We start from the raw sequence: 46,919 nt of genomic DNA on the forward strand, positions 1-46,919 counted from the left end.
ACCGACTCCGTCAGGTCCTTCCACGTGCCCGACACCGCCGGCACATCGGCCTGACCACCCAGCCGCCCGTCCGTGCCCACCTCACGCGCCACCCGCGTCACCTCGGAGGTGAACAACGACAACTGATCGACCATGCCGTTGAACACCGAGGCGATCTCCCCCAGCAGCCCATCGGCGTCCTCGGGCAGCCGGGTACGGAAATCGCCGTCCCGGACCGCCGTCAGCCCGCCGAGCAGCTGACGCAGCTCGGTCTCGCCCACCTCGGAGGGGCCTCGGACACGTTTGCCGCGCCCGCTCGAACGTGCGTTGCCGACCGTGGGGTCGCTCATATCGTGTTCCTCGTTCCGTGCTCGCCCGGCATGGAAGAACTTCAACCCTGGGTAGCGGAAGAGTAGCCGCCTGCGCCCAGACGCGCGCTAGCCCCGAAGTTAGCCGAGAATGCCCCCGCGCGCCGCCCGTCACACGGAACGTTCCGCGGCGGCCCTGGCGGCGGCCACCGCCTCCTCGACGGTGTCGTGCACGGGGAGGTGCCCGAGCACCCCGGTGATGTCCAGCAGCCGGGCGGGCAGGGGTTGCACGGCGGCCAGGCGCACCGCGCCCGACCTCCTGAGCTGGTCGGTGGCGAAGGCCAGCAGGACGTGCAGGCCCGAGCTGTCCACGAACGGCACCCGGGCCAGGTCGAACACGACCTGGTGCCCGGGCTCCGGACGATCTCGCAGGAAGCTCTCGAACTGGGCGCGGTTGGTGGCGTCGAGCTCGCCGGACACCACGATCACGGTGACGCCCGGCTGCTCCCGGCGCAGGAGCGTCAGCGGTGGCATCGCCGCTGCCCACCGCGCCTCGGGCGCGACGCGACCGGCGGCGGAGGGGCGCCACCCGGCGCCCGGTGATGACCGGCCCCGGCGCAGGCCGGGTGTGTCGAGAAGCCGCGTCCCGCGGGGGGCGGAGCAGTCACGCAAGCAGAATAGCCTCCCGGGGTCGCCGGGGACATCCCGTCAGTGACCGTGCCCGTGACCGTGCCCGTGACCGACGAACGCGCCCGCCGGCCTGCCGGGCGGGACGAGGCCGAGCGAGATCACCGCCGCCACCCCCGCGACGACCGCGCACAGCACGAGCCCCGAGGTGAAGCCGCCGGCCCCCGCGCCCGGCACCAGGCTGGACGCGGCGACCGTGGACACCACGGCCACCCCGATCGAGCCGCCCAGCTCGTGGAAGGTGTTGATCACCCCGGAGGCGACGCCGTTCTCGCCGGGCGGGACGTTGGCCATCGTCGTGGTGGTGGCGGTCACGAACGCCGGCCCGATCCCCACGGCGGCCAGCACGAACCCCGGCACCAAGGTGGTGAACGCGCCCGCCTCGGGGGAGACCCGCGTCATCAGCGCCGCCCCCGCGGCGGTCAGCAGGAACGACGCCACGGCCACCGGCCGGCCCCCCACCTTGCCGATGAGGCGGCCGCCGAGGTGCGCGCCGAGCGTGATGGCGACGGCGACGGGCAGGAACGTGAGCCCGGTCCGCAGGGGGCTGTAGCCCAGGACGTGCTGCAGGTAGAGGGAGCTGAGGAAGAACAGGCCCAGCATGAGCCCGGTGGCGACCAGCATGACGAACGCGCCCGAGACGACGGGCCGCCTGGCCAGGGTCTCGACCCGCATGAGCGGCGCCCGTACCGACCGCTCGACCAGCACGAACGCGACATAGGACAGGGCGGCCCCGGCCAGCGGCAGCACGGTTCCCGCGGCGCCCCGGCCGCCGTCGCCGGCGGAGACCAGCCCGTAGATCAGCAGCGCGGTCGCCAGCGTGACGAGCAGCGCGCCCCCGACGTCGACCCGGCCGCCGCGCGGGGCGTCGTCCCTGACGCGGGCGGGGACGACGCGGGGGACGGCGGCCAGCACCAGCAGGCCGACGGGGACGTTCACGTAGAACACCCACATCCAGCCGGGGCCGTCGGTCAGGACGCCGCCGAGCAGCACGCCGATCGCCGCGCCCGAACCGCCGATGGCCGCCCACAGGGCGAGCGCGCGGGCCCGGCGCTCGCCCTGGAAGACGGTGGTGACGACGGCCAGGGCCGCGGGGGACAGCAGCGCCGCGCCGACCCCCTGGACGGCCCGCCCGGCGATGAGCGTGCCGCCGTCGCCGGCCAGGCCGCAGACGAGCGAGGCCGCGGTGAACAGCGCCAGCCCGGCCAGCAGCGTGCGGCGGGGGCCGAGCGCGTCGGCGAGCCGCCCGCCGAGGACCATCAGGCCGCCGAAGCACAGCGTGTACGTGGTCACCACCCAGGTCAGCGCCTCCCGGCCGAGCGCGAGGTCGGCGCCGATGGTGGGCAGGGCCACCTGGACGACGGTGATGTCGATGATCAGCATGAACTGCGCCAGGCACAACAACGCCAGCACCGCCCAGCCCTTGCTCTGTGCGGGCGCGGCAGCCCGCGTCCCGACGTGATGACTCATCCCAGGTCTCCTTAACTTGTACACTGGTGTTCAAGTTAAGCACAATAAAACGGTACGCCGGTAGGGTGTCGCGGCGACCGGCCGGCTGGGAGGAGCCCTGAAGGGGAAGTGTCAGGCGGGGGAGGGCGGGGTGAGGAGGGAGAGCATGGTGCGGGTCAGGACCGGCTCGACCTCCTCCGCGGCCAGGCGGCCGGCCTCCCGTTCCTGGGCCGCGCTGTGGATGATCGCGAAGAACGTCGTCACCAGCCACTCCAGCGGCAGGTCGGTGCGGAAGTCGCCGTCGTCCTGGCCGCGGGCGATCAGGCGCTCCACCCGGCGCAGCGGGCGGTCGTGGTGCTCGCGGATGCGCTCGGTGGGCAGCACCCGGTCGGCGGCCACGAAGAGCCGCCGGTGGCGGTCGAGGATCTCCCACGACGAATGCAGCAGCCCGGCCATCGCCTCCGGCGCGGGAGCCGTGTCGAGGGCCTCGTCCTCCAGGACGGCGTCGGCCAGCCCGACGGTGTGGTCGAGGACGGCGTCCACCAGGGCCTCGCGGGAGGGAAAGTGCCCGTACAGGGTGACCCGGCCGACGCCCGCGGCCTTGGCGATCTCGGCCACGCTCGCGCCCGGATCGTCGCTGAGCAGCCGCGTCCCGGCTTCCAGGATGGCGGCGATGTTGCGTTCGGCGTCGGCCCGCCGGGCGGGGACGGGCTGTCGGGCGGCGGCGGTCTTCCCCATGGGCACCAGCCTACGACGCCCCCGGCCGGAGATCGCCGCCGCCCTCGGCGCGTCACCGGGCCCGGGGGAGATGGTCAGAGGGCGAGCGCGTGGTCCAGCAGGGACTGGAGGGTGACGGCTCCGGCGACCCGCCCGTCCTCCACGATCGCCACCAGCGGGCTGCGCGTGCGGGCCATGAGCGCCGCCAGTTCGAGCACCGTGGCCTTCATGTCCGCCACCGGCAGCTCGCGCGGCTGCTCGGGCAGGCACTCGCGGACGGTACGCGTGCCGAGCCGGCGCAGGAACAGGTCGGCGTGGGCCTCGTCCACCACCCGGGCCAGGGCCGGGTCGTCCTGGCAGTAGCGCGGCACGGCCAGCCGGAGCACCTGCGTGCCGGGGAGGATGCTGTGGGGGCGGCCGTCGTCGCCGATCACGATGAGGCCGGGCAGGTCGCGCTCGGCCAGCAGCCGGGCGGCGTCGAGCGCCGACATGTCGAGCGTGACCGCCGGGAACTCCGTGACGAGATCGCGTGCGCGCATGAGTGATCATCCTCCGGCCCACAGCCTAGCCAACCCCCCTCCCGCCCGGCGGAAGGCCCCAGGCGCCCGTGGCGGGGTCAGGAGGGGAAACGCAGGTGGCCCGGCGGGACGTGGGCGGTGAGCCAGACGCCGTTGTCGCTGCGCAGGAAGAGATGGCCGCCGGCGTGCATGTCCCCGGCGGCGACCGCCAGCACCACCGGCCTGCCCCTGCGCGCGCCCACCCGGAGGGCGGTCTCCCGGTCGGGGGACAGGTGCACGTGGTGGCGGCTCATCGGCCGCAGGCCCTCCCGGCGGATGGCGTCCAGGTTGCGGGCCACCGTCCCGTGGTAGAGGTACGCGGGCGGCTCCACGGCGGGCAGGCCGAGCTCCACCGGCACCGAGTGGCCCTGGCTGGCCCGGATCCTGCCGTCCTCGATCGCGTAGCGCCGCTTGTCGTTGGTCTCCACGACCTGGCGCAGCTCGTCGGGGGTGATCGGGAAGCCGTGCGCCGCGGCGGCGGCGAGCAGGTCGTCGACGGCGACCCAGCCGGCCGCGTCGAGGGCGAGCCCGATGCGCTGCGGGTCGTGGCGCAGGTGGCGGGCCAGGTACTTGGAGATGCGGATCACGCGTCGTTCGTCCATGGGGTTCCCATGGTGGCAGCGACGGGCGGGCGCGGTCAGCTGGTTTGTGCCCGTACGAGGTCTTCGCCGACGGGCGTACGGCCGTAGAGGACCGCACGGCCCGCCCGCACGCGGCCGACCAGCCCCGCGTCGAGCAGCACCTTGAGATGGCGGCCCACCGAGCCCAGGCCCTGGCCGGTGAGCGCGACGAGCTGCGTGGTGCTCTTAGGGGTGTCCAGCAGCACCAGCACGCCCGCCCGCGCCCCGCCCAGCAGCCGGCCCAGCGCCTGCGGCGGGGACGGCGGGCCGACGTCGGCCAGCGGCCCCGAGCACGGGTAGACGATCGCGCAGCGGCGGGAGCCGTGCCAGCTCACCCAGCCCTGGCGCGGCGTGACCGGCACGAACATCAGCCGGGCGCCCGCCAGGTCCCGCGGCGGGTGGTCGTAGGCGTTGATCTGCAGCCGTCCGTCGCCCAGCCAGCGCAGGCCGGGACGCATGCCGTCGAGAGCCGCCGCCCAGCCGCCCCGGCCCAGCCGCGCGGCGCGGGCGGTGACGTCGGCCTCGATGATCCGGCGGCGCCGCGGCCAGGCCGGCAGCACGGTCTCGCGCCACACCCACTCCAGCCGGGCGGCCATGCGTGCGGGCAGGTCGTCGCGGCGCAGCACGGCGGGGACCGGGCCGCCCAGCGACTCGACCAGGTCTTCCCGCGCCTGCTCGGGCGGGGTGTCGCGGACGCTCGCCACCTCCTCCTCGAAGGCCGCCTCGCCCTCTCCCTCGGGCGTGGGCGTGAGGAAGGTCGCGTTCCACGTGCGGCCCAGCGCGGCGCGCACGAGCAGCGCCGTGACCGGGTCGGCGGCCTGCTCGGCGCGGTAGGCGGGCAGGTGGGCGGCCAGCCAGGCGTCCTCGCCGGGATGGGCGGCGACGGCGCGGTCCAGCGTCTTCAGCGCGGCGATCGTCTCGGCCAGCGGCGACAGGACGAACCGGCCGTCCGCGAGCGTGTCCGCGTCGACCTGCCAGAAGCCCACCACGTCCTCCTCGTCCCGGCGTTGTTTCGCGGGTGGGCGAAACAGTAACGCCTGCCGCCGCCGGTCGCGAAGACTGCCGTCCCATGCGCACGTACCGGGACCTGTTCGGCAGGTCCGGATTCACCCCGCTCTTCCTGGTCTCGTCCGGGCAGGTGGCCGGGCAGACGGTGAGCGGGCTCGCCCTCGGCACCCTCGTCTACGCCGACACCGGATCGCCGCTGCTGTCCGGGCTGGCCATGTTCGGCCCGGCGCTCGCCCAGGTGGTGGGCGCGGCCACGCTGCTGTCGGCGGCCGACCGGCTGCCGCCGCGGGCCGCCCTGTCCGGGCTGGCGCTGGCGGCCGCGCTCGGCGCCGCCTTCCTGGCCGTGCCCGGCCTGCCCGTGTGGGGCATGCTCGCCGTCGTGCTGGCCTTCGGCGCGCTGTCCGCGCTCGGCGGCGGCGTCCGGTACGGGCTGCTGAACGAGCTGCTCGACCGGGACGGATACCTGCTCGGCCGGTCGGTGCTCAACATGTCCTCCGGGATCGTGCAGATCGCCGGGTTCGGCGCGGGCGGCGTGCTGGTGACCGTCCTGTCGCCGCGCGGGACGCTGCTCGTCGCGGCGGCCCTCCACCTGGCCGCCGCGCTGGCCGGGCTGGGGCTCGGACGGCGGCGGCCGCGCGCGTCCGGACGGCCCTCACCCGCCGAGACCTGGCGCGACAACGCCCGCCTGTGGTCCGATCGGCCGCGCAGGCACGTCTACCTCGCCCTCTGGCTGCCCAACGGCCTGATCGTCGGCTGCGAGTCGTTGTTCGTGCCGCTCGCGCCGGACCGGGCCGGGCTGCTGTTCGCCTGCGCCGCCGCCGGGATGCTCGCCGGTGACGTGCTGGTCGGCCGGTACGTGCCGCCGCACCGGCGGGCGCGGCTGGTCACGCCGCTGTACCTGCTGCTCGCGCTGCCGTACCTGGTGTTCGTGGCCCACCCGTCGCCGGTGCTGGTCGCGCTCGCCTCGGCCGGGTTCGCCGCCACCCTGCTGCTCCAGGAGCGGCTCATGGCGCTGACGCCCCCCGAGCTGAGCGGGCACGCGCTCGGGTTGCACTCCTCCGGCATGGTCGCCATGCAGGGGCTGGCCGCCGCGCTCGCCGGCGCCCTGGCCGAGCACACCTCGCCCGGCACGGCCATGGCCGTGCTGGCCGCGGCGTCGGCGGCGGTCACGCTCGCGCTGGCCCCCCGCCTGCGGTCCGCCCGTGTCGCAACCCCGGCGCAGGCTCCGGCGAAGTTACCGTTGACCAGGGGAGATCGCCGGGGGAAGGACACATCATGACGCAGACGGACGACTTCGTGCTCGACGTCACCAGGATCCGCGAGCAGGTGCGGCAGAAGATGGACGAGGGCCCGATCACGCAGACCTTCGGCCGCGACCCGGAGAAGGTCATCGAGATCCTCAACGACGTGATCGCCACCGAGGTGGTGTGCTGGCTCAGGTACACCAGGCACGCCATCTCGGCCAAGGGCATCGACCGCGCGCAGGTGGCGGCGGAGTTCACCGAGCACGCCAAGGAGGAGCTGGACCACGCGCTGCGCGCCGCCGAACGCGTCAGCCAGCTCGGCGGCGAGCCGGACTTCGACCCGGCCAAGCTCGTCCAGCGCTCGCACACCGACTACCAGGTGCCCGCCGACACCGACCTGAAGGCGCTGCTGGAGGCCAACCTGTGGGCCGAGCGCATCGTCATCTCCACCTACCAGGAGATCATCCGCTGGCTCGGCGAGGGCGACCCGACCACCCGCCGGCTCATGGAGTCGATCCTGGAAGAGGAGGAGGAGCACGCCGACGACCTCACCGACCTGCTCGGGGTCTAGAACCGGGCTTGGCCCGCCGTTGGGCGCGCCGTGAGCGGGCCCGGGTAAGTGCCCGGCATGAAGAGCCTGGTCAACACGCCCGTCACGCACACGCCGCCGTCCCGCGAGATCGACGTCGAGACGCTGAGCCGCCGCCTCGCCGAGGCCGTGGACGGCGAGGTGCGCTTCGACCTGGGCAGCCGCGCCGCCTACGCGCGTGACGCCTCCAACTACCGGCAGGTCCCGATCGGCGTCGTCGTGCCGCGCGACCTGGACGCCGGGGTGGCGGCGGTGGCCGTGTGCCGGTCCAGGGACGTGCCCGTGCTCTCCCGCGGCGGCGGCACCAGCCTGGCCGGGCAGTGCTGCAACGCGGCGGTGGTGATCGACTGGTCCAAGCACTGCGGCGCGGTGGAGTCCGTGGACGCGGCGGGCCGCCGGGTCGTCGTCCAGGCGGGGGCCGTGCTCGACCAGGTGGACCACGAGCTGGCGCCGTACGGGCTGATGGTCGGGCCGCGGCCGTCCAGTCATCGGGCCTGCACGATCGGCGGCATGATCGGCAACAACTCGTGCGGGGCCTCGGCGCAGGCGTACGGGAAGATGTCGCAGTCGGTGCTCCGGCTGGAGATCCTCACCTACGACGGCGTGCGCGCCTGGGTGGGGCCGACCAGCGACGCCGAGTACGACCGCATCCAGACCCAGGGCGGCCGGCTGGCCGAGATCTACCGCCAGGTGCGCGATCTGCGCGACGAGACCATGGAACTGGTCCGCACCCGCTACCCCAGGCTGGAACGCCGCATCTCCGGCTACAACCTCGACCAGCTCCTGCCCGAGAACGGCTTCGACCTGGCCCGCGCCCTGACCGGCAGCGAGGGCACGCTGGTGACCGTGCTCCGCGCCGAGCTGCGCGTCGTGCCGTCCCCGCCGGCCAGGGCGCTGGCCGTGCTCGGCTTCGAGGACGTCTTCACCGCCGCCGACGCCGTCCCGGCCGTGGCCCGGCACGCGCCGATCGCGCTGGAGGCCATGGACGAGACCATGTACCGGCTGGCCAAGCGGGAGCACCCCGGCGACCCGGCGCTCCAGGACCTGCCCGAGGGCGGCGGCTGGCTGCTGGTGCAGTTCGGCGGGGACACGCCCGAGCAGGCGCGCGAGCGGGCCGAGACGATGATGCGCGAGGTGGGGGAGCGGCCCGAGGCGCCCACGCCCACGCACGCCTTCCTCGGCGACCCGGCCAGGGAGGACCGGCTGTGGCGGTGGCGGGAGTCGGGGCTCGGCGTGGAGGCCTACCCGCCGACCGGCCGCCAGACGTACGAGGGCTGGTCGGACGCGGCCGTGCCGCCCGAGCGGCTGGGCGCCTACCTGCGCGACTACGAGCGGCTGCTGCGCGCGCACGACTACCAGGACTCCGCCCTGTACGGCCACTTCGGCCAGGGCTGCGTGCACGGCCGGCTGCCGCTCGACCTGCACACCGACGACGGCATCGCCCGCTACCGCGCCTTCGCCCGGGAGGCCGCCGAGCTGGTCGCCTCCTACGGCGGCTCGCTGTCCGGCGAGCACGGCGACGGCCAGGCGCTGGCCGAGCTGCTGCCGGTCATGTTCGGCCAGGAGGTCGTGGAGGTGTTCGGCCGCTTCAAGGCCATCTTCGACCCGCGCGACCGGATGAACCCGGGCAAGGTCGTCCATCCCCGCCACCTCGACCAGAATCTGGCCCAGCACCGCTTCTACCCGCACGAGCCGCGCCAGACGTTCTTCCAGTACCCCAACGACCACGGACGTTTCGGGCACGCCGCCACCCGCTGCGTCGGCACCGGGACCTGCCGCAAGCACACCTTCGAGGGCGGCGTCATGTGCCCCAGCTACCGGGTGACCCGCGAGGAGGAGCACTCCACGCGCGGACGGGCCCGCCTGCTGGAGGAGATGGTGCGCGGCGACGTCATCACCGACGGCTGGCGTTCGGCCGCCGTGCGCGACGCGCTCGACCTGTGCCTGTCGTGCAAGGGCTGCCGCTCCGAATGCCCGGTGAACGTGGACATGGCCACCTACAAGGCCGAGTTCCTCGCCCACCACTACCGGCGCCGCGTCCGGCCCCGGGCCCACTACTCGATGGGCTGGCTGCCGGTGTGGGCCGCGCTCGCCTCGGCCGCGCCCGGCCTGGTCAACGCGGTCAACTCGGCGCCCGGACTGTCGCGGTTGGTCAAGGCCGTCGCGGGGATCACGCCGGAGCGCGAGCTGCCGAGGTTCGCCCGGCAGCGGTTCACCGACTGGTTCAGGCGGCGTCCTCGGAGCGGGCCGGGCCCGCGGGGGCGGGTGGTGTTGTGGGCCGACACGTTCACCGACCACTTCGACCCGCGCATCGGGCGGGCCGCCGTGGACGTGCTGGAGGCGGCCGGGTTCGAGGTGGTGGTGCCGCCGGTGACGCTGTGCTGCGGGCTGACCTGGATCAGCACCGGGCAGCTCGGGGTGGCCCGGCGGGTGCTGGCGCGGACGGTGGGGGCGCTCGCCCCCTGGGCCGAGGCCGGGGTGCCGGTGGTCGGCCTGGAGCCGAGCTGCGCCGCCGTGTTCCGCTCCGACGGGCCCGAACTGCTCAACACGCCCGAGACGCGGCTGCTGGCGGAGCGGTTCCTGACGCTGGCCGAGCTGCTGGAGACGCGCGCCGCCGACTGGCGGCCGGCCACGACCGGCGGGCAGGCGATCGCGCAGGTGCACTGCCACCAGAGCGCGATCATGGGCTACGACGCCGACCGGGCCGTGCTCGACCGCTTCGGCATCCGGACCAGCGTGCTCGACTCCGGCTGCTGCGGGCAGGCCGGCAACTTCGGGTTCGAGCGGGGGCACCACGAGGTGTCGCAGGCGTGCGCCGAGCAGGGGCTCTGGCCGGCCGTACGGTCGGCGGGGCCGGGGGAGGAACTGCTCGCCGACGGCTTCTCCTGCCGCACCCAGATCGCCGCCGCCGGCACCGGACGCCAGGGCCGCCACCTGGCCGAACTCCTCGCCACGACCCTCGTCCGCCAGGACTGACCCGGCCTCAGGCGTCGAGGCTCTGGGACAGGCGGCGGGGCAGGCCGGTGTTGCGGGGGCGGCCCACCCGGTGGACGGCCAGCTCCAGCGCCTCGCGCTGCCCCACCAGCACGACCCACGCCTTGGCCCGGGTCACCAGCGTGTACAGCAGCTTGCGCCGCAACATGATCCCGCCCGCCTCGGCCACGATCGGCGCCACCACGAACGGGTACTCGCTGCCCTGCGAGCGGTGCACGCTGATCGCGTAGGCGTGGGTGAGGTCGTCGAGCTCGCCGAACCCGTACTGGACGGTCTCGCCGTCGTCGGTGCGGACCTCGACCACGCGGTCCTGCGGCAGCACGGCGGTGACCGTGGCGGTCTCCCCGTTGAAGACGCCCTTGTCGTAGTTGTTGCGGATGGGCATGACCCGGTCGCCCACCCGGAACACCGACGCCCCCGACCAGTGCTCGGGCTTGTCGTCGGCCGCCGGGTTGAGGCGGTCCTGGAGCAGCCGGCCCAGCGTGACCGCGCCCGTCTCGCCCTTGCGCATCGGGCACAGCACCTGCACCTGCTCGGGCGGCACGCCCTGCTTGCGGGGGATCGCCTCCATGGCCAGATGGGCCACCCGCTCGGCCACCCGCGCCGGATCGTCGAGCTCCTCGAACCAGAACCCGCCGCGCCCCGGCGTCGCCGGCATGCGGCCGGCCCGGATGAGGTGGGCGGCCTCGACGATGCCGCTGCCGTTCGCCTGGCGGAAGACGTGGGTGAGCCGCACCCGCGGGATCGCCTCCACGCGCAGCAGGTCGGCCAGCACGTCGCCGGCGCCGATGCTGGGAAGCTGGTCGCTGTCGCCGATGAGCAGCAGGTGGCTGCCCGGCTGGACGGCCGCCGTGAGCCGGGTGGCGAGGTGGAGGTCGAGCATCGACGCCTCGTCGACCACGATCAGGTCGGCCTGCGCGGGCGCCTCCTCGAACAGCGTGGACGGGTCGGGGTCGGGCTGGTGGGCGAGCATGCGGTGGATGGTCATGGCGGGCATGCCGGTCAGCTCCGACAGGCGTTTGGCCGCCTTGCCGGTGGGGGCCGTGAGCGTGACCGTGCCGCCCGACGCCCTGACCGTGGCGGCCACGGCCCTGACCGTGTGGCTCTTGCCGCAGCCGGGCCCGCCGGTGATGATCGAGACGGTGCAGGTCAGCGCCATGTTGACGGCCGCGCGCTGGTCGTCGTGGAGGGTCTCGTCCTCGCGGTAGGAGCGCAGCGGCAGCGTGGAGCGGGCCCGCAGGAGCCGGGTGAGCTGCTCGGTGAGCTGCCGCTCGCGGGCGTGCACGTGTTTGGCGTAGGCCACCGCCCGCCCCGGCTGCTCGTCGTCGGCCTCGACCACCACCCGCCGCTCGGCCACCAGCGCGTCGATCATCGGCCCGACCGCCTCAGGGTCGAGCTCGATCAGCTCGGCCGCCCGCGCCACCAGATGGGGCACCGGCACGAAGCAGTGGCCGTCGCGCACCGCCGCCGACTCCAGCCGGTCGAGCAGCGCCGCCTTGATCCGCTGCGGGCTGCGCTCGGGCACCCCCCGCTGCAGCGCGATGCGGTCGGCGACGCGGAAGGCGATGCCCCTGACCCGGCCGATCAGCCGGTAGGGGTCGGTGGCCAGGACCTCCTCGGCCTCGCCGCCGAACACCTGGTGGATCTTGGCCGCGAGCAGCGGGCTGACGCCCAGCCCCTGCAACGTCACCATCAGCGCGGCGATGGCCTTCTGCTCCTGCCACGCCTGGACGATCTGCGCCTGCCGCAGCGGCCCGATGTTGACGACCTCGGTCAGCCGCCCCGGCTCGGCGTCGATGACCTTGAGCGTCTCCTCGCCGAAGTGGTCGACGATCGCGTACGCCAGCCGCGGCCCGATGCCGCGGATCAGCCCCGACCCCAGGTAGACGCGGATCGCCCGGACCGTGGCGGGCGCCACCCGCTCGCACCCGGCCACCGCGAACCGCCTGCCGTGGCGCGCGTGGTGGCTCCAGTCGCCGGTCAGCCGGAGCGTCTCGCCCGGCTGCGCGCCCGACAGCGCCCGGCCGGTGGCCACGAAGTCGGGCACGCCCTCGGCGCTCATGCGCGCGACGGTGTATTCGTCGTCCCTGACGTAGACGAGCTGCTCGACCGAGGCCTCCACAGCAGCGATCAAACCATCTGCCACCGACAGTCCGTCACATGGCGCTCGGATAGGTCTCCGGCTCGACGTCGTCCCACGGCTCGGCGTGCAGCGGGTGCAGGGCCTCGGTGACGTCCAGCCAGATGAAGGCGTCGTAGCGGTCGCCGAGCGCGGTGGGCACGTAGTTGCCCCACTTCTCGCGCTCGGGCCGGTAGACGACGCCGATCGCGCGGTGGTCCAGCGGCTGGTCGAACCAGCGCGGACGGGGCCGCCGGGGCGTCACGAACAGGGCGCGCTCGCCGCCGAGCGCGTCGTGCAGCAGCGCCTCCAGCGATCCGGGCCGGGCCGGCGGGACGGGCATGACGTGCGCCCGCGTGCCCCAGCTCGCCCCGGCCACGACCGTCCCCCGGTAGCCGCCGAAGCCGACCAGGACGACGTCCTCGCCGTGCCGCTCGCGGGCCAGCTGGCCGAGGTTGATCATGCCGGCGGCGGCCATGTCGGTGGCGCGGGCGTCGCCGACGTGCGTGTTGTGCGCCCACACCACGCCCTTGGCCCCGTAGAAGGCGGTCAGCCGGTCCAGGGTGTCGGCCATGTGCACGTCTCTGACGTTCCACGAATCGGGGCCGCCGCCGACCATGGTCCGGTAGTAGTTCTCGGCCCCGGCCACGACCTCGGCGTTCTGCCGGGCCTCGAAGCCGTCCTCGTCGGCGGGCGCGGCCGCCACGACCGCCCTGAGCAGCTCCACGACCTCGGTCTCGCAGGAGTCGGGGACCAGGCGGGTCTCCAGGCCGTACCGCTGCGGGTCGTGGCCGTAGGACTCGAAGCAGTACAGGGCCTCCATCACCGTGCCGAGCTGGTCGGGCAGGTGGTCGGCGGCGTAGCGGCGCACGGCGCGCAGGGACTCCCAGAGGCTGTAGACGTCGAGGCCGTGGAAGCCGACGCGCTCGCCCGGCGGCAGGGCCGCGTTCCAGCGGCGCAGCCAGCGGCAGAACTCGGCGACCTCCTCGTTGGCCCACATGAACGCGGGCCAGCGCTGGTAGGCGTACAGGGCGTCGAAGGGGTCCTCGCCGTCGCGGGTGACCGCGCGGTGGACGCGCTCGCAGTCGGGCCAGTCGCCCTCGACGGCGACGAACCCGAAGCCCTTCTCGGCGATCAGGCGGCGGGTGAGCGCGGCCCGCCAGGTGTAGAAGTCGTGGGTGCCGTGACTGGCCTCGCCGATCAGCACGAGACCGGCCTCGCCGACGCGGTCGAGCAGCGGGTCGAGATCCTGCTCGCCCGACAGCCGCAGCGCCGAGCGGGTGACGTCATCCATAGCCGTCCTCCTCTGCCGGCCGGAAGACGCCCAGGCATTCGCGGGCGAGCTGGAGCTCCTCGCGCACCTGGACGACCAGGACGGGCACGGCGGCGCCCGGCCCGCTGACCGGGCCGTCGTCGTGCCGGTTGCCGGTCTCGGGCGGCTCGACGCCGAGCAGCCCGAGACGGCGGCAGACCGCCTCGCGCACCTCGGGCTGGTCCCAGCCGATCTCGCCGGTGAACACCAGGGCGTCGATCCTGGACAGCGACGTGGCGGCGGCGGCGATCTCCCGGCTCACCCGGTGGCAGAACACCTCCAGGGCCAGGGCGGCCTCGGCGTCGCCGGCGCGTTCGGCCTCGACCAGCTCGCGGGTGTCGCCCGAGCGGCCGCCGGACAGCCCGAGCAGCCCGGACCGGCGTTGCAGGCCCTCGCCCAGCTCGTCGGCCGACAGGTGGCCCTGCGACAGCAGCCACATCAGCATCCCGGGATCGACGCTGCCCGAGCGCTTGCTCATCGGGACGCCGTCCAGCGGGGTGAACCCCATCGAGGTGTCCAGGCTGCGCCCGCCCGACACCGCGCACACCGACGAGCCGCCGCCCAGGTGGGTCAGCACCAGCTCCAGGTCGGCGAGCGGCCGGCCGAGCAGCTCGGCCACCCGGTCGGCGGTCCAGGCGTAGGACAGGCCGTGGAAGCCGTAGCGGCGCAGGCCGTACCGGTCGCGCCACTCGCGCGGCAGGGCGTAGACCGCGGCGGCGTCGGGCAGGCCGGCGTGGAAGGCCGTGTCGGGGCAGAGCACGTGCGGCACGGCGGGAAGCTGCTCGCGGGCCGCCTCCAGCAGCGCCAGCGCGGGCGGCAGGTGCAGCGGCGCCAGGCTCACGACGCCGCGCAGCGCCTCGACGGTCTCGTCGTCGGCGACCGTGGGCGTGCGGACGACGTCGCCGCCGTGCACCAGCCGGTGCGCCACCGCGCGGATGTCGCGGTCGAAGTGGCCGCCGAGGAACGCCGCCAGCTCCTCGCGCGCCGAGCCCGGGTCCGCGGCCCGCTCGGCGTGCGCGCTGTCCAGCACGCAGCCGCCCTGCACGAGGTCGAGGCGCAGGCTCGACGAGCCCGCGTTGACGGTGAGCACCGCCTCGGACTCCGCCACCTGCTCGTCGAACGCTCGCCCCATGCACCCCTCCGCGGCCCGATCCTCTCCCCGGCTACCCGCCGCCCGCGCCCCGACACCTGGACCCCGTCACCTTTACCCCGAGATGTCCGAGCCCGTGGTTGCCTCCGGCGGTGGCCGGGTAGGCGAGCGCCTATGGACATCACCCTGCAGGTGAACGGCGTGCCGCACACCGTGGCCGTCGACCCCAGGATCTCCTTGCTCGACCTGCTGCGCGAACGGCTCGGCCTGACCGGCTCCAAGAAGGGCTGCGACCACGGCCAGTGCGGCGCGTGCACGGTGCTCATCGACGGCCGCCGGGCCAACTCCTGCCTGGCGCTGGCCGTGGCGGTGGACGGCAGCGAGATCGTCACCGTCGAGGGGCTGGCCTCGGGCGAGCAACTGCATCCGCTGCAGGCCGCGTTCATCGAGCACGACGCCTTCCAGTGCGGCTACTGCACGCCCGGCCAGCTCTGCTCGGCGGTCGGCATGCTGGGCGAGCCCGGTCCGAGCGCCGTCACCGCCGACCTCCTCCTCGACCCGGCCCTGACGCCCGAGGAGATCAGGGAACGCATGAGCGGCAACCTGTGCCGGTGCGGCGCCTATCCCGGCATCGTGGCCGCGATCGGCGAGGTGGCCCGGTGAAGCCGTTCGACTACGTCCGCGCCCAGAGCCCGTCCGACGCGGTCGGCCGGTACGGCCCCGGCACGATGTACCTGGGCGGCGGCACCAACCTGGTCGACCTCATGCGCCTCGGCGTGGCCGCCCCCGACCACCTCGTGGACGTCAGCCGCCTGCCGCTGGACGCCGTCGAGCCCGTACGCGACCGGCTGCGGATCGGCGCGGCAGTGCGCAACAGCGACCTGGCGGCCGACCCGCTCGTCCGCGCCCGCTACCCGATGCTCGCCAGGGCCGTGCTGACCGGCGCCTCCGGCCAGGTCAGGAACATGGCCACGGTGGCCGGAAACCTGCTGCAACGCACCCGCTGCCCCTACTTCCAGGACGTCACCAGGCCGTGCAACAAGCGCGAGCCCGGCACCGGCTGCCCCGCGATCGAGGGCGACCACGGCAACCTGGCCGTGCTCGGCGCCTCGGACGCCTGCGTGGCCACCCACCCCTCGGACATGGCCGTGGCGCTGGCCGCGCTCGACGCCGAGGTGCACGTCACCGGCCCGGCCGGCGACCGGATCATCCCCATGCCCGGCCTGCACCGCCTGCCCGGCGACGCGCCCGAGCGCGACACCGTGCTCGAACCCGGCATGCTGATCACCGCCGTCGAGCTGCCCGCGCCGCCGCCGGGCGCCTCCCTCTACCGCAAGGTGCGCGAGCGGGCCTCGTTCGCGTTCGCGCTGGTGTCCATCGCCGCCGTGCTCGACGTGCGCTGGGACGGCGTGGTCACCGGCTGCCGCATCGCGCTCGGCGGCGTGGCCCACGCGCCCTGGCGGGCCGAACGCGCCGAACGGGAGATCATCGGCGGCCCCGCCACGGGGGAGGCTTACCTGCGGGCCGCCGAGGCCGAGCTCGACCAGGCCCGCCCGCTGCCGCGCAACGCGTACAAGCTGCCGCTGGCGCGCAACCTGATCGTCCGCACGCTGGAGGAGCTGACGCCGTGAACCGCATCGAGGGGCGCGTCAAGGTCACGGGGCTGGCCACGTACGCCGCCGAGTACCCGGTCGAGGGCGTCGCCTACTGCTACCCGGTGCAGTCCACGGTCGCCAGGGGCCGGGTGACCGGGGTGGATGCCGGGCAGGCGCTGGCCATGCCGGGCGTGCTGGCCGTGCTGTCCGTCGAGGACCCGCCCGACCTGGCCGAGGACGCCGACCCCGAGCTGGCGCTGTTCCGCTCCCGGGACGTCGTCTACCGGGGCCAGCTCGTGGCCGCCGTCGTCGCCGGCACCTACGACCAGGCCCGCGCCGCCGCCGACGCCGTCCATGTCGCCTACGAAGCGCAGGCCCACGACGTGCGGCTGCGCGCCGACCACCCGGACCTCTACCGGCCCGAGACGGTCAACCCGAACCTGCCGCCCGACACCGACAAGGGCGACGTGGAGGCCGGGCTGGCCGCCGCCGCGTCCGCCGTGGACGTGACGTACACGACGCCGCCCCTGCACAACAACGCGATGGAGCCGCACGCCGCGGTGGCCGTGTGGGCCGACGACGGCCGGCTGCTGGTCTACGACTCGACCCAGGGCGCCAGCGGCGACCGGGACAGCATCGCCAAGACCCTCGGCCTGCCCGCCGAGCGGGTGCGCGTGGTGTCCAGGCACGTCGGCGGCGGCTTCGGCTCCAAGGGCACCACCAGGCCGAACGCCGTGCTCGCCGCCCTGGCCGCGCGGGCCGCCGGCCGTCCGGTCAAGGTCGTCTTCACCCGGCAGCAGATGTTCGACCTCACCGGCTACCGCACGCCCACCGTCCAGCGGCTGCGGCTCGGCGCCGACGCCGACGGCCGGCTCACCGCGGTCGAGCACACGGCGTACGTGCAGTCCAGCAGGATCGTCGAGTTCGCCGAGCAGGCCGCCACCCCCGGCCGCGTCATGTACGCCACGCCCGCGCTGCGCACCGCGCACCGGCTCGTCCGCCTCGACGTCGCCACCCCGTCCTGGATGCGCGCCCCCGGCGAGTGCCCCGGCATGTACGCCCTGGAGTCGGCGATGGACGAGCTGGCCGAGGCGGCCGGGATCGACCCCGTCGAGCTGCGCATCCGCAACGAGCCCACGACCGAGCCGGACGGCGGGCTGCCGTTCAGCTCCCGCAGCCTGGTGACCTGCCTGCGCGAGGGCGCCCGCCGCTTCGGCTGGGACCGCCGCGACCCGGCGCCCGGCCTCCGGCGCGAGGGGGAGTGGCTGGTCGGCACCGGCGTGGCCGCCTCCACCTACCCGGCCAGGCGCGGCCCGTCGCAGGCCACCGCGACCGTGCGCGACGGCGACTTCGTCATCCGGGTGGCCGCCGCCGACATCGGCACCGGCGCCCGGACCGTGCTCACCAGGATCGCGGCCGACTGCCTCGGCGTCGCCCCCGACCGGGTGCACGTCGAGCTCGGCGACAGCGACCTGCCTGCCGCCCCCGTCGCGGGCGGCTCGATGGGCACGGCGTCGTGGGGCTCGGCCGTCGTACGGGCCTGCGAGGCGCTGCGAGCCGACGGCGGCGAGGGGTCCGCCGACACCACCGAGGAGGTCAAGGCCGACGAGGAGCTGGCCAGGCACGCCTTCGGCGCCCAGTTCGCCGAGGTCAGGGTCAGCTCCGTGACGGGCGAGATCCGCCTGTCGCGCCTGCTCGGCGTGTTCGCCGCCGGCCGCGTCCTGGACGCCAGGCTGGCCAGGTCGCAGTTCGTCGGCGGCATGACCATGGGCATGGGGATGGCGCTGATGGAGGAGACGCTGACCGACGACGAGTTCGGCGGCTTCCTGCACCGCGACCTGGCCCAGTACCACGTGCCGGCCTGCGCCGACGTGCCGGCGATCGAGGCCGTCTGGATCGACGAGCAGGACGGCCTGCTCAACCCGATGGGCTCCAAGGGCATCGGCGAGATCGGCATCGTGGGCACCGCCGCCGCGATCGGCAACGCCGTTCACCACGCCACCGGCCGGCGGGTGCGCGACCTGCCCATCACCCCGGCCAAGATCCTCGCCTGACCTCGAAAATCCATGTTTCGACCGGCCTCCGCCAAGGAAGAGGGGAACATCCAACAAGGAGGCCGAGTGAAGAACGAGTCGCACGAGGAACGCGCCGACCGCAACTTCGTCGAACTGCTGCAGGGCGCCCGCGTCGCGGTGACCGGCGTGCAGGTGCTGTTCGCGTTCCTGCTGACCGTCCCCTTCTCACCCGGCTTCGTCAAGCTGGACCAGACCGACCGCTGGCTCTACTTCGCCGCGCTGGTCAGCGCCGCCATCGCGTCGATCTGCTACATCGCGCCGACCGCCCAGCACCGCGTGCTGTTCCGGCAGGGCCACAAGGAGAGGCTGGTACGCCGGTCCAACACCTACGGCCTGTTAGGAGCGCTCGCCCTGGTGGTGTCGATGACCACGGCCACCATGCTGGTGATCGACTACCTGTTCCACTCCACCCTGGCCTGGGTCACCGCCGGCATCCTGGCCGGGCTGGCCGCCTGGACCTGGTTCGGCCAGCCCGCCCTCGACCGCAGGGGCGATCAGTCCTCCTCCGAGGGCGGCATCTCGGTCTCGTCCCGCGACGACTGACGCGAGTGGGCCGCCCGCCCCACCATGTACGCCGCCACCGACACGGTGATCACCTGCGAGGCCCCCACGATCAGCAGCGGCCCGGCGTTCCACCAGGTGGGCCGGTGCAGCCACATCGCGGCCAGCACCAGCAGCACGCCGAGCACCTGCGGCTTGGTGCCGGCGTGCATCCGGTCGAGCGTCGTGCGGAAGCGCACCAGCCCGGCGCCCGCCGACAACGCCAGCACGGCCCCGAGCACCAGGCAGACCGCCGCCGCCACATCCATCGGGCTCACCCCGACCGTCCAGGGAAGAACCGGGCCAACGACACCGACCCGACGAACCCCAGCAGCGACAGCACCTGGAGCACCGGCAGGTCGGAGTAGTCGTCCCTGACCACCGCGAACAGCCCGACCGCGCACATCGCCAGCGACGTCAGCACGTCGAGGGCGACCGCGCGGTCCAGCATCGACGGCCCGCGCCCCACCCGCCACAACGCGGCCGCCGCCCCGCCGCCCAGCAGCGCGATCGTCACCAGGTACACCGCGCTCACCGCAGCTCCTCCCGGTCGGCGCGGGTGCCGAACGCGGCCACGATGCGCGACTCCAGCCCGGCCAGGTCCCTGCGGACCACGTCCGGGACGCCCTCCCCGGCCAGCCCCAGCACGTGCAGCATCAGCTCTCTCCTGTCCAGGTACGCCTCCACCACCAGGCTCCCCGGCATCGTGGACAACGCCACCATGATCATCACGGTCATCGACTCAGACGACGTGCGCAGCCGCACCAGGACCAGCTGAGTGGGCGGATCGCCGGGCCGCACCACCCACGCCACCACCCGCACGGTCGAGAGCAGCATGTCCCACCCGAACCACAGCAGGAACCGCGCCAGCGGCAGCGGCCGCACCCTGATCCCCGGGTCCAGGACGGGCAGCGGCAGCAGCCACGTCACCACCAGCGCGGTCGCCAGGCCGCCCAGCACGTTCCCCGCCGACAGCTCGCCCCACAGCGTCACCCACACCAGCGTCAGCCACGCCACCAGCGGCAGCGGCACCCGCCGGCCGAACAGCCGCGGCGCGAGCAGGCCGCCGCTCACCGCCGCGTCCCCAGCACGGCGGTGATGTACGTCTGCCGCTCGCTCAGCTCCGTGGCCACCCGCTGCGTCAGCGCCGCCAGCGGCCCGGCCAGCACCGTGAACGACAGCCCCAGCGCCACCAGCGCCGCCGTCGCGCCCAGCAGCACGGGCGGCAGCGCCGTCGTCGTCACCACCGGCTCCTCACCCGTAGCCTCCTCGCTCTCCATCACCTGGCCCAGCCGCTCCTCGCGCGGCGCCCGCCAGAACGCCTTGCCCCACGTCTTGGCGATCGCGTACAACGTCAGCAGGCTCGTGAGCAGCCCGCCCGCCACCAGCACGAGCGCCGCCGGGCCGCCCTTGTCCAGGCCCGCCTGCACCAGCAGCAGCTTGCCCAGGAACCCCGACATCGGCGGGATGCCCGACAGGTTCATCGCGGGCACGAAGAACAGCACGCCCAGCACCGGCGCGGTCCTCATCAGCCCGCCCAGCCGGTTGACCGACGTGGTGCCGGTGCGCCGCTCGATCAGCCCCGTCACCAGGAACAGGCTCGTCTGCACGGTGATGTGGTGGACGATGTAGAACACCGCGCCCGCCAGTCCCGCCACCGTCGACAGCGCCACCCCGAACACCATGTAGCCGATGTGGCTGACCAGCGTGAAGGACAACATGCGCTTGATGTCGGTCTGCGCCACCGCGCCCAGCACGCCGGCCAGCATCGTGGCCAGCGCCACCGCCATCAGCAGCGTGGAGACCGGCCCGCCGGGGAACAGCAGCGCCTCCAGCCGGATGATCGCGTACACGCCGACCTTCGTGAGCAGCCCGGCGAACACGGCCGTGGCCGGCGCGGGCGCGGTCGGGTAGGAGTCCGGCAGCCACGCCGACACCGGGAAGATCGCCGCCTTGATCGCGAACGCCAGCAGCAGCGTCAGCTCGACCAGCAGCTTGACCTGCTCGGGCAGCGTGCCGAAGCGCTCGGCGAGCTGCGCCATCGACAACGTGCCCGTCGCGCCGTAGGTCACCGCCAGCGCGATCAGGAACAACATCGACGACGCCAGCGCCATCAGCGTGTACGTGGCCCCCGCCCGCATCCTGGACTCGGTCCCGCCGAAGGTCAGCAGCACGTACGAGCCGCTCAGCAGCATCTCGAACGCGACGAACAGGTTGAACAGGTCACCCGACAGGAACGCGTCCGCCACGCCCGCCACCATGACCAGGAACGCCGGATGGAAGATCGCCATCGGCGCGTCGTGCTCGGCCTCGTCGTAGGCGTTGGCGATCGAGTACACCATCACGCAGAGCGTCACCGCCGACGACACCACCAGCACCAGCGTCGAGAGCCGGTCGGCCACCAGGCAGATCCCGACCGGCGAGGCCCAGCCGCCCAGCTCGGTCACCAGCGGGCCGTGCGTGTCGGCGTGCGCGAGCAGCAGCACCGACACCGCCAGCGAGATGCCCAGCGTGGTGAGGCTGATGGCCGACTGCAGGTGCCGCAGCCGGCCGCCGATCGCCAGCTTGATCCCGGCCGCCAGCAGCGGCAGCAGCACCGGCACGCACACCAGCCCGCGCAGCTCGACCAGGTCACCCACGGGCCCCGCCCCTGCCTGCCACTAGTCGTCGCCCTCCAGTTCGGGGTCGTTGGCGAGCGCCTGGCGGGCCCGCTCCTCGCGGATGGCCGAGCGCATCTGCCTGCGGGCGTCGCGCTGCCTGGCCTTGATCCGCTGGCGCAGCTCCCTCTCGCCGGCCGCCTGCTCGGCCCGCCGCCGGGTGTGCTCGCGGCGCAGCTCGTCGATGCGCTCGGCGTTGTCGCCGGCCGTGGCCTCCTCGTCCGGCAGGTCCCGCTGCCCGGCCTCCTCGAAGCCGAGTTGCAGCTCCTCCTCCGACAGCCCTTCGGCCCTCCGGGTGCGCATCCACTCCTCCAGCTCGGTGTGCACGCGGGCGATCCGCCGTTCCAGGTCGGCCTCCTGCAGCCGCTCCCGCTCGGCCTGCTCGGCCTCCAGCCGGGCCAGCTCCGCCCGCTGCTCCACGACCAGCCGCCGGTAGGCGTCCTGCCGGGTGCGCAGGGCGTGGCTCAGCTCGCCGCGCCTGGCCCGCAGTCGCACGCGCCGGTCCTCGGTGTCGTCCTGGACCTCGTCGCTGCCGGTGAGCTGCCACGACCGGTGCACCATGGCCAGCACGAACGCCGTCACGCCCAGGGTGATCACGATGGCGGTGAGCACCATCGCCTGCGGCAGCGGATCGGCCATGTCCGCCACCGGCGTGCTGCCCAGGATGGGCGGCCCGCCGGCGTTCCCGCCCGCGGTGACGATCAGCAGGTTCACGCCGTTGCCCAGCACGACCACCCCGGCCAGCACCCGCACCAGGCTCCGCTCCAGCAGCAGCGTCACACCGGTCGTGATCATCACGCAGCAGCACAGGAACGGCGCCAGGGAGATCGTCACGCGCTCTCCTCCGCCTCGATCTGCCGGTCCAGCTCGGCGCCGAGGCCGCGCAGCACGTCCTGGACCATGCCGGTGACCGAGACGTACACGCCGAGGTCGAACAGCAGGCCCGTGGACAGGTGCAGGCTGCCGACCAGCGGCAGGTGCACGTCGGCCGCCAGCATGTCCAGCGCCGCCCGCCCGAACAGCAGCCCGGCCAGCGCCGTGCCGGTCGACAGGGCGAGCCCGGCGCCCATCAGCACGCCCGCGTGCACCGGGACCGCCGCGGCCAGCTCGTACCGGCCGCCGGCCAGGTAGCGCACGGTGATCGCCAGCCCGGCCACGATGCCGCCGGCGAACCCGCCGCCGACCCCGCTGTGCCCGACGAACAGCAGGAACACCGAGAGCACCAGCACCGTGTGGAAGGTCAGCCGGGCCGCCACCTCGAAGGCCACGGCCCGCTGGCCGCGCGGCAGCGTCGAGGACAACCAGTGCGTGCGCTCGGCGGGCACCCGGCCGCGGTCGTCCCGCTCGATCTCGTACGTCCTGCGCCGCAGGAACACCAGGCTCGTCACGCCCAGCGTCAGCACGACCAGCACCGTGCTCTCGCCCATCGTGTCCCAGGCCCGGATGTCCAGGATGATCGCGCTGACGACGTTGCGCGCCCCCGCCTCGCGCGCCGCGGCGGGCATCAGCGACCCGACGGCCCAGGTGCTCCGCGCGCTGGTGGCCAGCATGCCCGCCCCGGTCACCACCACCCCCACGGCCAGCCCGAGCCCGAACCGGAACAGCCGCGGCAGCCGCGCTCTGACCGGGGTCACCGGCAGCCGCCGCAGCACCAGGGCGAACACCACCAGGGCCAGCGTCTCGGCCAGGAACTGGGTCAGCGCCAGGTCGGGCGAGCCGTGCGCGAGGAACAGCAGCGCGGTGCCGTACCCGATGACGCCGACGACCACGGCCAGCAGGATGTAGGCGCGGGCGCACAGCGCCAGCGCCGCCGACGCGGTGATCAGGACCGCCAGCACCGGCTGCTCCACGCGCTCCCAGGCGACGACCGGCACGTCCAGGTGCGGCACGCCGCCGTAGGCGACGGCGAACACGCCGACGCCGGTGGTGGCGGCCAGCGTGAGCAGCAGGTAGTCGGGCAGCGAACCGCGCTGGACGAACCCGGTGGCCTGGACGGCGAACCGGTCCAGCCGGCGGACGAGCGACCAGAAGAGCTGCGTCGAGTCCAGCACGTGCAGCGCCGCGCCCGCCCTGGCCACCGGCTCCCTGGCCAGGAACAGCAGCGCACCGGCCGCCAGCGCCACGGCCGACAGCAGCAGCGCGGGGGACAGGCCGGCCCAGATCGCCAGATGCGTGGCGTGGCCGGGGTCGCGGAAGGTGCCGGTGTAGCCCGACATCGCGCCGCCGTACCAGGGGGCGAAGGGCGCCAGCGCCAGGCCGAGCACCGCCAGCAGCGCGGCGGGCGCGAACATGGCCGCCGCCGTCCGGTGCGCCGGCGTGACCGGCACGCCGGGCTTGGCGGCGAAGGCCCCCCACAGGAACCGCAGCGTGTACGCCGCCGTCAGCGCCGACCCCGCCACCACCCCCGCCAGCACGAGCGGCCGGTCCAGCAGCGCCTCCAGCGCCGCCTCCTTGCCGGCGAACCCCGCGAACGGCGGCAGCCCCGCCATCGACGCCCCCGCCAGCACCGCGGCCGCGCACACCCACGGCATCGACTGGCCGACCCCGCTCAGCTCGCGCAGCTCACGGGTGCCGGTCGCATGGTCGACGACGCCCACGACCAGGAACAGCGCGGCCTTGAACAGCGCGTGCGCGGCCAGCATGCCCACCCCGGCCAGCGCCGCGCCCCGGGTGCCCACGCCGAACAGCGTGATCAGGAAACCGAGCTGACTGACCGTGCCGTAGGCCAGCAGCCGTTTCAGGTCCGTCTCGCGCAGCGCCCGCCAGCCGCCCAGCAGCATCGTCAGCACGCCGAGCGGCACCGCGACCGCCCGCCACAGCGGCACGTCCCCGAACGCCGGACCGAGCCTGGCCACCAGGTACACCCCGGCCTTGACCATGGCCGCCGCGTGCAGGTACGCCGACACCGGCGTCGGCGCCGCCATCGCGGCCGGCAGCCACGTGCTGAACGGGAAGATCGCCGACTTCGACAGCGCCCCGGCCAGCACCAGCACCAGCCCGGCGGCCAGCGGGCCCGCCTGCGGTGGCCGGGCGACGACCCCCGACAGCGCGTACGTGCCCGCCGCCTGCCCGACCACCACGAACCCGGCCAGCATCGCCAGCCCGCCCAGCGTGGTCACCGTCAGCGCCTTCATCGCGGCCCGCCGGCCCGCCCGGCTCTCCGGGTCGTAGCCGATCAGCAGGTAGGAGAAGACGGTGGTCAGCTCCCAGAAGACGTACAGCAGGAGCAGGTTGTCGGCCGTGACCAGCCCCAGCATCGACCCGGCGAAGGCGGCCATCGCGCCGCCGTAGCGGCCCAGCCCGTCGTCGCCGGCGGGGAAGTAGCGCACGCTGTAGACCAGGACCAGCACGCCCACGCCGGTGACCAGCGCCATCATCAGCAGGGTCAGCGAGTCGGCCCGGAAGGACAGCTCCAGCCCGAGCGCGGGCGCCCAGCGGGTGTCCTCCCGCGCCGGCAGCCCCCGCACCCCCAGCCACACCGTGTACGCGAAACCGGCGCCGGGCGCCACGGCCAGCAGCAGGAAGGAGGCCCGTCCCATGCGCCGGGCCAGCCAGGGAGCGCAGACCGCCGCGAGCGCGTGCAGGACCAGCAGCGACTCCATGGGCTCCTCGGGCGGGAATTTCCGGCTACGTCCGCCCAATCTCTCCCGCCCGGTCGTGCCCGCCGCGCAGGCGCGGCCAGGGTTGACCCGAACGTCACCAGTCCCTCACCCGCCCATGAGCGGGTGAGGGAGGGGGGCCCACGCCCTCAGACCTTCGCGCAGGCTCCCGGACGCGGCGCGCGAGCCGTGATCACGTACCGGTCGATCTGCCGGTCCAGGCAGGACGAGCTTCCCTTGTACGCCGTGTGCCCGTCGCCGTCGTGGGTCAGCAGCACGCCGTGCTCCAGCTGCCCGGCCAGCCGCCTGGCCAGCTCGTACGGCGTGGCCGGGTCACGCGTCGTGCCCACCACCACGATCGGCGGCGACCCGTGGGCGCGCACCTTCCTGGTGAACCCCTTGCCCTTGACCGGCCAGTACGCGCAGCGCTGCTCGGGATGGTCCAGGCAGTTGACGGCCGTCAGCGCCTCGCTGCTGTTGTCGTAGCTGCCGTCGGGACGGCGTCCGTGGTTGACGTCGGCCAGGGCGAGCATGGCCGTGCCGTCGCCCTTGAAGGCGAGGGTGAGCGCCTGGCGCAGGTAGGGCCAGCTGTCCCTGGCGTACATGGCCTGGTTGACGCCCGCGCGCAGGATGGCCTCGTTGACCTGCCTGCTGTCGCCGTCGTTGCGCAGCGGCGCCCGGTCGGCCCGCTTGTAGAGCGCCTCCAGCCGCCTGGTCGCGGCGGCGACGGTGTGCCGGGGGAACGGGCAGTCCCTGGCCCCGAAGCAGTCGCGCAGGAACGACTCGCGGGCCAGCCGGAACCCCCGCTCCTGCGCCGCGCCGAACTCGGCGAGCGTCTGGCCGGGGTCCTCGGCGCCGTCGAGCACCATGGCGCGGATCCGGGTGGGGAACAGGTCGGCGTAGCGGGCGCCCAGGTAGGTGCCGTAGGAGAAGCCGAAGTAGGTCAGGCGGGCCTCGCCCAGGGCGGCCCGCATCACGTCAAGGTCGCGGGCCACCTCGCCGGTGCCTACGTGCGCGAGCAGCTGCTTGCCGGAGTTGGTCGCGCAGCCCTGGGCGAAGATCTTCATCCACGCCTTGGCCCGCTTGACCTCGGCCGCGTTGTCGGGGGTGGGGTCGGCGGCGAAGTAGGCGTCCAGGCCGAGAGGGGACAGGCAGCGTACGGGGGCGGAGGCGCCCACGCCGCGCGGGTCGAAGCTGACCACGTCGAAGTGCTGCCGGACGGCGGCCGACATGACGGTCTTGTCGGCCTTCAAGATGGTCGTGCCGGCGCCGCCGGGGCCGCCGAAGTTCAGCACGATCGAGCCGATCCGCCGGCCGGTCGCGGGCAGCCGGACCATGGCGATCCCGATCCGCCGGCCGCCGGGCCTCGCGTAGTCGAGGGGCACCGTCAATTTCGCGCACTGGAACCCGCTGCCGCACCCCGACCAGGCCAGGCGCTGACCGTAATAGGCGTTGAGCCCGGCGTTCGCGGCCGCGTCCGCGGCGCCGGACAGGCCGGCCGCGGCGATCAGACCTGCGAGTACGGGGGAAAGAATCGTAATTAAACGTCGCATAATCAAAAGTTGACGGGAATACCTTGCGAGCCCCTTTAATCGTGGTGGCACAGATCATTTGCAAGAAGCGCGCCGGGCTGGGTATCGAGCAGGTCATCCGCACGACTACCAGGGGGAACAGGCCGCCATGTCGCAGCAGAACCGTCCCGTCGAGGGCGAGCACAAATACCAGCAGCACGTCACCTCGACCGGCGAGCACGAGGAGCGGCCCGGCCGCAGCCTCGTCACCACCGACCACGACGTGATCCAGGAATGGGCGCATGCGCGCGGCGCCAAGCCCGCGACCGTGCCCGGCACCGAGCACCAGGGCCGGGCGGGCGTGCTCCGCTTCGACTTCCCCGGCTACGGCGGCAACGACCTGGCGGAGATCAGCTGGGAGGAGTGGTTCGAGACCTTCGACCAGCGGAAGCTGAACTTCATCTACCAGGAGCACAAGAAGGACGGCAAGCAGAGCAACTTCTTCCGGCTGGAGAACCCGGAGCGCGAGGACGCCTGAACCCCGGAGGGGCGGGCCCGCCCCCGCCCGCCCGCCGGGCCTCTGCCGTTCTCGGAAGGCGCCACCGGCATGCGCGGGAGCCCCTGGCTCCCCGAGAAGCCCGTCGTTCAGCCGCCCTCGGAGACCCGGCGGGTGACCTCGTCGGCCAGCCGGTCGAGGGAGCGGTCGAGCAGCTCGCGCACCTCGCCGACCCTGGCGCTGGAGGCGGGCTCGTCGAGCAGCGACAGGTGCACGGTCACCTCGCTCGTGCCGGCCGCCGAGTCGGACACCTGCAGCCAGCCCGCGTAGTCGGGGTGGTCGCGGCCGCCCCACTCCACCCGGAGCTGGTCCTCCTGGGCGCGGAACAGCCCCTCGTGCCGCCCGCTGCCGGGCACCAGCTCGCCGCCCGCCTCGACGGTGCCCGCCCCGCCGTCGCCCACCCACAACCCCTGCGGCAGCCACCGGTCCATCAGCTCGACGTCGGACGCCACCCCGAACACGATCATGCTGTCGGCCGGCATCCCGCGCGTCGCCTCGATCTCCGCCATCACAGGCCCCCGTCCTCCCCGAATGCCGCCGTACCGGGCGCGGACCGCGCCGCCTGCCACCGGCAGCCGAACGCGGCGACCATACCCGTGGCATCTGCTCGCAAACCGGCCCCCGCGGTGCCCGTCTCTGCCACTACGGTGGCTCCGGTGAAACCGCGGCGAGAGGGGAGAACGGCGCGATGGCGGAGCTGCCACGAGTGCCGCCGGAGATGTTCCGGTTCGCCACCACTGAGCGGGCGGATCTGCACACGGCCCTCCTCGACGTCCTCGGCGTCGCCGCCGAGCGCCTGGAGCCCGCGCTGACCGCCGGCGAGGTCCGCGACCGGCTGCGCGACCGCGGCTGGTACGCCCCCGTCGGCGACCACGACCTCACCGGCGCGCTGCGGCAGCTCGCCGGCTGGCGACTGGTCGAGGTCGTCTTCGACCACGCCGCCGGCTTCGCGACCGCCGAGGAGTACGAACGCGGGAACCTGCGCTACGCCCTGACCGCCCAGGGCGAGGCCGCCCACGCCGGGCTGCGGCAGGCGTCGGCGACGCTGGCCACCGCGACACCGGCCTCGGGGGGCGCGCTCCACGCCGCCGTGCTCGACGCCGTCGCCGACCGGCTGGAGGAGCTGGAGGCGCTGCTGGCCGACCCCGACCCCGGCCGCGACCGACGGGTGTTCACCTGCCTGCGGGAGCTGGAGTGCCACCTCGACGGGCTGCGCCGCGACACCGTGCGGCTCAACGGCGAGCTGCGCCGGCTGCTGCGCGCCGGCGGCGCCGGCGTTGGCACGTTCCACGAGGCCGAGGCGGCCATGGTGGCCTACCTCCAGGAGTTCCTGACCGGGCTGGAGCAGCGCGGCGAGACGGTGGCGCGGGCGCTGCGCCGCGTGGCCGCGCGGGGCGTCGGCGTCCTGCACACCCGGGCCCTGGCCGGCGCCGACCTGCCCCGGATCCCCGGAACCGACCTGGCCACGCCGTGGCTGGCCGCCCGCGCCGCCGCCTGGGCCGAACTGCGCCAGTGGTTCGACCCCGACCTCGTCCCGGCCCCCGGGAGCGGCGGGACCGGGAGCGGGGCCGGGAGCGGGGGCACCGGGAGCGGCGGCGCCGAGAGCGGCGGCGGGCCCCGGTTGCGGCGGCTGCAGGAGGTCGCGGGCGAGGCCGTCGTCACCCTGCTCGGGCTGCTCGACCGCGTCACCGCCGCCCGCCGCCCCGCCTCCGGCGCCGCCGCCGACTTCCGCGCGCTGGCCCGCTGGTTCGCCACCGCGCCGGCCGAGGACGACGCCCACCGCCTCTGGGACGCCGCCTTCGGCCTCGGCCCCGCCCGGCACGCCCACCTCGGGCACGCCGACGCCGAACTCGTCCCGGCCGGGACGCCCTGGGCGGAGGCCGGGCCGGTGGCGGTCTCGGCGCTGCTGCGCTCGCGGGGCAGGACCGAGCGCATGGGCCGTACCGGGCGGGTGCGCGACGTGGCCGCCCTGCGCGCCGAGCGCCGCGCCCGCGCCGAGAAGGAGCACGCCGGGCTGGAGGCCGCCTGGCGGGCGCTGGCCACCACCGGCTCGGTCCGGCTGTCCCAGCTCGGCGCGCTCGACCACGACACCCTCGGCCGGCTGCTCGACCTGCTGGGCCGGGCCCTGGCCGCCCGTCCCGACGCCACCGGCCTGCGCCGGGCCGTCACCTCCGACGGCCGGGTCGAGGTCGTGCTGCGGGCTCCCGGCGACGGCGCGGTCGCGGTGCTGCGCACCTCCGAGGGCTGGTTCCGCGGCCCCGACTACCTGCTCGACGTGCGCTCCCCGGGCGCCCGCGACCACGGGAGGGCCGAAGGGGCATGAGCAGCCTGGCCAACCAGCTCGTCAGGGCGGAGAAGGAGGAGATCGCCCGCGCGATCAGGACCCTCCTCGCCCGGCCCTTCCTGACGGCGGACGACGAACCCGCCGCCTTCGCGGTGATCAGGAAACGGCGGGAACCGCTGACCCGGTGGTTCGACTACTTCTGCGGCTGGCGGCTGGTCGTGGAGCCCCGCGAGGGCTACGCCCGCCTGGTCAAGGCCGGGTCGCGGCCGACGGCCACCCGCCCGGCCCGCCGCCGCGCCGGCGGCCCGCCGTTCGACCGCCGCCGCTACACGCTGCTGTGCCTGTGCGCGGCCGAACTGCTCGCCGCGCCGGTCACCACGATCGGCATGCTGGCCGGACGGGTGGCGCGGGCGGCGGCGGTCGAGACCGGCGTGCCGCCGTTCGATCCGGTCAGCGCCGACGAGCGGGCCGCCTTCGTCGACGCGCTCGAACTGCTCGAACGGCACGGCGCGATCACCCCCACCGACGGCACGACCGACGCCTACCTCGGCGACGAGGAGGCCAAGGTGCTCTACCGCGTGGACACCACCCGCGTGATCAGGCTGCTGGCCGCGCCCGTCCCGCCCTCCCGCCTGCCCGGCGCGGCCGGCGACCCGGCGGCTCCCACCGTGGCTCCCACCGTGGCTCCCATTGCGGCGCTCACCGTCGAGGCCCGGTACGGCGGCGACGAGCCCACGGAGACCCAGCGCGCCCTGTGGGCCCGCCACTCCGTCATCCGCCGTCTGCTCGACGAGCCCGTCGTCTACCGCGACGAGCTGACCCCCGTCCAGGCCGCCTACGCCGCCTCGCTCACCGGCCGCGGGATGATCCGCAGGGCCGCCGAGGAGGCCGGGTTCGTGCTGGAGGAACGCGCCGAGGGGCTGCTGCTCGTCGACACCGAGGCCACCGCCACCGACACGAGGTTCCCCGACGACGGCGGCCCCGCCAAGGTCGCCGCCCTGCTCCTGCTCGACCTGCTGGTCACCGCCGGTCCGCTGCCCGCCGGACGCCTCGACGAGGAGGCCGCCGAGCTGCTGCGGCGCTTCCCCCAGTGGGCCAGGGCCTACCAGTCGGACGGCGGCGCGCCCCGCCTCGCGGCCGACGCGCTGGAGGTGCTCGCCATGTTCGGGCTGGCCCGCCGTACCGGCGACCGGGTGGCCGCCCTGCCCGCCGGAGCCCGCTACCGGGTCGATCGCGGCCCGGCCGACACGGAGGACGCATGACCGTCACCGAGCTCACGCCCGCCCGCACCGCCCCGGGCATGGACCGGCGCTGGATGCCCGTACGCGCCGGGATCCTCAACGTGTGGCGCTACCACGACGAGGTGTTCGAGTTCCACCGGGGCAGGCTGCTGCTGCGCGGGCCCAACGGCAGCGGCAAGTCCAAGGTGCTGGAACTGCTGCTGCCGTACGTGCTGGACGCCAGTCTCAAACCCAGCAGGCTGTCCACGTTCGGCGGCACCGAGCGAACCATGCACTGGAACCTCATGGGCGAGGGCGCGAGCGGCGTCACCCGCGTCGGCTACGTCTGGCTGGAGTTCCAGCACGCCGACGGCCGCTGGTTCACCTGCGGCGCCCGCCTCCAGGCCACCGCCCACACCAAGAACGTCACCGCCGCCTACTTCACCACCGGCTCCCGCGTCGGCCTGCCCGGCGGCGTCCGGCTCACCGGCGACGGCGGCCAGCCGCTGACCAGGGCCCAGCTCGCCGACGAGCTGGGCGAGGCCGGGACGGTCCACGAGTCCGCCGACGCCTACCGCGCCCTCGTGCGCCGCACCCTCTACACCGGGCTCAACGAGCAGCGCTACGACTGCCTGCTCACCGCGCTGCGCCAGCTGCGCACCCCCAAACTGTCCGAACGCCTCGACCCCGGCCTGCTGTCCGACCTGCTGTCCAGCGCCCTGCCGCCGCTCGGCGAGGGCGAGATCCACGAGATCGCCGACGGGTTCGAGCGGCTCGACCGGCAGCGCGAGGAGCTGCGCCTGCTCGACCGCGACGTGCAGGAGGCCGACCGGCTGGCCGACGTCCAGCGCGGCTACGCCCAGAAGGTGCTGCGCGCGGCCGCCGCCGCGGCCCTGGACGCCGGGCAGGCCGTCGACGCCCTCGCCGCCGAGGTCAAGGCCGGACGGGAGGCGCTCAAGCAGGCCGGCGACGAGCTGGCCGCCGCGGCCGTGCGGTTGTCGGAGGAGGAGGCGCAGGAGCTGGCCCTGGCCGCGCAGATCGACGGGCTGAAGGAGAGCGAGGCGTACCGGTCCGGGCGCGACCTGCACCGGCTGCGCACGCAGGCGCGCGAGGCGCACGAGTCGGCGGCCCGGCTGCGCGACCAGGCCGGGGCGGCGGCCCGCGGCGCGTCGGCCAGGCAGGAGCTGTCGTTGCGCGCGGCGGCCGTCGCCCGCGCCGCCACCGGCCTGGCCGACCGCGCCCGCGCCGAGGCCCGCCGGGCCGCCGAGCGCGCCGGGCTGCTCTCGGTCCACCTGGAGTGCGAACGCCCGGTCGCCGAACCCTGCTCCCCCTCGCCGGGCGCGCTCCCCGTCGCCTCCGGCGAGGGGGAGCGGGGCGACGACGGCGAGGAGTCCGTGCGCCGCGCCCGTGAACTGCTGCGCGCCGCCGTCACCAGCCGCGCCGGCCAGATCCGCGAGGTCGCGGCGGCGGCCGTCGAGCACGAGGAGGCGATCGGCCGCCGCACCACCGCCGAGCACGACCGCGACCGCGTCCGCGACGACCTGGCGGCCGCGACCGCCGCCCACGACCAGGCCGGCGCGACCCGCGACGAGCGCGCCCGCGACCTGGCCGCCGCCCTGGAGGAGTGGGCCCGCGGCTGCGCCCACCTCCGGCTCGACCCCGAGGAACTGGCCGGCCTCGCCGACCGGTCCGACCAGGCCGACGAGCTGGTCGGCGCGGCGCGCACGGCGGCCGCGGTCCGGCTGGCCGCCCGCGAGCACCACCTGACCGGCCTGCGCGACCGGCTGCACGCCGAACGCGCCGAACTGGCCCGCGAACGCGAACGCCTGGCCGACCGGACCGCCCTGGAGCCGCCCCCCTCGCCCGCCCGCCCCGCCTCCCGCTCCGGACGGCCCGGCATGCCGCTGTGGCGGGCGCTCGCCTTCCGCTCCGGCGTCGACCCGGTCACCCAGGCGGGCGTCGAGGCGGCGCTCGAAGCCTCGGGCCTGCTCGACCTGTGGCTGCTGCCCGACGGCGGCATGGACCCCGGCGAGCACGACGCCTTCGCCGCCTCCGCCCTGGCCCGGCCCGCGCCCGGCCACAGCCTGGCCGTCGTGCTGTCCGCCCAGCCGGGCGCGCCCGTCTCGGCCGAGCGGGTGCTCGCGGGCGTCGCCTTCGCCCCCACGGCGCTCGGCCTCGACCACCCGGCGGCCGTCGGCGCCGACGGCACCTGGCGGCTCGGCCCGGCCGCCGGGCGCTGGGTCAAGCCGGAGCCCGCCTACATCGGCGACGCCGCCCGCGAGCGCGCCCTGCGCCGCCGCGTCGCCGAGCTGGACGACCGGCTCTCCGACCTGGCCGGCACGATCGCCGAGTGCGACCACCTGTTCAGGGTGCTGGCCGGCGACCGCGACACGCTCGCGGCCGAGCTGCGGCGGCGGCCCGACCGGAGGCCGTACGACGGCGCCGCGCGGGCGCTGGACGCGGCCGTGGGCAAGGTCGCCCTGCTGGAGGACCAGCTCCGCGCGCACGAGCAGCGCCTGCACGAGCGCGAGAAGGAGGTGGGCAGGTCGCTGCGCCGGCTCACCGAGCTGGCCGCCCGGCACGCCCTGCCCGCCGCCCGGCCCGCGCTCGACCGGCTGGAGGCCGCCCTGCGCGCCGCCGAGACCACCGGCGCCGTCTGGCACGACCGGCGCGGCGACGCCCGCGCGGCCAGGGAACGCGCCGGCCAGGCGGCCGAGACCGCCCGCGAGTACCAGGACCTGGCCGTACGGGCGATGGAACGGGCCGAGGAGGCGGCCGACGCGGCCGTCGTGCTGGCCGAGAAGCTGGCCGCCGTCGAGCCCGCGGCCGGCGGCGAGGAGCTCGACCTGCTCGGCCGGCTCCAGGACGCCCAGACCGCCCACCAGGGCTGCCGCCGCCAGATCCGGACGATCCACGACGACACGGCCCGGCTCAACGCCCGCCTCGGACGGCTCAGGGGCGAGCTGGGTCGGGCCGAGGAGAAGCACGCCGAGGCCGGGCGCGTCCGCGAGGCGGTCTGCGAGCGCCTGCGCCGCCTGCTGGCCGGCCACCTGGCCGCCGACGCCGGCCTGCCCGCCGGGCCCGCCCCCGACGCCGGGGTGCGCGCGGTGCTGGAGGCGGCCGGGGACGTGGCCGGGCGGCTCGCCGCGGTGCCGCACGAGCAGCGGACCGTCAGGGAGGCCGAGGCCCGCCTGCGGGACGCCTTCCACCACGCCAGGGAGGTCCTGGCCGGCCGCGCCGAGCTGGAGCTGGCCCCCGACGAGGACGTCCAGGTGCTGACCGCCACCGCCGGCGGCGTGCGGGCGGGCGCGGCGGCGCTGGGCAGGGCGCTGCGCGGCGAGCGCGACGAGCGGCGCGGCGACATCACCGAGGCCGAGCGCGACCTGTTCGACCGCACGCTCGCCGGTGACACGCGGCGGCACCTGGCCGACCGCATCCGCCAGGCCGCCGCGCTGGTCGAGGGCATGAACCAGCGGCTCGAACGCGTCCGGACGGCCTCGGGGGTCGCGGTGCGGCTGGTGTGGCAGGTCGATCCCACCCAGTCGCCGGCCACCCGGGCGGCCCGCGAGCTGCTGCTGCGCGACCCGGCGGGGCTGAGCGAGGCCGACCGCGAGGCCCTGTACGCCTTCTTCAGGGACCGCGTCGAGGAGGCGCGCGCCGACAACTCCTCGGCCGGCTGGGAGGACCAGCTCATGAAGGTGCTGGACTACACGTCCTGGCACCGGTTCGTGGTCCGCCTCGACCGCGGCGACGGCCAGGGCTGGCAGGACCTGACCAGGAAGCTGCACGGCGCCCTGTCCGGCGGCGAGAAGGCCATCGCCCTGCACCTGCCGCTGTTCGCCGCCGTGGCCGCCCACTACCGCACCGACCCCGGCTGCCCCCGGTTCATCCTGCTGGATGAGGTGTTCGTGGGCGTCGACCGGGCCAACCGCGGCCAGGTCTTCGACCTGCTGGTGAACCTCGGGCTCGACCTCGTGCTCACCTCCGACCACGAGTGGTGCGAATACCGCGAGCTGGACGGCATCGCCATCCACCAGCTCATCACCGGCGACGGCGACGACGCGGTGACCACGGCCCGCTTCGTGTGGAACGGCTACCGGACCGTCGCCACCGAGACCCTTGATTAGAAAGGTTCTTTACCACCAGCGATCGCGTCCGTATGGTGGGGGCAACCCTCGGGAGGCGGTCATGAAGATCCGCACCGCTGCGGTCGTGCTGACGACCCTGCTCGCCCTGTCGGTCCCTGCCTCGGTGACCGTCTCGCCCAGTGCCACGGCGGCGGCCGCCGTCGCCTTCGGCGCGATCGTGCCCGCTCCGGTGAGCGCGGTCCCGGCGGCGGGGGTCACGTACCTGATCACCGCCGCGACCGCCCTGTACTCCGACGCGTCCGAGGTGGGCGAGCAGCTCGCCGGTCGGTTGCGCCGCTCGACCGGCTACCCGGTCCCGATCGTGACCGCCCCGCCGGCCGACGGGATCGCGCTGCGGCTGGGCACGGTGGCCGGCGGGGAGGAGGCGTACCAGCTCGACGTGACCGCCACCGGGATCGTCGTGCTGGCCAACGGGCCCGCCGGGCTGTTCAACGGCGTGCAGACGCTGCGGCAACTGCTCCCGTACGCCGCCGAGGCCGGCACGGTGCAGCCGGGCCCCTGGCCGGTGCCCGGCGGGCGGGTCGTGGACCGGCCGCGCTACCCCTGGCGGGGGGCGATGCTCGACGTGGCCAGGCACTTCTTCCCGGTGGACGCGGTCGAGCGGTACCTCGACCAGATCGCGCTCTACAAGATCAACCGCCTGCACCTGCACCTGTCCGACGACCAGGGCTGGCGCATCGCGATCGACTCCTGGCCCCGGCTGGCCTCCTACGGCGGCGGCACGGCGGTCGGCGGCGATCCCGGCGGCTTCTACACCAAGGCCCAGTACCAGGAGATCGTCGCCTACGCCGCCGCGCGAAACATCACCGTGATCCCGGAGATCGACATGCCGGGGCACACCAACGCCGCCCTCGCCTCCTACGGCGAGCTCACCTGCGACGGCGTCGCCCCGCCGCGCTACACCGGCACGGACGTCGGGTTCAGCTCGCTGTGCACGTCCAAGGAGCTCACCTACACCTTCGTGGACCAGGTGATCGGCGAGCTGGCCGCGCTCACCCCCGGCCCGTACCTGCACATCGGCGGGGACGAGGCGTCCTCCACGACGCCGGCCGACTACCGGGCGTTCGTCGACCGGGCGCAGGGCATCGTGGCCGCCCACGGCAAGACCGTGATCGGCTGGCACGACGTCGTCAACGCCACCCCGCTGCCCTCCACGGTCGTCCAGTACTGGGGCAGCGACCCCACCGAGACGGCGGTCTCGACGGCGGGCCGGAAGGTCGTCATGTCCCCGGCGAGCCGCGCGTACCTGGACATGAAGTACAACCGGCGCACCCCGCTCGGCCAGACCTGGGCGGGCACGATCGAGGTCAAGGACGCCTACGGCTGGGATCCCGGCGCCTACCTCAGAAGGCTCCCGCCCGAGCAGGTGCTCGGCGTCGAGGCGCCGCTGTGGACCGAGACGCTCAGGACGTCGGCCGACCTCGAGTACATGGCCTTCCCTCGCCTGCCCGCGCTCGCCGAACTGGGCTGGTCCCCTTCCGCCACGCACGACTGGACCGCGTTCCGGCAGCGGCTGGGCGCGCAGGGCCCGCGCTGGCGCGTCATGGGGATCGCCTACTACCGCTCCACCCAGATCGCCTGGCCCTCCGGTTCGTAGGAGCCCCCTCAGGAGCTGCGCATGTCACGATCGATCAGATGCGTCCTGGCCGTGCTCGTCCTGCTGCTCGCCTCGGGGGTGGTGAGCGCCGGCAGCGCCGTCGCGGCGGCCGGTTCGACCGAGCTGGCCTCGGGCTGGGCGCTGCGCCCGGCCACCGGCCTCGCCGACACCGGCGCGGCGATCTCCACGCCCGGGTACGCCACCACCGGCTGGCACCCGGTCACCCTGCCCTCGACCGTCCTGGCCGGGCTGGTCGCGAACGGCGTCTACCAGGACGTCTACTTCGGCCAGAACCTCAAGAACGTGCCCGACCTGACCACCCAGGACTGGTGGTTCCGCGGCGAGTTCACGGCCCCGGCCACGGCCCCAGGCCAGGTGTACTGGCTGCGTTTCAAGGGCCTCAGCTACCGCGCCCAGATCTGGCTGAACGGCGTGCAGTTAGACGCCGCGGCCGTGGGCACGTTCGTCGGCCACGAGTACGACGCCACCGCCGCGATCCGGCCCGGCGCGGTCAACGCGCTGGCCGTCAAGGTCACCCCGCCGCGCCACGACTGCAAGGACCTGTCCACCTGCACGGTCGACTGGAACCCCGAGGCTCCCGACATGAACGCGGGCATCTGGAACACGACCCTGCTGGACACCACGGGCCCGGTGGCCCTGCGCGACCCGTACGTGCGGACCACCCTGTCCGGCGCCGCCGCCGACCTGACCGTCTACGTGGACGCCGTCAACGCGACGAACGCCCCCGTCACCACCACGGTCAGCGGCACGATCACCAAGGCGGGCCGGCCCGACCTCACCTTCTCCCAGGCCGTCACGCTGGCCGCCCGCGAGCGCAAGGAGGTCGCCTTCGCGCCCCTGCACGTGAGCGATCCGGTGCTGTGGTGGCCGTACCAGTTCGGCAGCCCCGAGCTGTACCGCCTGACGGTCAGCGCGGGCGCCTCCGACAGCAAGGCCATCGACTTCGGCGTCCGCCAGGTCACCGACTACCGCACCACCGTCAACGGCACCTCGTTCGCCGGATACAAGATCAACGGCCGGCCGATCCTGCTGCGCGGCGGCGGGTACGTGTGGGACCTGATGCAACGCTGGGACACCAGGACGAACGCCGCCCACATCGCCTACGTCAAGGACATGGGCCTGAACACCATCAGGCTGGAGGGCACCCTCGGCAACGAAGAACTGTACGACATGGCCGACAAGGCAGGCATCCTGGTCATGCCGGGCTTCGTCTGCTGCAGCGCCTGGGAGGACGACAGCGCCTGGACCGCCGAACAGGAACAGGTCGCCCGCGCCTCGCTGGACAGCCAGCTCCGCTCGCTGCGCCACCACGCCTCGGTGTTCTTGTGGACCTACGGCAGCGACCAGCCGCCGACGGCCGCGCACCTGGCCGCGTACAAGAGCGTGGCCAACGCCCTGCACTGGCAGAACCCCACCCTGGACAACGTCGCCACCTGGTCCAACGCCGACGCCGGCATGAAGATGGACGGCCCGTACGTGTGGGAGCCCCCGGTGTTGTGGTGGGACGAGAGCAAGAGCGGCGGCGCGTACGGCAGCACGGGGGAGGAGGGCACCGAGTCGCCGCCGCCCCTGGAGACGCTGCAGCGCTTCCTCGCGCCCGCCGACGTGTGGCCCATCGGGACGGCGTACAACTACCACGCCGGCAAGCCGGGCAGCGTGTTCGACACCATCGCCCCCTACAGCACCGGCCTGGCCAAGCGCTACGGCACGCCCGCCTCCGCCGCCGACCAGTCCCGCAAGTCCGAGGCGCAGAACTACGAGAACGCCCGCGCCTTCTTCGAGGCGTGGAGCGCCAGGCAGCACGTGCGCTCGTTCGGCTCGATCTTCTGGATGCTGAACAACGCCTGGCCGTCGGTCCACTGGAACCTCTACGACTACTACCTCAAACCCGGCGGCGGCTACTTCGGCACCAAGAAGGCCACCGAACCCGTGCACATCGCCTACGACTACCTGACCCGGGCCGTGCACGTGGTCAACTCGACCCTCACCACGCGCTCCGGGCTGACCGCCACGGTCTCCGTGCACAACCTGCCGGACCTGGCCCAGCAGTACACCGCCTCGGCCCCCGTCACCGCCACGGCCAACGCGGGCGTCCAGGTGCTGACGATCCCGGCGCTGACCGGGCTGTCGCGGACGTACCTGATCAGGCTCCAGCTCAAGGACGCCGCCGGCGCGAAGGTCAGCGACAACGTCTACTGGTACTCCACCGCGCCCGACACGCTCGGCAACAAGAGCAACTGGTACCGCACCACGCCGAAGACCTACGCCGACCTCACCGGCCTGAACGCCCTGCCCGCCGCCGACGTCGCCGCCACCGGCGTCCGCGCCGTCTCCGCCGGGACCGAGACCGTCACGATCACCCTGCGCAACCCGTCCGGCCTGGCCTTCCTCGTGCGCCCGGAGGTGGTCGCGGACGGGCGCGAGGTCGTGCCGGTGACCTACACCGACAACTACGTCACGCTGTGGCCGGGGGAGACCACGACCATCACGGCCACGTACCGCACGAGCGACCTCGGCGGCCGGCAGCCGGCGCTCCGCGTGCGCGGCTACAACGTCCCCACCACGACCGTCCCCCTCACCTGACCCGCCTCCCCGACCACGAGGCCCGCCTTCTGGACCACGAGGCCCGCCTTCTCCGTCCATCTCGCCTTCTCGTCCACCAGGCCCGCCGCCTTTGGCGGGATCCCGGTCGCTTGCCGGGGTCCCGCGCGGGCGGCGGTCAGGGGGTTGCCAGCGCGTCGGCCCAGGGCGGGTTGGCGCCCGCCACCGAGCACGTCAGCGCCGACACCCGGGCCGCGAACGACGCGGCGGCCACGGCGGTGTCCAGGTCGAGGCCGTCGAGCCGGCCGCCGAGCAGGCCGCGCGCGCCCAGGTCGTGCAGGAGCCCGGCGGTGAAGGAGTCGCCGGCGCCGACCGTGTCCACGACGACGACCTCCGGCGCCCGCACCTCCGCCCGTTCGCCGTCGAGGGACACCAGCGCGCCCGCCGCCCCGCGGGTCACCACGACGAGCCGGGCCCCGGCGGCGTGCCAGGTGTCACAGGCCCGTTCCACCGGCACGCCGGGCATCAGGAAGCGCAGGTCGTCCTCGCTGAGCTTGAGCAGGTCGGCCCACCGGCACCAGCGCTCGACCCGGTAGTCCTCGCGGGCGGCGAGAGTGGGCCGCACGTTGGGATCGACCGAGACCGTGGCCCGCGCGGCGGCCGCGCGCGCGAACTCCTCGACCGCCGCCCGGCCCGGCTCCCTGACCAGCGCCAGCGACCCGGTGTGCAGGCAGGCGGCCGGGCCGAGCCGGGCCGGGGTCAGCTCGTCCGGGCTCCACTGCCAGTCGGCGGTGCCGCCCGCGTAGAAGGTGTAGGCGGCCTGGCCGCCGTCGTCGAGCGCGGCGACCGAGAGCGTGCTCGGCTCCGCGGCCTCGACGGCCGCCGACAGGTCCACGCCCGAGGACGCCAGACGTTCGCGGAACAGGGCGCCGAACACGTCGCCGGAGATGCGTCCGAGGAAGCGGGCCGGCGTGCCGAGCCGGGCCAGCGCCACCGCCGTGTTGGCCGGGCCGCCGCCCGGCAGCACCCGCAACCCGAGCTCGCCGCCCTGCCCTGCGCCGCCCCCCGCGCCGCCTGTGGCACTGCCTGCCGCGGTGCCTGCCGCGGTGCCTGCCGCGGTGCCTGCCGCGGTGCCTGCCGCGGTGCCTGCCGCGGTGGTGAAGCCGTCGGCGACGCACTCGCCCAGAACAGCGATCATCGAGCCTGCCTTCCTGGCGCGCGCCGCCGATGCCGTACGCCCCGGGCGGCATCGACGTCTCCGGATGGGAGCTCATCATCGCAGCCCGGCCGCCTTCTCCGCCCCGTCGGCTCCGGGGCCGCGTCCGGCGTGGTGCGGGCCCGTCAGGAGGTCTGGTCGCCGCCCTTCAGGTGGCCGGGCAGGCCGGTGTTCGGGACGTCGAGCTGCCGGGCGTACCGGTCGTTCAGCTCCGACCAGCCGAAGCCGACCGCCGCAGCACCCCGGATCGGCGGGATCGGCCGCCCTTCGAGCAGCCTGTCGGCCACGTCGAGGCAGAGGTGCCACCCGGCCGCCACCTTCGGCAGCAGGTCGCGGTCCAGGACGGTGTGCCGCAGCGTCAGACGCGTGCCGCCGCCGGTCGCCGTCAGCTCCCACCGCAGCAGGTCGGTGCCGAACGTGTACTCCAGCAGCGTCTGCGGCTGGACGCGGACGACCTCGGCCACCAGGTCCTGAGGCTTCTCGTCGTCGATCATCGTGAGGGTCGCGCCACCGGCCTCGGAAAGATCACGGTCGGCGGTGTACGGCGCCCACGCCGCGAGCTGTCCGGGCTCGGTCAGCGCCCGCCACACCTTCTCCGGCGGATGCCGCAGGTCGCGGACGAAGACGAGGGTCCAGCGACCTTCCGTCACCTCGCTGCCGACCTGGGCCGGCGGGCTCGGGCGGTACGCGTCTGGGGTCATGGCTGCTCCAGGTTGTCGAGATGGCGCTCAAGAGCGTCGAGATGCGTGTCCCACAGGGCCCGGTACGGCTGAAGCCAGTCGTCCAGCGCCTGGAAGGGGCCGGCGTGCAGGCGGTAGATGCGCCGCTGCGCCTCGGTGCGGCGGGTGACGAACCCGGCCTCCCTGAGCACCTTCAGCTGCTTGGACACCGTGGGCTGGCTGACATCTAGCGCCTCGACCAGCTCGTTCACACTGCTCTCGGCCATCCGGAGCCGATCGAGGATCCGACGCCGGGTCGGCTCGGAGAGCACGGAGAACGCGTCGACGGACATGCCTTCATATTCCCTTTCGGGTATATGCCTGTCAAGGAATACATGCCGCGCATCCCTTGTCGGCGACCCCTTCGACGGGCCCTTCGGCGGGCCTTTCGGCGGGCCGCGGAACTCGTCGCGGCTCGCGAGATCCCTTGGGGTCGCGAGGGCCCTTTGGGGCGCGAGGTCTCCTCGGCTGTGTCGCCTCGTCGGATACCTGGCCCGAGAACGGTCGTTCGCCGGCGTCCGGTTCGACGAGGGGCGGGGTCGTCCGGGGGTCCTGCCTCGGGGGCTGCGGGGGCCGGGATTCCGGTCGGGCATGTGGTTTTTTCGTGTCCGTCCGAGGGCTCGCTAATGTTACCTCTTCGTGATGTGCGATGCTGGCGAACGATTTGTCCCGAGAGGGGGTCTCTAGAGGAGATTAGTTGCCCGACTTTTCGTTTTTATCAGGAAAAGTGGGGCAGTGCTGGCCGATCATTCTTGTGGTTACGATTCCTTCGTCCAGTCGTTCTGCGGAGCGGAGGGGAAGAAGGGCGCCATCGATTCCCACGATTTGGCCGAACTCGAAAAGCGCCGAAACGACCCCGACTTCGCCGTGGCGTTCGCCGCCGTGATGCCGCCGCGCCAGCTCAAGAGCCTTCTGGCCGGTCTGCGCCGCGCGCACGCCATCCAGTCCACCAGCCTCGACCGACTGGCCAGGGCGCTGAGCACGCTTCTCGGCACCGCTTCGCGCGCACCCGGCGCGGCCAGGATCTCGACCCCTTACGTTCACCGTCTGCTCGAAAACCTCGATGACCCGGAAACCGGTTTCGCGCTCGGGCAATTGTTGCGATACGGCTGTTTCGCCGACGTGTTCCTGCGCGACCTCGCCTTCAAGGTCTACGACTACGAACGCAGCCAGCCTCCCGTGTCCCCGTACTGGCGGAACCTCCGTCCGGACTCACGGCCGATGTGCGCCATTCCCCTGGACGAACGCGACCCCATGGTGGCCGTCATGGCCGCCCTGTCCAACCACCCCCGGGCCGCCCGCGAATTCCTGACGGACGAACGGCGGGACCCGCTGGAATATCTCCTCTACGAGCGCTTCTGGCCCGGAAGCACCGAGACGTACCTCGACCAGGCGATCGACATCGCGGGCCTCTGACAACCCCGGACCGCAGCTCGCGGTGGTACGACTGCACCCACCGCTCCATGGTCGAGTTCATCCGCGCCCTCACTGCCCCCTCCGCCCGGCGAACGTCTTGGCGAATGTGAACTCAGTCGACGATCGCGCCGCTGGTCAGGTTGGCGATCGTCCCGGTCATGGCCCCCGCTCGATCCGACGCCAGGAACGCGGCCGTCTCCGCGATCTCGGAGAGCGTCGGCAGCCTCTTGAGCAGCGTCCCCTGCGCCATCGCCCCGCCGTCGAGCATCTCCTCGACCGACTGTCCGGCCGCTGCCGCCGCCTGCTCGAAGAGCTCCTTGGTGTAGGAACCGGCGGCCGGCGCGTCGACGACAGCGTGAGGACGGATGCCGATCACCCGGACATTGCGCGGTGCCAGCTCCGCGGCCAGAACCCGGGAGAACGCCTCCTTGCCGGCCGCGCTCACGGCGTGTCCCAAGATGCCGCCAACGGCCAGCTTGGCGCCCGGCTCCGACAGCGTCAGGATCACACCGGGACGCTCGCCCCCCATGTGCCGGGCCACAGCCTTGCTGGTGATGAACAGCGTCCGCAAGAACCCGTCGATCGGCCGCATGAACTCCTCCAGCGACAGATCCGCCAGCGAAGTCCCCTGGTCGTGCTGGACGCTCACGGCGTTCACGGCGATGTCGATGCCGCCGGCCGTCGCCGCGACCGCGGCGGCGTGCTTGTCGACCTCCTCCTGGTCGAGCACGTCGACCCGCGCCGTCTCGACCTTTCCGCCCGCGGCGGCGATGTCACGCGCCACGGCGTCGAGCTTCGCCTGCGTCCGCCCGGCGAGGAAGACCCGCGCGCCTTCCCTGGCGAAGACCCGTGCGATGGCGCCGCCGATCGCGCCGCCGCCTCCGTAGAGCACGGCGTTCTTGTCCTGGAGCAGCAATCCACTCATCGGTGACCTCCACATGATCTTTGTTCCGGACGGGCAGGCGGGCTCGCTGGTCACGCCGTGGTCGCGGCCACGGTCGCGGCCATGGAGCCGTCCGCCGTTCGAGAGCGCACTTGCATGATGCAAGCGACATTAGAGGGGTAGTCTTGCATCACGCAAGTGATCCTCTGGGAGGTGGGGTCGCCATGCTCGGCAAGACCTACGACACGCAGGTGTGCTCGGCCGCCAGGGCGCTGGAGGTCGTCGGCGAGCGATGGAGCCTGTTGATCGTGCGTGACGTGCTGTTCGCCGGAGCGACCCGGTTCGCCGACTTCCAGCGCCTGGGCATCGCGACCAACATCCTGGCCAAACGCCTGGACAGCCTGGTCGACGCGGGCGTACTCGAACGGCGATCGAGCAAGGAGCAGCCCGACCGGGGCCGCTATGCCGCGACCGCGAAGGGGTTCGACCTGGCACCCGTGATCATCGCGCTGACGCAGTGGGGTGATCGATGGGCGGCACCCGACGGTCCGCCCATCCTGTATCGGCACACCGGTTGCGGCGGGGCCATCACCGAGCAGACCACCTGCGGCACCTGCGGCGAGGTCACCGACCTCGGGCAGATCCACGTCGTCCACGGCCCCGGCTTCCCCGAGGCCCTGATGTCCTCCCGGACCCCGCGGTGACACTCCGCTCCGGGAGATGAGGACCCAGCATGAATGATCACTCGCTCGTTGAAGCCGACCTGCTGGACAGGATGGAACGGAACCTGGCGGAACACGCCTGCCACCTGCACCGGAGCATGACCGGCGCGACCGTCACGGAGACCGATGACCTCCTGGTGGCCGACAGCGGCCTGGACGACGACACCTTCAACATCGTCGCCGCGGCCCGCTTCACCGTCGCCGACGCCACGGCCCGCATCAGCGAGACCGCTCGGACGTCGGCTCGCACCGGCCGCCGGTTCTCCTGGTGGGTGGGGCCCGCCTCGACACCGCCGGACCTCGGTGCCCGCCTGACGGCGGCCGGTCTGCCGGCGTCCGAACGCGAGACGGCGATGTGGGCCGAGCTGGACGACGCCCCGGCGCCGCCCGCCGTCCGAGGGCTGGACATCCAGCGGGTCGCCACGCCCGGACAGCTCGCCGACTACGCCACGGTTCTCGCCGCGAACTGGGATCCGCCCGCCGACACCGTCCGCCGCTTCTTCGCCCGGGCCGCCCCGCAGGCGCTGGCCGCGCACTGCCCGGCCCGGTATCTGGTCGGCTACGTGGACAGCCGTCCGGTCTGTTCCGCCGAAGTGTTCCAGCACGCGGGGGTCGCCGGCATCTACAACATCTCCACCCTGGCCGCCCACCGCAGGCGGGGCTACGGCGGCGCCATCACGCTCGCGGCACTGCGTACGGCCCGCGACCGAGATCATCGCATCGCGGTCCTGCAGGCGTCAGCAGACGGCGAGCCCGTCTACCGCCGCCTGGGCTTCCGCCCCTGCGGCCACTTCACCGAACACCCCATCGACCCCTGAACCCCGGGCGCTGGTTCACAGCCTCCTCTCAAGGGCCGGCCTCATCGACTCCGGTGTCACCGGGGCCGGCAGGGCCAGGCACAGGGCGTCCAGCGCGGCGGCGAACGCGTGCTCAGCGGGTGTGCCGTACCCGACGACCAGGCCGTCGCGTGCCGGCATGGCGCTGTCCGGATGGCGGTAGGGACCCAGGCCGTCGAGGGCGAGGCCGAGGCGGCGGGCGGCGCGCAGGGTGGCCTCCTCCGTGCCGGGAGGAAGGTCGAGCACGGCGTGCAGGCCTGCGGCGATGCCGCTGACGGTGATGTGCAGGGCGCGCTCGGCGAGCGTGGCCGTGAGCAGGCTCCGGCGGCGCCGGTAGATCGCGCGCATACGGCGCAGATGGCGGTCGTAGGCGCCGCAGGCGATGAAGTCGGCCAGGGCGAGCTGGTCGGTGACGCTCGACCAGAACTCGCGCGAACCCTTGGCGGCGAGCACGTCGTCCACCAGCCGGGTGGGCAGCGCCATCCAGCCGAGCCGCAGCGATGGGGACAGGCTCTTGCTGGTCGAGCCGAAGTAGACGACGCGGTCCGGGTCGAGGCCCTGCACGGCGCCGACCGGTTCGCGGTCATAACGGAACTCGCCGTCGTAGTCGTCCTCCAGCACCAGGCCGCCTGTGGCGCGGGCCCAGTCGATGGCCGCGGCCCGCCGCCGGGGGTGCAGGGCGCCTCCGGTGGGGTACTGGTGCGCCGGCGTCAGCAGGACCGCCCGCACGTCTGTGGCGGGAAGGTCCTCGATCCGGGCGCCGTGGGCGTCCACGGTGAGCGGGACGGTCCTCAGCCCGGCCTCGGTCAGCAGGGAGCGGTGGAAGGCGAGCCCGTAGGCCTCGACGGCGACCGGGCCGCGCAGCACCTGGCACAGCAACCGCAACCCGTGCGCGTACCCCGAGCAGATCACGATGTGCTCCGCCGTGGTGCGTACGCCTCTGGTGCGCGCCAGGTAGTCCACCAGCGCCTGACGCACCTCGGGCCGGCCGCGGGGGTCGCCGACGCCGAAGGCGTCGCCGGGCGCGGCGGTCAGCGCCCGCCGGGCCGACGTGGCCCAGGCCGAGCGGGGGAAGGCGGCGGCGTCGGGGGAACTGGGCGTCAGATCGTGGACGATCCGCGGGCGGGACGGACGCGCGGGAGCTCGCCGCAGGTCCGGCTCCACCGGCGCGGCGCGGTGCGCGACCTCGGTGCCCGAGCCCTGACGTGCGGTGAGCCAGCCCTCCTCGACGAGCTCGGCGTAGGCGGCGGCCACCGTGTTGCGGGCGATGCCCAGGTCCACGGCGAGGGCGCGGTAGGGCGGCAGCCGGATGCCGGGCGCCAGCCGTCCCGACCGTATGGCCTCGCGCAGGGCACGCATCAGCCGTACGCGGGCGCCGCCGCTGCCGGTGAGCTCCAGATGCAGGTCGCTGCCGCTCACGAATTGGCCCAGGAAAGAGACATGAGAATGCACCATATCGTGGGCCGATCACGCTCCTAGCGTGGTGGCATGACGAACGTTGCCATTGCCGAACGGATGAACCTCTCGCGTGTCGCCCCCAAGGTCTTCAAAGCCGTGCTGGCCCTGGACGCCGTGGCTCGCGAAGGGCTGGACCCCGTGCTGATCGAGCTGGTGCAGATCCGCGCCTCGCAGATCAACCGGTGCGCGTACTGCATCGACTACCACACCGGCGACGCCCGCCGGGCGGGTGAGAGCGAGGCGCGGATCTACCAGCTCAGCGCCTGGCAGGAGGCCGGCCTCTACACCGCGAAGGAGCGAGCCGCTCTGGCGCTCACGGAGGCGGTGACCCTGCTGCCGCGAGGAGTCGAGGACGAGGTGTACGACGAGGCCGCGCGGCACTTCGACGACAAGGAACTGGCCCAGCTCATCGCGCTGATCTTCACGGTCAACGCCTGGAACCGCATGAACGTGACCACGCGCAAGACCCCCGGCACCGAGTAGACCCGCCGTTCCCCGCCGCCGGGGGGGGGGGGGGGGGGGGGGGGGGGGGGGCCGGCCCGCGCCCCCCCCCCCCCCACCCCCCACCCCCCCCCCCCCCCCCCCCCCCCCCCCCCCGCGCCCCCCCGCCCCCCCCCGCCCCCCCCGGCCCCCCCCCATCACTACATCGTGG

Annotated in this window: 40 protein-coding genes; 17 read left to right on the forward strand and 23 right to left on the reverse strand. The window is 74.1% G+C overall.

Features of this window, described 5'->3' with window-relative positions:
• The 7 genes from ACIBQ6_RS49805 to ACIBQ6_RS49835 all read right to left on the reverse strand — a co-directional run.
• Positions 1 to 329: HAMP domain-containing protein (locus tag ACIBQ6_RS49805; protein WP_397219511.1), on the reverse strand; the 329-nt coding region annotated here is incomplete at its 3' end.
• A gap of 129 nt (positions 330 to 458) precedes the next feature.
• Positions 459 to 821, reverse strand: a complete 363-nt coding sequence (locus ACIBQ6_RS49810; RefSeq protein WP_358286019.1) for an STAS domain-containing protein — start codon at positions 819 to 821, stop codon at positions 459 to 461.
• Between the two features lie 174 nt (positions 822 to 995).
• Positions 996 to 2,444, reverse strand: coding sequence for an MFS transporter (locus ACIBQ6_RS49815; protein ID WP_397219512.1), 1,449 nt, complete (start codon positions 2,442 to 2,444; stop codon positions 996 to 998).
• Positions 2,445 to 2,555: 111 nt separating this feature from the next.
• Positions 2,556 to 3,161, reverse strand: coding sequence for a TetR/AcrR family transcriptional regulator (locus tag ACIBQ6_RS49820; protein ID WP_358286025.1), 606 nt, complete (start codon positions 3,159 to 3,161; stop codon positions 2,556 to 2,558).
• A gap of 74 nt (positions 3,162 to 3,235) precedes the next feature.
• Positions 3,236 to 3,679 carry a CBS domain-containing protein gene (locus ACIBQ6_RS49825; RefSeq protein ID WP_358286027.1) on the reverse strand — a complete coding sequence of 148 codons (444 nt, stop codon included), beginning with the start codon at positions 3,677 to 3,679 and terminating at the stop codon, positions 3,236 to 3,238.
• 77 nt (positions 3,680 to 3,756) lie between these two features.
• Positions 3,757 to 4,299 carry an RNA 2'-phosphotransferase gene (locus tag ACIBQ6_RS49830; RefSeq protein ID WP_397219513.1) on the reverse strand — a complete coding sequence of 181 codons (543 nt, stop codon included), beginning with the start codon at positions 4,297 to 4,299 and terminating at the stop codon, positions 3,757 to 3,759.
• A gap of 35 nt (positions 4,300 to 4,334) precedes the next feature.
• Entirely contained in the window at positions 4,335 to 5,303 is a 969-nt protein-coding gene (locus tag ACIBQ6_RS49835; RefSeq protein WP_397219514.1) for an ArsR/SmtB family transcription factor, read from the reverse strand.
• Between the two features lie 83 nt (positions 5,304 to 5,386).
• Between ACIBQ6_RS49835 and ACIBQ6_RS49840 the strand changes: the two genes are divergently transcribed.
• Genes ACIBQ6_RS49840 through ACIBQ6_RS49850 form a run of 3 tightly spaced genes read left to right on the forward strand, consistent with a single transcriptional unit; the run spans position 5,387 to position 10,134 of the window.
• Positions 5,387 to 6,604: an MFS transporter gene (locus ACIBQ6_RS49840; protein ID WP_397219515.1), complete on the forward strand. Its 1,218-nt coding sequence runs from the start codon at positions 5,387 to 5,389 to the stop codon at positions 6,602 to 6,604.
• Positions 6,601 to 7,140 carry a DUF892 family protein gene (locus ACIBQ6_RS49845; RefSeq protein WP_352351383.1) on the forward strand — a complete coding sequence of 180 codons (540 nt, stop codon included), beginning with the start codon at positions 6,601 to 6,603 and terminating at the stop codon, positions 7,138 to 7,140. Before ACIBQ6_RS49840 ends, ACIBQ6_RS49845 begins: the two co-directional genes overlap by 4 nt.
• Before the next feature lie 57 nt (positions 7,141 to 7,197).
• Entirely contained in the window at positions 7,198 to 10,134 is a 2,937-nt protein-coding gene (locus ACIBQ6_RS49850) for an FAD-binding and (Fe-S)-binding domain-containing protein (protein ID WP_397219516.1), read from the forward strand.
• A gap of 7 nt (positions 10,135 to 10,141) precedes the next feature.
• On the opposite strand, the gene ACIBQ6_RS49855 is transcribed toward ACIBQ6_RS49850, so the two are convergent.
• From ACIBQ6_RS49855 to ACIBQ6_RS49865, 3 genes are read right to left on the reverse strand one after another with little or no spacing between them, the layout of a single operon-like run.
• On the reverse strand, positions 10,142 to 12,274 hold the full coding sequence (locus tag ACIBQ6_RS49855) for an ATP-dependent RecD-like DNA helicase (protein WP_397219517.1): 2,133 nt from the start codon (positions 12,272 to 12,274) through the stop codon (positions 10,142 to 10,144).
• 34 nt (positions 12,275 to 12,308) lie between these two features.
• Positions 12,309 to 13,565 carry an erythromycin esterase family protein gene (locus ACIBQ6_RS49860; RefSeq protein ID WP_397219518.1) on the reverse strand — a complete coding sequence of 419 codons (1,257 nt, stop codon included), beginning with the start codon at positions 13,563 to 13,565 and terminating at the stop codon, positions 12,309 to 12,311.
• Positions 13,558 to 14,715 (reverse strand): acetate/propionate family kinase, encoded by a 1,158-nt coding sequence (locus ACIBQ6_RS49865; RefSeq protein WP_397219519.1) that lies wholly within the window; start codon positions 14,713 to 14,715, stop codon positions 13,558 to 13,560. Before ACIBQ6_RS49865 ends, ACIBQ6_RS49860 begins: the two co-directional genes overlap by 8 nt.
• A gap of 132 nt (positions 14,716 to 14,847) precedes the next feature.
• Here ACIBQ6_RS49865 and ACIBQ6_RS49870 point away from each other — a divergent pair, with 132 nt between their 5' ends.
• The 4 genes from ACIBQ6_RS49870 to ACIBQ6_RS49885 all read left to right on the forward strand — a co-directional run bounded on the left by ACIBQ6_RS49870 (position 14,848) and on the right by ACIBQ6_RS49885 (position 18,886).
• Complete coding sequence (locus ACIBQ6_RS49870; protein WP_357977060.1) at positions 14,848 to 15,336, forward strand: 2Fe-2S iron-sulfur cluster-binding protein; 489 nt, start codon at positions 14,848 to 14,850, stop codon at positions 15,334 to 15,336.
• Positions 15,333 to 16,304: a xanthine dehydrogenase family protein subunit M gene (locus ACIBQ6_RS49875; RefSeq protein WP_364343682.1), complete on the forward strand. Its 972-nt coding sequence runs from the start codon at positions 15,333 to 15,335 to the stop codon at positions 16,302 to 16,304. Before ACIBQ6_RS49870 ends, ACIBQ6_RS49875 begins: the two co-directional genes overlap by 4 nt.
• Positions 16,301 to 18,322 (forward strand): xanthine dehydrogenase family protein molybdopterin-binding subunit, encoded by a 2,022-nt coding sequence (locus ACIBQ6_RS49880; RefSeq protein ID WP_397219520.1) that lies wholly within the window; start codon positions 16,301 to 16,303, stop codon positions 18,320 to 18,322. The genes ACIBQ6_RS49875 and ACIBQ6_RS49880 overlap by 4 nt, the downstream gene beginning before the upstream one ends.
• A 66-nt stretch (positions 18,323 to 18,388) precedes the next feature.
• The gene (locus tag ACIBQ6_RS49885; protein ID WP_397219521.1) at positions 18,389 to 18,886 is read left to right on the forward strand and encodes a DUF6328 family protein; all 498 of its coding nucleotides are present in this window, start codon (positions 18,389 to 18,391) and stop codon (positions 18,884 to 18,886) included.
• Here ACIBQ6_RS49885 and ACIBQ6_RS49890 read toward each other — a convergent pair.
• The 7 genes from ACIBQ6_RS49890 to ACIBQ6_RS49920 all read right to left on the reverse strand — a co-directional run bounded on the left by ACIBQ6_RS49890 (position 18,838) and on the right by ACIBQ6_RS49920 (position 26,692).
• Positions 18,838 to 19,152, reverse strand: a complete 315-nt coding sequence (locus ACIBQ6_RS49890; RefSeq protein WP_358287542.1) for a monovalent cation/H(+) antiporter subunit G — start codon at positions 19,150 to 19,152, stop codon at positions 18,838 to 18,840. The two genes, ACIBQ6_RS49885 and ACIBQ6_RS49890, sit on opposite strands and share 49 nt — an antisense overlap.
• 5 nt (positions 19,153 to 19,157) lie before the next feature.
• The gene (locus ACIBQ6_RS49895) at positions 19,158 to 19,418 is read right to left on the reverse strand and encodes a monovalent cation/H+ antiporter complex subunit F (protein WP_352351365.1); all 261 of its coding nucleotides are present in this window, start codon (positions 19,416 to 19,418) and stop codon (positions 19,158 to 19,160) included.
• On the reverse strand, positions 19,415 to 19,957 hold the full coding sequence (locus ACIBQ6_RS49900) for a Na+/H+ antiporter subunit E (RefSeq protein ID WP_397219522.1): 543 nt from the start codon (positions 19,955 to 19,957) through the stop codon (positions 19,415 to 19,417). The genes ACIBQ6_RS49895 and ACIBQ6_RS49900 overlap by 4 nt, the downstream gene beginning before the upstream one ends.
• On the reverse strand, positions 19,954 to 21,522 hold the full coding sequence (locus ACIBQ6_RS49905) for a Na+/H+ antiporter subunit D (RefSeq protein WP_397219523.1): 1,569 nt from the start codon (positions 21,520 to 21,522) through the stop codon (positions 19,954 to 19,956). Before ACIBQ6_RS49905 ends, ACIBQ6_RS49900 begins: the two co-directional genes overlap by 4 nt.
• Before the next feature lie 21 nt (positions 21,523 to 21,543).
• A complete protein-coding gene (locus ACIBQ6_RS49910) occupies positions 21,544 to 22,374 on the reverse strand; it encodes a Na(+)/H(+) antiporter subunit C (protein WP_397219524.1) in 831 nt (276 codons plus the stop codon).
• Positions 22,371 to 25,142, reverse strand: coding sequence for a Na+/H+ antiporter subunit A (locus ACIBQ6_RS49915; protein WP_397219525.1), 2,772 nt, complete (start codon positions 25,140 to 25,142; stop codon positions 22,371 to 22,373). The genes ACIBQ6_RS49910 and ACIBQ6_RS49915 overlap by 4 nt, the downstream gene beginning before the upstream one ends.
• A 146-nt stretch (positions 25,143 to 25,288) precedes the next feature.
• Positions 25,289 to 26,692 (reverse strand): alpha/beta hydrolase, encoded by a 1,404-nt coding sequence (locus ACIBQ6_RS49920; RefSeq protein ID WP_397219526.1) that lies wholly within the window; start codon positions 26,690 to 26,692, stop codon positions 25,289 to 25,291.
• 127 nt (positions 26,693 to 26,819) lie between these two features.
• On the opposite strand from ACIBQ6_RS49920, the gene ACIBQ6_RS49925 reads away from it, so the two are divergent.
• Entirely contained in the window at positions 26,820 to 27,188 is a 369-nt protein-coding gene (locus ACIBQ6_RS49925) for a hypothetical protein (RefSeq protein ID WP_358286071.1), read from the forward strand.
• Positions 27,189 to 27,295: 107 nt separating this feature from the next.
• Here the strand turns inward: ACIBQ6_RS49925 and ACIBQ6_RS49930 are convergent, their stop codons facing one another.
• On the reverse strand, positions 27,296 to 27,715 hold the full coding sequence (locus tag ACIBQ6_RS49930) for an SRPBCC family protein (RefSeq protein ID WP_352330618.1): 420 nt from the start codon (positions 27,713 to 27,715) through the stop codon (positions 27,296 to 27,298).
• 179 nt (positions 27,716 to 27,894) lie between these two features.
• Here ACIBQ6_RS49930 and ACIBQ6_RS49935 point away from each other — a divergent pair, with 179 nt between their 5' ends.
• The 5 genes from ACIBQ6_RS49935 (at position 27,895) to ACIBQ6_RS49955 (ending at position 39,059) form a co-directional block, all read left to right on the forward strand.
• Positions 27,895 to 29,529: a TIGR02677 family protein gene (locus ACIBQ6_RS49935; protein WP_397219527.1), complete on the forward strand. Its 1,635-nt coding sequence runs from the start codon at positions 27,895 to 27,897 to the stop codon at positions 29,527 to 29,529.
• The gene (locus tag ACIBQ6_RS49940) at positions 29,526 to 30,752 is read left to right on the forward strand and encodes a TIGR02678 family protein (protein ID WP_397219528.1); all 1,227 of its coding nucleotides are present in this window, start codon (positions 29,526 to 29,528) and stop codon (positions 30,750 to 30,752) included. The genes ACIBQ6_RS49935 and ACIBQ6_RS49940 overlap by 4 nt, the downstream gene beginning before the upstream one ends.
• Positions 30,749 to 34,837 carry a TIGR02680 family protein gene (locus ACIBQ6_RS49945; RefSeq protein WP_397219529.1) on the forward strand — a complete coding sequence of 1,363 codons (4,089 nt, stop codon included), beginning with the start codon at positions 30,749 to 30,751 and terminating at the stop codon, positions 34,835 to 34,837. The genes ACIBQ6_RS49940 and ACIBQ6_RS49945 overlap by 4 nt, the downstream gene beginning before the upstream one ends.
• 61 nt (positions 34,838 to 34,898) lie before the next feature.
• Positions 34,899 to 36,455 carry a beta-N-acetylhexosaminidase gene (locus ACIBQ6_RS49950; RefSeq protein ID WP_397219530.1) on the forward strand — a complete coding sequence of 519 codons (1,557 nt, stop codon included), beginning with the start codon at positions 34,899 to 34,901 and terminating at the stop codon, positions 36,453 to 36,455.
• Positions 36,456 to 36,476: 21 nt separating this feature from the next.
• Positions 36,477 to 39,059 (forward strand): glycosyl hydrolase 2 galactose-binding domain-containing protein, encoded by a 2,583-nt coding sequence (locus ACIBQ6_RS49955; protein ID WP_397219531.1) that lies wholly within the window; start codon positions 36,477 to 36,479, stop codon positions 39,057 to 39,059.
• A 136-nt stretch (positions 39,060 to 39,195) separates the two neighbouring features.
• On the opposite strand, the gene ACIBQ6_RS49960 is transcribed toward ACIBQ6_RS49955, so the two are convergent.
• From ACIBQ6_RS49960 to ACIBQ6_RS49970, 3 genes are all read right to left on the reverse strand, one after another.
• Positions 39,196 to 40,215 carry a carbohydrate kinase gene (locus ACIBQ6_RS49960; RefSeq protein WP_397219532.1) on the reverse strand — a complete coding sequence of 340 codons (1,020 nt, stop codon included), beginning with the start codon at positions 40,213 to 40,215 and terminating at the stop codon, positions 39,196 to 39,198.
• 143 nt (positions 40,216 to 40,358) lie between these two features.
• Positions 40,359 to 40,934: an SRPBCC family protein gene (locus tag ACIBQ6_RS49965; RefSeq protein ID WP_397219533.1), complete on the reverse strand. Its 576-nt coding sequence runs from the start codon at positions 40,932 to 40,934 to the stop codon at positions 40,359 to 40,361.
• Positions 40,931 to 41,245, reverse strand: coding sequence for an ArsR/SmtB family transcription factor (locus ACIBQ6_RS49970; protein WP_397219534.1), 315 nt, complete (start codon positions 41,243 to 41,245; stop codon positions 40,931 to 40,933). Before ACIBQ6_RS49970 ends, ACIBQ6_RS49965 begins: the two co-directional genes overlap by 4 nt.
• A gap of 442 nt (positions 41,246 to 41,687) precedes the next feature.
• Here ACIBQ6_RS49970 and ACIBQ6_RS49975 point away from each other — a divergent pair, with 442 nt between their 5' ends.
• Positions 41,688 to 42,368, forward strand: coding sequence for a hypothetical protein (locus ACIBQ6_RS49975; protein WP_358286086.1), 681 nt, complete (start codon positions 41,688 to 41,690; stop codon positions 42,366 to 42,368).
• Between the two features lie 112 nt (positions 42,369 to 42,480).
• Here the strand turns inward: ACIBQ6_RS49975 and ACIBQ6_RS49980 are convergent, their stop codons facing one another.
• Complete coding sequence (locus ACIBQ6_RS49980) at positions 42,481 to 43,293, reverse strand: SDR family oxidoreductase (RefSeq protein WP_358286087.1); 813 nt, start codon at positions 43,291 to 43,293, stop codon at positions 42,481 to 42,483.
• A 182-nt stretch (positions 43,294 to 43,475) separates the two neighbouring features.
• On the opposite strand from ACIBQ6_RS49980, the gene ACIBQ6_RS49985 reads away from it, so the two are divergent.
• Both ACIBQ6_RS49985 and ACIBQ6_RS49990 read left to right on the forward strand, forming a co-directional pair.
• Positions 43,476 to 43,955: a helix-turn-helix domain-containing protein gene (locus ACIBQ6_RS49985; protein ID WP_358286089.1), complete on the forward strand. Its 480-nt coding sequence runs from the start codon at positions 43,476 to 43,478 to the stop codon at positions 43,953 to 43,955.
• 29 nt (positions 43,956 to 43,984) lie between these two features.
• Entirely contained in the window at positions 43,985 to 44,791 is an 807-nt protein-coding gene (locus ACIBQ6_RS49990; protein ID WP_397219535.1) for a GNAT family N-acetyltransferase, read from the forward strand.
• Between the two features lie 15 nt (positions 44,792 to 44,806).
• Here ACIBQ6_RS49990 and ACIBQ6_RS49995 read toward each other — a convergent pair whose 3' ends face one another.
• Complete coding sequence (locus tag ACIBQ6_RS49995) at positions 44,807 to 46,228, reverse strand: PLP-dependent aminotransferase family protein (protein WP_397219536.1); 1,422 nt, start codon at positions 46,226 to 46,228, stop codon at positions 44,807 to 44,809.
• A 69-nt stretch (positions 46,229 to 46,297) separates the two neighbouring features.
• Here ACIBQ6_RS49995 and ACIBQ6_RS50000 point away from each other — a divergent pair, with 69 nt between their 5' ends.
• Positions 46,298 to 46,750: a carboxymuconolactone decarboxylase family protein gene (locus tag ACIBQ6_RS50000; RefSeq protein ID WP_358286094.1), complete on the forward strand. Its 453-nt coding sequence runs from the start codon at positions 46,298 to 46,300 to the stop codon at positions 46,748 to 46,750.
• Positions 46,751 to 46,919: the final 169 nt, after the last annotated feature.

The sequence above is a fragment of the Nonomuraea sp. NPDC049655 genome (assembly GCF_044465465.1).
Lineage (GTDB): Bacteria > Actinomycetota > Actinomycetes > Streptosporangiales > Streptosporangiaceae > Nonomuraea.

Coding starts and splice junctions, on each gene's coding strand:
- ACIBQ6_RS49810 (WP_358286019.1), bottom strand. CDS start 821: ATGCCACCGCTGACGCTCCTGCGCCGGGAGCAGCCGGGCGTCACCGTG.
- ACIBQ6_RS49815 (WP_397219512.1), bottom strand. CDS start 2,444: ATGAGTCATCACGTCGGGACGCGGGCTGCCGCGCCCGCACAGAGCAAG.
- ACIBQ6_RS49820 (WP_358286025.1), bottom strand. CDS start 3,161: ATGGGGAAGACCGCCGCCGCCCGACAGCCCGTCCCCGCCCGGCGGGCC.
- ACIBQ6_RS49825 (WP_358286027.1), bottom strand. CDS start 3,679: ATGCGCGCACGCGATCTCGTCACGGAGTTCCCGGCGGTCACGCTCGAC.
- ACIBQ6_RS49830 (WP_397219513.1), bottom strand. CDS start 4,299: ATGGACGAACGACGCGTGATCCGCATCTCCAAGTACCTGGCCCGCCAC.
- ACIBQ6_RS49840 (WP_397219515.1), top strand. CDS start 5,387: ATGCGCACGTACCGGGACCTGTTCGGCAGGTCCGGATTCACCCCGCTC.
- ACIBQ6_RS49845 (WP_352351383.1), top strand. CDS start 6,601: ATGACGCAGACGGACGACTTCGTGCTCGACGTCACCAGGATCCGCGAG.
- ACIBQ6_RS49850 (WP_397219516.1), top strand. CDS start 7,198: ATGAAGAGCCTGGTCAACACGCCCGTCACGCACACGCCGCCGTCCCGC.
- ACIBQ6_RS49860 (WP_397219518.1), bottom strand. CDS start 13,565: ATGGATGACGTCACCCGCTCGGCGCTGCGGCTGTCGGGCGAGCAGGAT.
- ACIBQ6_RS49865 (WP_397219519.1), bottom strand. CDS start 14,715: ATGGGGCGAGCGTTCGACGAGCAGGTGGCGGAGTCCGAGGCGGTGCTC.
- ACIBQ6_RS49870 (WP_357977060.1), top strand. CDS start 14,848: ATGGACATCACCCTGCAGGTGAACGGCGTGCCGCACACCGTGGCCGTC.
- ACIBQ6_RS49890 (WP_358287542.1), bottom strand. CDS start 19,152: ATGGATGTGGCGGCGGCGGTCTGCCTGGTGCTCGGGGCCGTGCTGGCG.
- ACIBQ6_RS49915 (WP_397219525.1), bottom strand. CDS start 25,142: ATGGAGTCGCTGCTGGTCCTGCACGCGCTCGCGGCGGTCTGCGCTCCC.
- ACIBQ6_RS49920 (WP_397219526.1), bottom strand. CDS start 26,692: ATGCGACGTTTAATTACGATTCTTTCCCCCGTACTCGCAGGTCTGATC.
- ACIBQ6_RS49925 (WP_358286071.1), top strand. CDS start 26,820: ATGTCGCAGCAGAACCGTCCCGTCGAGGGCGAGCACAAATACCAGCAG.
- ACIBQ6_RS49930 (WP_352330618.1), bottom strand. CDS start 27,715: ATGGCGGAGATCGAGGCGACGCGCGGGATGCCGGCCGACAGCATGATC.
- ACIBQ6_RS49935 (WP_397219527.1), top strand. CDS start 27,895: ATGGCGGAGCTGCCACGAGTGCCGCCGGAGATGTTCCGGTTCGCCACC.
- ACIBQ6_RS49940 (WP_397219528.1), top strand. CDS start 29,526: ATGAGCAGCCTGGCCAACCAGCTCGTCAGGGCGGAGAAGGAGGAGATC.
- ACIBQ6_RS49945 (WP_397219529.1), top strand. CDS start 30,749: ATGACCGTCACCGAGCTCACGCCCGCCCGCACCGCCCCGGGCATGGAC.
- ACIBQ6_RS49950 (WP_397219530.1), top strand. CDS start 34,899: ATGAAGATCCGCACCGCTGCGGTCGTGCTGACGACCCTGCTCGCCCTG.
- ACIBQ6_RS49955 (WP_397219531.1), top strand. CDS start 36,477: ATGTCACGATCGATCAGATGCGTCCTGGCCGTGCTCGTCCTGCTGCTC.
- ACIBQ6_RS49960 (WP_397219532.1), bottom strand. CDS start 40,215: ATGATCGCTGTTCTGGGCGAGTGCGTCGCCGACGGCTTCACCACCGCG.
- ACIBQ6_RS49965 (WP_397219533.1), bottom strand. CDS start 40,934: ATGACCCCAGACGCGTACCGCCCGAGCCCGCCGGCCCAGGTCGGCAGC.
- ACIBQ6_RS49970 (WP_397219534.1), bottom strand. CDS start 41,245: ATGTCCGTCGACGCGTTCTCCGTGCTCTCCGAGCCGACCCGGCGTCGG.
- ACIBQ6_RS49980 (WP_358286087.1), bottom strand. CDS start 43,293: ATGAGTGGATTGCTGCTCCAGGACAAGAACGCCGTGCTCTACGGAGGC.
- ACIBQ6_RS49985 (WP_358286089.1), top strand. CDS start 43,476: ATGCTCGGCAAGACCTACGACACGCAGGTGTGCTCGGCCGCCAGGGCG.
- ACIBQ6_RS49990 (WP_397219535.1), top strand. CDS start 43,985: ATGAATGATCACTCGCTCGTTGAAGCCGACCTGCTGGACAGGATGGAA.
- ACIBQ6_RS50000 (WP_358286094.1), top strand. CDS start 46,298: ATGACGAACGTTGCCATTGCCGAACGGATGAACCTCTCGCGTGTCGCC.